The organism is Capnocytophaga sp. ARDL2, from assembly GCF_041530365.1.
Lineage (GTDB): Bacteria > Bacteroidota > Bacteroidia > Flavobacteriales > Flavobacteriaceae > Flavobacterium.
Window position 1 is genome coordinate 1,550,913 of the sequence record NZ_CP168034.1, and the last position, 57,671, is coordinate 1,608,583.

Here is a 57,671-nt window from a genome sequence, read left to right on the forward strand (position 1 = left end):
GAAAAAATCATCATATTCAAATTGGTTGGTTTTTGGATTATAAGCAAAATATTCGCTTCGATGTGTACCATAAGCGCCATTTACCAAACTAAAAAATGAAATATTATTGTATCTATCAAAATTGTAATCAGTAAATGAAAACGAATTTGAAATACCTTTTTTATCATTGAAATAAAAACTTTCTGACTCAATAGTTTGAAGTAATTCTTGAGTGTTTTTATCATAAACACACACCATCATTTCTCCATATTCATTTTTTATATTTCGATTGTGAGCTATAAATTCCAATCTAAAATTTCCTACAATGGTATCTGTGTAAAAATTGGGCAAAGTATGAGGGTATTTTGTGAAAAATAAAATAGAATCATATTGTTGTTTGGTTATTTGTTTCAATGAATATTTGTACCAATAGTAAGTGGTCGTATCTCCAGAATTATGAAATTGATATAAGGAAATATCATCAGAAAAACGACCTGAAAATTTGAAATCTCACCATTCTCTTTTGTAGGAAATGAACCTTAAGTAATCATTTTTATATGTACCATAAATTGAGTGGTTTTCTTCATCTTTAAAATCAAAAATTTCTACTAAAACCAAAGTATCTACTGTATGAAAATGAAAAACACCAAAATCTCTATCCCATTTATCTTTAGCATAAAAATAGTAATGGTTATGGATAAAAATATTACGAGGAAAAATATACAACAAAGTACCAATGACTATAATCAGCAAAGTGCAAATTTAAAAGATGATATTTTTTCTTATTAAATGGTTTTATGAAAAATCGATAAGTATGTAAAAATATGAATATGAAAGAAATATGTTATTCCAAAAATACAAATTATTAGTAAATGTAAAATGATTTTTATAGTGAAAAATGATTAGTAAAAAAAAATATTTTCGACAATATGAATAAATTTCTTCAAGTTGAATGTTTTTACCCCAAAAGATATTTTCAAACTCCAAAATATAGTCGTATTTTTGCAAGATATTTTAAATAAAACACACATTCCATAAATAATATGAAACAAGCAAAGTACATATTCGTTACAGGAGGCGTATCTTCTTCTTTAGGAAAAGGTATTATTGCGGCATCGTTGGCAAAATTGCTTCAAGCCAGAGGGTATAGAACTACCATTCAAAAGTTTGACCCATACATCAATGTCGATCCTGGAACGCTTAATCCTTATGAGCACGGTGAGTGTTATGTAACCAACGACGGTGCTGAAACTGACTTAGACTTAGGACATTACGAAAGATTTTTGAATGTTCCGACTTCACAAGCAAACAATGTTACTACAGGTAGAGTATATCTTTCGGTGATTGAAAAAGAGAGAAGGGGTGAATTTTTAGGAAAAACAGTTCAAGTGGTTCCTCATATCACCAACGAAATCAAAGAAAGAATGCAATTGCTCGGAAAATCTGGTGATTATGACATCGTGATTACAGAAATTGGTGGAACGGTAGGAGATATTGAATCGTTACCTTACATTGAGTCTGTGCGTCAGTTGTTGTGGGATTTGGGAGACGACAATGCTATTGTAATTCATTTGACATTGGTACCATATTTGGCCGCAGCAGGTGAGTTGAAAACCAAACCAACACAGCACTCTGTAAAAACTTTGATGGAAAGCGGTATCAAAGCCGATATTTTGGTATGTAGAACAGAACACGAATTGTCTTCAGACATCAAGAGAAAATTGGCGGTATTCTGCAATGTAAAACCAGAGGCGGTAATTCAGTCAAAAGATGCGTCGTCAATTTACGAAGTGCCAAACAACATGTTGGCAGAAGGATTGGACAAAGTGGCTTTGCAAAAGTTAAATTTACCAGAAAAAGGTTTACCAGACCTAACTAAATGGAATGACTTCTTACACCGATTGAAAAATCCTACAGCAACGGTAAACATAGGATTGGTAGGAAAATATGTAGAATTGCAAGATTCATACAAGTCTATTTTAGAGGCATTTGTACACGCAGGAGCAGCAAATCAGGTAAAAGTAAATGTAGTGAGTATTCACTCAGAATATTTGACCAAAGAAAACGCTGCCGACAAATTGAAAAACCTCGATGGAGTATTGGTAGCACCAGGATTTGGTTCGCGTGGAATCGAAGGAAAAATAGAGGCTGTGCGTTACATCCGTGAAAACAACATTCCGTTTATGGGAATTTGTTTGGGAATGCAAATGGCTGTAATTGAGTACGCTCGTAATGTGTTGAAATTGGAAAATGCCAATTCTACCGAAATGAATGACAACACGCCACACCCTGTAATTACTTTTATGGAAGAGCAAAAAACAATTACAGAAAAAGGCGGAACAATGCGTCTTGGAGGTTGGGATTGTCAATTGATTGAAGGAACCAAAGCTTATGATATTTACGGAACTTCATTGATAAACGAACGTCACAGACACAGATACGAATTCAATAGTTATTATAAAGAAAAATTCCAAGAAGGAGGAATGATTTTCTCAGGAGTAAATCCAGATACACAATTGGTAGAAATCGTAGAATTGAAAGATCATCCATTCTTTGTAGCGGTACAATATCACCCAGAATACAAATCTACAGTTGCCAATCCGCATCCGTTGTTTGTAAATTTTGTAAAAGCTACGGTACAAAAGAAATTGAATAATTAAGTTGAAATTTGGATGTGTTTTTTCATAATGAAATATTTTTATACAATTGATTTTTCACGCAGATTAGAATAGATTTTTTTTTATATTCTATGCGTTGATTTGATTTTCGCTGATGTTTTTTTTATTTATCAAAAAAAACAAAAACTGTGGTAATCTGCTTTTTAAACTGTAATAATCATTTTTAAGTGTTGTTTTCTTAATTCATTTTAGAAAAAATCTGTGATTATTTGCGTTAGACACACCCCTGCCTTTTTGGCACCCTTCTTTTTAGAGGAGGAATGCGTGAGAAAAAAAGTTAAGATGAATTCAAAATTAAATTTGCGTGAAACCTAAAACACAAATAAAACTAACACATAAATAATGGAAAAAGGAAAATTAGATACCAGTAGTTTGATTGGTATGGGGCTTTTAGGAGCTTTACTTTTTTGGTTTATGCAAACCCCAAAAAATGAGGAAACCAAAAAACAAGAAACTACAGAACAAGTAGCTACTGCTACAACAACACTAAACAATGCAACTCAAACCAACGATAGTTTGAACTCGCATTTGACAGAAAAATACGGAGTGTTTGCCTACGGTGTTGCTAAAGCAACTGACCAAGAAGTGGTTGTGAAAAACGATGTGTTTACGATTGCCTTCGATACCAAAGGTGGATACATAAAAACACTGGAAATCAACGACCAAAAAAGAAAGACTAAAGAGTCTTATGAATTGGTAAAATTGATTGCAGACAACAATTCGGCTTTGAATTTAACCTTTACTACGCAAGACAACCGCATTATACAAACGAAAGATATTCCTTTTGTACCAACGGTTACAAAACAAGGAGACACACAAATCGTTTCTATGAAAATGCAAGCGTCTGAAACGGCATACTTAGAGTACCGTTACGAAATCAAAAAAGATGAGTACATGATAGGATTTTCGTTGCAGTCGGTAGGATTAAACCAAGTATTAAACGCTGGTACTGAGCCAAAATTGAACTGGACGTTGAAAGCGTTTAGCAATGAAAAATCTCTTTCTTACGAAAATCGTTACACAGAGGTTGTTTACGAATACGAAAACGGAAAAGACGATTACCTAAACCCAGGGAAAACGGCTTCGGAAACGGTAAAAGATGTAACCTATATTGCATTCAAACAACACTTGTTTACATCGATTTTATTGACAGATCAAGCCTTTGCAACAGCAACGGTAGCACAAGAAAATTACGATGAAGAAAACGAAGAGTTTTTGAAAAACTTTACAGCCGAAATACCATTGGCATACAAAGGAGGGGAGTTGAACTATTCGATGAATTGGTATTTTGGACCAGCAGATTACAACATTTTGAATAAATACGACAAAAACCTTGATGAAGTATTGAACTTAGGATGGGGGATTTTCGGATGGTTAAACAAAATTTTGTTCATTCCTATCTTTAATGTATTGACAAGCATTTTGCCTTATGGATTGTCGATTATCTTTTTGACAATTGTAATCCGTTTGTTGATGTCGCCAATACAATACAAATCATTTGTTTCTCAAGCAAAAATGAAAGTAATTCGTCCGGAAGTAATGGAGTTGAATGAAAAATTCAAAAATGATCCGATGAAAAAGCAACAAGAAACTATGAAGTTGTATTCAAAAGCAGGAGTAAACCCAATGGCGGGATGTTTGCCAATGTTCTTACAATTGCCAGTGTTTTACGCATTGTTTATGTTTTTCCCAGCAGCTTTTGATTTGAGACAAAAATCATTCTTATGGGCAGACGATTTGTCGTCGTACGATAGTATTATACAATTGCCATTTACAATACCATTTTATGGAAATCATGTGAGTTTGTTTCCAATTTTGGCAGCTTTGGCAACCTTTGTATATATGAAGATGACTACGGGAGACCAAACGGCGATGCAACCTGCACAAGAGGGAATGCCAGACATGAGTAAGATTATGAAAATCATGATTTACATTTCTCCTGTGATGATGTTGTTTTTCTTCAACAATTACGCATCGGGATTGTCGTTGTACTACTTTGTATCGAATGTATTGACAATTGGGATTATGTTTGTAATCAAAAAATACATAGTTACAGAAGAAAAAGTAAAAGCAATCATCGAGGAAAATAAAACCAAAGAGCGTCCAAAATCAAAATTCCAACAGCGTATGGAACAGATGATGGAACAAGCACAACAGCAACAGAAAAATAGAAAATAAAAAAAGAGGCGAAAGCCTCTTTTTTTTATTAACTCAAATATGCATATTCATCATCCTTATCAAACACTACTTGAATGTGTTCCATACTCGAAGTTGAAAGCGAAATACCTTTAAAATCTGCTTTTACTGGATATTTTTTGTGATTTCTATCGATAAGAACCGCTGTTTTAAATTTCTTTATTGGTACATTTAAAAAATGTCTTACACCATAGATCAAAGTAGCACCAGAGTTCATCACATCATCTACCAAAACAATTCCTTTGTCAGTATATTCAGCTTCCGATAGACTTATGCGAATGTCTTCCCAAGGTTTTTGTTTGTTTACTTCCACTTCGCACATTTTTACTTCGATTGGAGAGATTTCCTGTAAAACTTTAGCGATTTTATTAGCAAAAATAAATCCGCTGTTTTTGATTCCAGCGATTACGATTTCATTTTCATCTACAAAGGTTTCGTAGATTTGATAGGCAATTCTTCGAACGATAAATTCGATGTTTTCTTTTTTTAATATGATGTTTTTTTCCATGTTTATTTTATATAAAAATCAACTCGTTTATTATAGTTTTTCCTGCATGTTCGTTTAGCATTTTTATGATTTTGTCTTTTCCAAATGAAAGTTCTTGTCGTAAAACAGCAGATGAAAGTTTTACATACAAAACATTTTTTTTCAAGTGGATAGAATCGGTATAATTGCTAATACTCACTCCCAAAACTTCTTTCCAAGTATCTTCTATTGATAGTTCTTGTAATTTCGATTCCAAGTGATACCCTTTGATGAGCATTTGCAAAATATCATTAGCCGATTGTTCGCGATGTGCTCTTTTGTCAGGATTAAAAGTTTTTTTGGAAGGTATCATGTTTTATTTGTTTTTTGGATGAAATTTTTTGTAGAAATAGGTATTTCCCATTTCATTTTTGACTGTAAAATTTAAAGAATCAATTTTAATTATTTCCTCTTTCCATTGGTTGAAAGGCGTTTGGTATTTGATGTAAAAAGTTCCCAACGAATCCACAACAGTAAAATCTTCTTTCATTGAGTTGGATTGAAAACTTCCATCTAAATTTGGTGAAACTTTCTGACGAAATCCTTGGTCGTTTTCCAATTGAAAATAATCGACAAATTCATTGACCTCGTAATTAATCGTTTCGTTTGATTCGGTCGAAACAGAGCTAATTTCCCAAAATCCAGCCAAGTGTTTGATATCATCTTTTTTTACTTCTTTGGTATTCGTGCATGAGGCAAAAGCAATGATACTTGAAGCGAATAGTATTTTTTTCATTTTTTGTTTTTTTGTGTCACGCAGATATAAATTCAAATCACTTTGGGTAAATTTGATTTTAGCAAATAGTACAGATGTTTTATTTTTTTGATTTTTCAAAAAAATATCTGCGTAAATCTATTTATAGGCGATTTCATTAGCGTGAAAATCATTATTTGAAAAATGAATCCACAAATTCGTATTTATTAAACACTTGCAAATCTTCGATTCCTTCGCCTACACCGATGTATTTCACAGGAATTTGAAACTGGTCAGAGATACCTATCACCACACCACCTTTGGCTGTACCGTCGAGTTTGGTAACGGCTAAGGCATTTACTTCGGTAGCGGCTGTAAATTGTTTGGCTTGTTCAAACGCATTTTGACCAGTCGAACCGTCCAAAACCAATAAAACATCGTGAGGAGCGTCTGGCACCACTTTTTGCATTACGCGTTTTACTTTAGACAATTCGTTCATCAATCCCACTTTGTTGTGCAAACGACCAGCAGTATCGATGATGACCACATCCGTATCTTGAGCCACCGCAGATTCCAAAGTATCATAAGCCACCGAAGCAGGGTCAGAGCCCATTTGTTGCTTTACGATAGGCACTTGTACTCGGTCTGCCCATATTTGCAATTGGTCTATTGCAGCCGCTCGGAAGGTATCCGCAGCACCCAATACCACTTTTTTACCCGCTTTTTTAAATTGGTAGGCAAGTTTTCCAATGGTAGTTGTTTTTCCAACGCCATTTACACCTACAACCATGATGACGTACGGTTTTTTATTAGCAGGAACTTCAAATTCGGTAGCTTCGCCCGATTGGGTTTCAGACAGCAGACTTGATATTTCCTCTCGCAATATTTTATTGAGTTCTTCCGTACCTACATATTTATCGCGAGCTACACGAGATTCAATGCGTTCGATGATTTTCAAAGTAGTATCAACCCCAACATCGGAGGTAATCAACACATCTTCCAGATTGTCTAATACATCGTCATCTACTTTAGATTTTCCAGCAACCGCTTTGGTTAGTTTGTCGAAAAACGAAGTTTTAGATTTTTCCAATCCTTTATCTAACGTTTCTTTTTTCTCAGAAGAAAATAATCGTTTGAAAAAATTCATAATTTCTAATTTTAAGTAACAAATGTACTAAGAAATAATGAAAAATAATATAAAAAAAATGTCATTTTAGGAAGAGAAATTTCCCAAAACGACATTTTATCATTATTTACAACTTTTAAAATGAAAAAATAACTTTCTATTTGATTAATTCAGCTAAATATTTGTCAAACAATTTTTCAGCTTTTTTACGTGTAACTTCTTTTTTGTACTTTTTGTGAGAGTCTATATATACCACTGGGGCACTTTTGCACATGCCTTGACATTTCATTTTTTCAATAGAAACATTTTTTTCCAATCCCGAAGTACAAATCAAATTTTTTAGATAAGATTTTGCCTCATCATTGTATCTGCAGCATTTTTTTCCATTACAAAAATATACGGTTTCCGAAGGTGTTTTTAATTTTGTCATTTCATATTTATTTAATGCAAATATAAATAAATTGTTCTGTTTATTTATATCTTTTAAAAATATTTTTTTATTTGTTTTAAACTAAAATATGTTTTTCGTATAAAATGTTATAGATGATTGATGTATAGTTTTTATAATGTTGACAGGTTGGGTTGCGATTATGTATAAGTTTAAAATTCAAGTCGTATAAAAAACTCTCAAATATTAGGCTTGAGTTTAATAACGATACAAATTGAATAAACAAAATAGAAAAGTTAACTTATCATCTTAAAAATTAAATAGCTGATTAAAAGCTAAACATTTCATCATTGATACTTTACTTGAAAATAAATCTTTTTCAATATTTAGATAAAAATTTTTACAATAATCAAAAAATTTGTACATTTATAGAAGAAATATAAAAACACACGATCAATGAAAACAATATTATTCCCAACAGATTTTTCTGTTACTGCCGAAAATGCGTTTATTTATGCATTACAAATTGCCCATCAATTAAAAGCACAATTAATTGTCTTTCATCATTTTGAAATGCCTATAGTATCATCCTCACATGCAGGACAACCCGAATTGATCAACGAAGTATATGAAACGATTGAAATGAATCGTTTTGAAGATTTTAAAAAAGAGGTTTCAAACTTAAGAAAAATCGCAGACAAACGCAATTTAAGTGATGTGGAAATGACCTTTTTGATGGAAGAGGGCTTGTTTGTTACGAATGTTGAAAATATCGTTGAAAAGGAATCTATCGATTTAATTGTTATGGGTACAAGTGGAGCCAATAATTTGGAGAAAAAGATTTTTGGTACCAATGCAGTTCGTATTTTAGAAAACGTTACGGTACCAGTACTTTCTATTCCTGCAGAGGCACATTATGAAGGTGTGAAAACTATTGGTTTTGCTACTTCTCTTTCAGAATCAAATAAAAAAGCTTTAAATATTATGGTTGATTTTGCTCAATCAATCAATGCGGAATTGTTGTGCTTGCATGTGATGAAAAAAGAGGATGAACAGTTTGATAAAGTGCTAAAACCTTGGATAGAAGAATTTGGTCCCAAAGGAGTAACATTTCATACAGCTGTAAACGAAGATGTAGAGCAAGGTTTGTTTTTCTTAATTGATAAATACAATGTAGATGCTTTAGTAACGGTAAAAAGAAAAATGAATTTTTTGGAAAAAATGTTCAAAACTAGTTTGTCTAACTCAATGAATACTCATTCATACGTCCCTATTTTGACGTTTAAAGAATAAAAACACAAAAATCCAGAAAACGAATAGGTTTTCTGGATTTTTTTTATCCTAATGCGACATCCAACATCATCATAGCAACAAATCCGATGATAAATCCTAAGGTGGCAATATCGCTATTGTTGCCTTGTTGGGTTTCTGGTACTACCTCTTCGATAACCACAAAAATCATTGCACCTGCCGCAAATGATAAAGCGTAGGGGAGTAGTGGACTGAAAAATCCTACAGCTATTGCTCCAATGACTGCTGCAATCGGTTCAACCAATGCCGAACTTTGACCATAAAAAAAACTTTTTCTTCGGCTCATTCCTGCTCTTTGCAAGGGAAAGGAAACGGCCATGCCTTCTGGCAAATTTTGTAAACCAATCCCAATTGCCAAAGTAATAGCTCCTGCTATTGTGGCTTCGGGGATTCCTGCTGTAATACCGCCAAAGAGTACTCCCACTGCTAGACCTTCGGGGATATTGTGCAAGGTGATTGCTAATACCAATAAAGTCGTTTTTCTCCATGGTGTTTTGATACCTTCAATATGTTTTTCGTCGTGATTGAGGTGCAAATGCGGTAGAGTTTTGTCCAAAATAAATAAAAACAAAGCTCCTAATATAAAACCTATTGCTGAAGGGGTAACTTTTCCAAAACCATCACCTTCGCTCATTTCGATAGCAGGAGCAAGTAAACTCCAAAAACTCGCTGCAACCATTATACCACCAGTAAATCCCAACATACCATCCAATAATTTTTTTGATGGTTTGTGAAAAACAAATACCATAGCAGAACCAATAGCTGTCATACTCCATGTAAAAAATCCAGCCAATAATGCGGCAATGGCAGGAGAGAGTGATTCAAAAAAGTTGAAAATTACATCCATTTAGCATTCTTTTACAAATAAATTTTGCGTTACTATTTTTGATAATACTACTTCATTTTCATTAAAGAGTACTGTAATTGATTGGTCAAAAATTTCTTTTTTTACTACCTTCATTTTTGTTCCTAATGCGATGTTTTGTCTATCGAGGTATTGCAAAAAATCACTTGACGAATCTTTTACACCTACACAAATATATTGTCTGTTTTCGATTGATTCTGAAAGCAATTGTTTTTCTCTCGAATGTATTTTACCTTTGGCATTAGGGATAGGATCACCGTGTGGATCTTCTTTAGGAAAACCTAAAAACGTATCCAAGGCATTGATCAATTTTTCAGATTTTATGTGTTCAAGTTCCTCGGCAATTTCGTGTACTTCGTCCCAGTTGAAATTTAATTTTTCTACTAAAAAAACCTCCCATAATCTGTGTTTTCGGATGATCATTTTAGCTGTATGAATACCCAAATTGGTCAATAAAACACCTTTATATTTTTGATAATTGATCAATTGTTTTTGATTCAATTTTTTTAGCATATCCGTTACCGAAGAGGCCTTTGTGTCTACTTTAGACGCAATCGAATTTGTCGAAATTCCTTCTTCCTCTGTCAAAGATAAATGGTAAATAGCTTTTAGGTAATTTTCTTCTGAATGTGATAACATGAACTAAATTTTTAAACAAAAATATGAAAAAAAAAATCAAGATTCAAATATTTATTTTTAGCTTTGCCTAAAAATATAATCGCATTAATAAAAAAATGGTTTTATTATAAAAAAAATATTGATTTCAATTTTATCATTAATTTCTATTTCAGCCTTTTCTCAATATCAATTACAGGGAAAAGTAATTAATAAAAAAGGAGAAGCTGTTTCTTCAACTGTACATGTAGTTGAACTTGACCAACAAATATCAACGGATGAAAATGGAAATTTTACAATTGATTTTACTGAAAAAGGAGGTTATTCGTTCATAATTTATGATGAAAATATGTTGAAAAGTGATTTTTATGTTACAATTGAAAATGATTTACAGAAGCTTTCATTTGAATTGGCAACTGACGAAATTTTAAATGAAATTGTAATCAATATACATAAAAACTGTCAAGTTGATACTGGAGTCATTGCAAAAGAATCGTATTCAGAGGATTTTTTCAAAAAAACTACGGTTGCCAACGTGTTAGAATCTATGGAGTTGATCAATGGAGTGCAACCAAAAATCAATTGTGGTGTTTGTAATACAGGGGATATTCACATCAATGGATTGGAAGGGGCAAATACCCTCGTTTTGATTGATGGAATGCCGATGGTAAGTGGCCTTTCTACGGTGTATGGATTGTCGGGAATTCCGCTTTCGATGATAGAAAAAATTGAAGTAATAAAAGGTCCAGCTCCATCTATTTATGGTTCGGAAGCCATTGGTGGAATGATCAATATTATTACCAAAAATCCGTTGTTTGCTCCAAAATATACTGTAAATTCATATATTTCGTCTTGGGGTGAATGGCAAACAGATTTGGGATTTTCCAACAAAATAGGAAAAAAAGTCAATTATTTAGCTGGAATACATTTGTTTAATTATGGAGGATTGCATGATAAAAACAAGGATAATTTTACCGATTTGACCAATTAAAAGCGAATTTCTTTTTTTCAGAAATTTCAATGGGATAGAAAATCAAAAAAAGATTTGTCGTTGATGACTCGTTATTATTATGAAGATCGTTGGGGTGGAGAGTTGCAATGGAATCGCAATTATAGAGGTACGGATGAAATATATGGGGAATCTATTTACACCAATCGTTGGGAGGTCTTAGGAAATTATCAGTTGCCTACAACCGAAAATATTCGATTGCAAACTTCATTGATTGGACATTATCAAGATGCGTATTATGGAGATACCTATTACAAAGCCAATCAGACAGTGTTGCATTTGCAAGGGTTGTGGGAAAAAAGTTGGAACAAAAACGAAAGTATTTTTGGGGTAGCTTTGAGAAATTTGTATTATAACGATAATACGCCTGCAACCAATAAAGCGGAAAATAACCAGTTATTGAGTGTTTTTGCTCAAAATTCGTATGTTTTTGATTCAAATTGGCAACTTTTTACTGGAATTCGTGCTGAAAAGCACAATGTACATGGACAAATTTTTACACCGAGAGTAGCATTGCGAAAAGAGTTTGCTAAAGGCGATGTATTACGACTCAATGCAATGTAGGTTCGGGATATCGTGTCGTAAGTGTGTTTACAGAAGATCACGCCGCTCTTACGGGTGCAAGAGAATTGGTTATAGCCAATGAATTGAAACCTGAACGTTCATGGAATGCCAATTTGAGTTATGTAAAAAATTGGGTTTTCAACAATCAAACTTATTTACAATTGGATGCTTCGGCTTGGTTTACTCATTTTACCAACAAAATTGCACCTGATTATGATACAGATGTGCAAAAGATTATTTATGACAATATTGACGGATATGCTCAATCAAAAGGAGTGAGTGCTAATGTAGATATTTCGTTTCCCAACGGAATGAAATTTTTAATAGGTGGAACATGGCAAAATGTACAAAAAGCAGAGGAAGGAGTAATGGAGCATTTGGAATTTGCAGAACGATTTTCAGGAAACTGGATGCTGTCTTTACCTATAAAAAAATGGAATATGACTCTAGATTATACAGGAACTTTGACAGGACCTATGAATTTGCCAACTTTGGGTGAAAATGACCCAAGAAGGGATGTTTCGTCAACTTTTGCTTTACATCATATACAGGCAACCTATCGTGGATTGAAAAATTTTGAAATCTATGCCGGAGTAAAAAATCTCACCAATTGGACTGTAAGCAAAACCGTACCGTTTCTCATAGCCAACAGCAACGACCCATTTGATAAAAATGTTTCGTACAATCCCGATGGAAGTATCGTAAAAACAAAAGAAAATCCTTATGGTTTAAGCTTTGATCCTACCTATATTTACGGGACCAATCAAGGGATAAGAGGAATAATAGGAGTGAGGTATCAATTGTTTTAGTAGGCAATATTATTTAATTGAAAATGCAAATGGGGAAAATCAAAGATTCAAAAGCCAAATGACTTTCTTTCATTTGCATTTTTTTTGCTAAAAAAAGTGTATTTGTCTGAAAAAATGAAAAACAATAATTAAAATCATCGGTTGATGATATGTTGAAACTCCAATGTTTTTTTAATGTACATTCGCTGTAATTTGAAATAAAAAAATGTAAATTTGCATTTTATAATACGATTAAGTAAATAGATATCAATGAAAACAAATTTTTTTGCTCTACGCCACATTGGACCAAGAGCTACTGACCTCCAACACATGTACGACACCATTGGTGTGAAAGATATGGATCAATTACTTTACGAGACTTTTCCAGACAAAATTCGTTTAGAAAAAGACATTGAATTGGATCCAGCGATGACAGAATATCAATACCTTGCTCATATCAACGAATTGGGAGCTAAAAACAAAGTATTCCGTTCGATGATTGGTTTGGGATATAACGAGGCAATCGTTCCAGCCGTTATTCAAAGAAATATTTTTGAAAATCCAGGATGGTATACTGCTTATACTCCTTATCAGGCAGAAATTGCTCAAGGTCGTTTAGAGGCTTTGTTGAATTTTCAAACAACTGTAATTGAATTGACAGGTATGGAAATTGCAAACGCATCTTTGTTGGACGAAAGTACTGCTGTAGCAGAGGCAATGGCTTTGCTTTTTGATGTTCGTACCAAAGACCAAAAGAAAAACAACGCAGTAAAATTCTTTGTGTCAGAAGAAGTTTTACCTCAAACACTTTCAGTTTTAGAAACTCGTGCTACACCAATCGGAATTGAATTGGTAGTAGGAAACCACACAGAGTTTAGTTTCTCTGAAGAATTTTTCGGAGCTATCCTTCAATATCCTGGAAAAACAGGACAAGTATACAACATCGAAGATTTTATCAACCAAGCACATACAAAAGATATCAAAGTTGCAGTAGCAGCGGATATTTTATCATTGGCTCGTTTGAAATCTCCAGGAGAAATGGGAGCTGATGTGGTAGTAGGTACTACACAAAGATTTGGTATTCCTCTAGGTTTCGGTGGACCTCACGCAGGTTATTTCGCAACAAAAGAAGAGTACAAACGCTCTATGCCAGGTCGTATCATCGGAGTCTCTCAAGATGCAAACGGAAACCGTGCATTGCGTATGGCACTACAAACACGTGAACAACACATCAAACGCGAAAAAGCAACTTCAAACATTTGTACAGCTCAAGTATTGTTGGCTGTAATGGCTGGAATGTATGCGGTATATCACGGACCACAAGGTTTGAGAAAAATAGCGAACGATTTACATGCAAAAGCAGTTACTATCGAAACTGAATTGTTAAAATTGGGTTACGAGCAACTAAACGATGCATACTTCGATACAATTTTAGTAAAAGCTGATAGTGCAAAAATCAAAGTCCTTGCAGAAGCAAAAAAATACAATTTTTATTATGTAGATGCAAATTTGGTAAGCATTTCTGTAAACGAAACCATTTCATTGGAAGATATAAACAATGTAGTAGCAATTTTTGCAGAAGCAGCTGGAAAATCTTTTGAAACAATTACAGAATTGTCTCAAGAAGCATTGATTCCTGTGCAATTAGAGAGAACTTCAAAATTTTTAGAATACGATGTATTCAATACATATCAATCAGAATCTCAATTGATGCGTTACATCAAAAAATTAGAGAGGAAAGATTTGGCATTGAACCACTCAATGATTTCTTTGGGATCTTGTACTATGAAATTGAACGCAGCAGCAGAAATGTTGCCTTTAAACAATGCCAACTGGAATAATATTCACCCATTTGCACCTGTAGATCAAGTAGAAGGATATTTGACTATGTTGAAAAAATTGGAAAACCAATTGAATGTAATCACAGGTTTTGCAGGTACCACATTACAACCAAACTCTGGAGCTCAAGGAGAGTATGCAGGCTTGATGGTAATCCGTGCTTACCACGAGTCTAGAGGAGAAGGACACAGAAATATCGCATTGATTCCAGCATCTGCACACGGAACAAATCCAGCATCTGCAGCTATGGCTGGAATGAAAGTAGTAGTTACAAAAACAACTGTAGAAGGAAATATCGATGTGGAAGATTTGAGAGCAAAAGCAGAGCAATACAAAGATCAATTGTCTTGTGCTATGATTACATACCCATCAACTCACGGAGTATATGAGTCATCGATTATCGAGATTACAAACATTATCCATGAAAATGGAGGACAAGTATATATGGACGGTGCCAATATGAACGCTCAAGTAGGATTGACAAATCCAGCAAGAATTGGAGCTGATGTATGCCACCTAAACTTACACAAAACATTTGCAATTCCTCACGGAGGTGGAGGACCTGGAGTAGGTCCAATCTGTGTGGCAGAGCACTTGGTAGAATTTTTGCCAAGCAATCCAATCGTAAAAGTGGGAGGAGAGAAAGCAATTACAGCCATTTCGGCAGCACCTTACGGTTCAGCGTTGGTATGTTTGATTTCTTACGGATACATCTCAATGTTGGGAGCAGACGGATTGAAACAAGCAACATCTATGGCGATTTTGAATGCCAACTATATGAAAGCTCGTTTAGAGACAGGATACGAAATTCTTTACACAGGAGAATGCGGAAGAGCCGCTCACGAGATGATTGTAGATTGCCGTATGTTCAAAGCCAAAGGAATTGAAGTAACAGATATTGCAAAACGTTTGATGGATTATGGATTCCACGCACCTACTGTTTCGTTTCCAGTAGCAGGAACGCTAATGATTGAGCCTACAGAATCAGAAGATTTAGCAGAATTAGACCGTTTCTGTGATGCAATGCTTTCAATTAGAAAAGAAATTGAAGCCACAACAGCCGAGGATACAAATAATGTATTGAAAAATGCACCTCATACATTATCTATGCTAACAGCTGAAAAATGGGAACAACCATATTCTCGCAAACAAGCAGCGTATCCGTTGGAGTACATAGCAGAAAATAAGTTTTGGCCATCAGTACGTCGTATAGACGATGCGTATGGAGATAGAAACTTGGTTTGTTCATGTGCTCCAATCGAAGCATATATAGAGGCTTAATATTTATAGATTATTAGAAAAAAGCTATTCGTTTTTCGGATAGCTTTTTTTTTGTTTCTAAATATAAAAATTAGTCTTGTCTAATTTTTATGTATGATGTTTTGGAAATTAAATAAAGATTATTATTTTTGCATATCTAATTTTAATTTTAAAAAGTATATTTATTTTTATTTAGTTAAACAAAATAGAAAAAACATTTAGTTTATGATGAAAAAATTATTAAGTACGGTATTTGTAGTATCTTCTATTTGTGTAAATGCACAAACAGGAAATATCAAAGGAGTTATCAACTCGTCTGAAGGAGTATTACAAGGGGTAACCATTAGCCTAAAAGGAAGTATGGTTAAAGTAAAAACCAACAACAAAGGAGTTTTTGAACTAAAAGACATTCCAGTAGGCGAACAAACGATTATGGTAAGTTTGGAAGGTTATAAATCAGATAATCAGATAATTAATGTTTCTGAAAACGAAACGGCTAATGTAGTTTTAGAACTTATACAAGATTATTTAGAACTCGACAATATTGTGATTACCGCTACAAGAAGCGAAGTTCCTGTATATAAATCGCCAGTAATTGTAAGTCGTATCAACAGCAAAACATTTGAGACTACCCAATCGCTAGCGTTGTCAGAAGGGCTAAACTTTACTCCAGGATTGCGTTTGGAGACCAATTGTCAAAATTGTGGATTTACTCAAGTTCGTATGAATGGATTAGAAGGTCCTTATTCACAAGTACTTATCAACAGTCGTCCGATTTTTTCTGCCTTGATGGGAGTTTATGGTTTAGATATGTTGCCAACGGGTATGATAGATCGTGTAGAAGTAGTAAGAGGCGGTGGATCGGCTCTTTATGGGGGTAATGCAATAGCTGGTACTATAAATATTATTACAAAGGACCCTATGAGCAATAGTTTTTCTATAGGAACCAATTACTCGTTTGCTAATTATAAAACACCAGATCGTACGCTTAATGTAAACGGAAGCATTGTAAGCGAAGATTATAATAAAGGAATGAGCTTTTATGCCTATAACAGAGATAGAAAGCCTTGGGATGCTAATGGCGATGATTTCTCTGAAATGACGCAATTGCAAAATAGTACTTTTGGATTCGATGCTTTTTGGAATACTTCGAAATTGAGTAAATTAAAAATAAATGCTTTCAATATAAATGAATTTAGAAGAGGTGGAAATAAATTTGATTTACCTCCTCATCAAACCGATATTACAGAACAGCTAGATCATAAAATATTGGGAGGTGCCGTTTCTTTTGAAAAATATTCACAAGATTTAAAACACAAATATTCTATTTACACCTCAGCACAGACCGCAAAAAGAAAAAGCTATTACGGAGGTAGCGGTCGTATATTAGCGGAAGGTGACGCCGTTTCAGAAGAGGATTTGTTGGCTATCAATGCTTATGGAAAATCGAAAGATTTGTCTCTTGTAGGAGGTGCTCAATATTCTTATGATTTCAACGAAAAATTCTTCTTGTTGTCAGGAACAGAATATCAGTACAACGATGTGAAAGATCAAATGCCAGGGTACAATAGGCTTATAGATCAACAAGTGGGTACACTAGGCGTGTATTCACAATTAGAAATAAAACCTACTGAAAAACTAAATTTCCTATTGGGTGCTCGTTACGATCATGTAAATATAAACGGAATTTACAATTTGGATGTAGAGTCTTTTAAGGATAAAAAGAAACTCAATGTGTTTGTACCAAGACTAACTGCTATGTATGCAATAACAGACAATCTGAAAGCAAGAGCTTCTTATTCGCAAGGATATAGAGCTCCACAAGCATTTGATGAAGATTTGCATATAGAAACAGTGGGAGGATCTGCTTCTTTTACAAAACTTTCTCAAGATTTGAAGACAGAAAAATCTAATTCTATAAACGCCTCATTGAACTATACCCAGCCATTTGGAAATACTCAAGCAAACATAGTTTTGGAAGGATTTTATACTAAATTAAACGATGTCTTTATTACAGCAGATGCTTACGAAACACCTAGTGGAATTTCTGTACTTACCAAAAGAAATGGTGCAGGAGCTAAAGTAATGGGAGCAAATATAGAAGCAAATCTAGCTTTTTCAGGAAAATTAAATCTTCAATTAGGAGGTACATTACAAAAAGCTGTCTATACACAAGATGAGGAAATATGGGCTTCGGAAGATGGTACAGAAGTAATTACTACTAAAAATATGTTGCGTACTCCTAAACTATACGGATACTACACTGTAAATTACAATCCTGTAGCAACTCTTACACTTTCTCTTTCAGGAGTGTATACAGGAAAAATGGATGTGCCGCATGTAATTGATGCTGATTCGGAAAAAACGGTTGTAAAAAATACCCCTTCTTTCTTTGAGCAGAATTTGAAATTAGCTTACGATTTTGATATTAAAGACAATTGTATTCAAGTCTATACAGGGGTGCAAAATATATTCAATTCGTACCAAAAAGATTTTGATAGAGGAGCTTTGAGAGACGCAGGGTATATATATGGACCTAGCCGACCACAGACTTTCTTTATCGGAGCAAAATATACATTGAAATAAATCATTTCAAAAAAACAAGCTAATTACTTTTATAAGTTGAATTTAAGTTGAAAAAAACGAGGTTGCTATTATAACAACCTCGTTTTTTTTAATCATTAATTGTTGAAAATCTTTGCCTAATAGCTTCATACAAAAACGCACCACAAGCAACAGAAACATTTAATGAAGAAATCACCCCGTACATTGGCAATTTTGCTTTTTTATCAGCAATTTTCAGAACAGAAGGATTTACCCCTTTGTCTTCAGACCCCATGATGATTGCAATCGGTACTTTTAAATCCAAATCATATAAATGATTATCAGTCTTTTCGGTAGCGGCAATGGTTGTTATCCCCGAACCTTGTAAATAAAATACGGCATCTTTGATATGATCTACTTTGCAAATAGGAATGTTGTAAATAGCACCTGCTGAGGTTTTTACAGTATCTCCATTTACAGGGGCTGCTCCTTGTTTTTGCACGATGATGCCATCAACTCCAGTACATTCTGCTGTACGTATGATTGCACCAAAATTTCGAGCATCTGACAATTGGTCTAATATCAAAAACAGTGGATTGTCTTTCTTTTCCAAAGTACTTTCAACCAAGGTTTCTATGTCAACAAATTCAACAGGAGAAATACTTGCAACAGCCCCTTGATGATTTTGTTTGGTTAGTTTGTTTAGTTTTTCAATAGGTACATAGCTAAAGTTGATATTGTGCGATTTCATTGTTTTAAACAATTCTTGCATCAAATCACTTTTTATTTCCTTTTGAATAAAAACTTTGTCAATATTTTTTCCTGCCAAAATGGCTTCGATGATGGCTCTGATTCCAAATATTTGATGTTCCATAGAATTTTTATAGGTATTTAGTAGCTTCTCTGATACTCAGATTGCTTAGTTCATTTTTGTATTTTTCCACAAAATTTCTTACCCAATCAGGGTTTGTTTTGCTATAATCTCTCAATGACCAACCGATGGCTTTGTTTATAAAAAACTCTTTTTGTCCCAAATTGTTTAGTATAATCGTCTTTAGAAGAGACGTATTGGTGTCGCTTTTTCTCAATAATTGATGGTCGATGGCAATGCGTCGCAGCCAAAAATTTTCGTCCAAACTCCATTCAATCATTAGATTTTCTATTTCTGGATTTCTCAAAACGATATCACCAATCACACGGTCAAAAACATCGATGCTATCCCACCACGATTTTTGCAAAGCCAGATTTTTCAAAGCAGGAATATCCTGAGGGGTCAATCGTTTTTTTATACTCTTTAGGTATTCAAGAGCAACATATTGTAATTCTCTATGTGGGTTTTCCCAACATTTATGTACAAAATCCCATTGAATTTCCTTTTCTTTTTTCAATTGTGAAAGAATTTCTTTAGACGCCTCTTTTCTGATAGGAGATTTGATACCGTAAAAAGAAAAAAGGTTTTTCATATATGCACTCATTCCTTGAGCTTCCACGGGGTTTGCCAACGATTGAAATATCTGATTGAGTTGTTCGTAGTACATTGAGGGAATTATTAGTTAATGCTAAAAACGGTTTCAAAAAATATGAAACCGTTTTTTATGAAAGTTTATTGTTAAAATTACAATTTTACTGTTTCTACTGTCTTATCAATTTTGTTGATTAATCCAATCAAAACTTTACCAGGGCCTACTTCAGAAAAAGAAGTTGCACCATCAGCAATCATTTGACGAACCGATTGCGTCCATTTTACAGGAGCAGTCAATTGAGTGATCAAGTTTTTCTTGATTTCCGTAGGGTCAGTAATAGCGGTAGCTGTAACATTTTGATAAACTGGACAGATTGGAGCGTTGAAAGTAGTGTTTTCGATAGCTTTTGCCAATTCTTCTCTTGCAGGTTCCATCATAGGCGAGTGGAAACCACCGCTTACAGGCAATATCAAGGCACGTTTTGCACCAGCTTCTTTTAGTAATTCGCAGGCTTTTTCTACAGCTTTCGTTTCACCAGAAATTACCAATTGACCAGGGCAGTTGTAGTTGGCAGCAACTACCGTTCCTTCTACTTTTTCGCAGATATCTTCAACAATAGCGTCTTCTAAATTCAAAACAGCTGCCATAGTCGATGGAGTGATTTCACAAGCTTTTTGCATAGCCATTGCTCTTTGAGAAACCAATTTCAATCCGTCTTCAAATGACAATACACCACTTGCTACCAAGGCAGAAAACTCACCTAAAGAGTGTCCAGCTACCATATCAGGAGTAAAGTTTTCTATAGTTTTAGCTTGTATTACAGAGTGTAAAAATACAGCTGGTTGAGTAACTTTTGTTTGTTTTAGTTCTTCGTCAGTACCCTCAAACATGATTTTTTTGATGTCAAACCCTAAGATTTCGTTGGCACTGTCAAACAATTGTTTAGCAATTTCATAATTTTCATATAAATCTTTTCCCATTCCGGAAAATTGTGCTCCTTGTCCAGGAAATACTAATGCTTTCATTTGTATTATTTTTTGTGCAAATGTAAGGATTTTATATTGATTTTTTTTCAGTAATTTTATCGAAATTTGCTGAATAAAACTTACTTTGTAATTTTGTAAAAAAAAAAAAATTGAAAACAACCAAACAACGCTGGAAACACACATTCTTGAAAATACTTCGCAATGTAGAGGGGATTTTGTATTTGCTGAAAAATGTTTTATCAGAGCGACAGTTTATTTATGTGTGTTGTGTGTTGGTGGGAATTTCTTCTTCATTGGCTGTGATTTTCTTGAAGAGTTTCGCTCATTTTGTATATGAATTGACTACCAAAATCGATGCAATTTATCATTTGCCGTTTAGTAACAGTATTTTTCCCGTGATTGGTATTTTGCTTACCGTGTGGGTAGTACAAAAAATACTGAATGGGAAAATCGAAAAAGGAGCAGGGCAGATACTCATTGCGGTTGCCAAAAAATCGGGCATTATGCCCAAAAAACAAATGTATGCCCAAATCATCACTTCCTCTCTGACTGTAGGTATGGGAGGTTCTGCGGGATTGGAGTCACCGATTACGATTACTGGAGCTGCCTTTGGTTCCAACTTTGCACAAGAATATCGATTGTCGTATAAAAATCGTACGCTCTTATTGGCTTGTGGAGTGGCTGCTGGTATCGCCGCCGCCTTCAACGCACCCATTGCAGGAGTACTGTTTGCTATCGAGGTAGTGTTGGCAGATATGAGTGTTTCGGCATTTATTCCTCTGATGATTTCATCGGCTACAGGTGCTATTGTTTCGGCTATTACCTTGAAAGATAATATTTTACTATCTTTCAAGCAACAGTTATCATTTGATTATACCAACACACATTATTATATATTACTGGGTATTTTAGCAGGTTTTTTTGCCGTTTATCACGCCCGAACTTTTAGAAAAGTAGAAGATATTTTAGCCAAAAAAGCATGGTCGCCGTACAAAAAAGCCTTGTTAGGTGCTTCGATATTGGCGGTTATGATTTTTATTTTTCCACCCTTGTTTGGTGAGGGATACGAGAGCATCAAATTGTTGGCAGAAGACAAAGGAAGTTATGTTTTGGAAAATACCATTGTTTCAAGATTTAGTGATAATGCGTGGGGTGTTTGGAGCTTTGTATTGCTTACATTCTTTGTAAAATGTATCGCCACAGGTCTGACTTTGGGTTCGGGAGGAAATGGAGGAAACTTTGCCCCGTCCTTGTTCGTAGGTTCGTATTTGGGCTATGGAGTTGCAAAATTTATCGAATTGTTGGGGTTGAAAAACCTTCCGATTGAAAATTTTACCATTGTAGGTATGGCGGGCGTTCTCAGTGGATTGTTTCACGCTCCCTTGACGGCGATTTTCTTGATTGCAGAGATTACAGGTGGATACGGTTTGATGGTGCCACTTTTGATTGTTTCATCCTTGAGTTTTTCTATTTCAAAGAGATACGATAAATATTCGATGGATATTTATCACATTGCAGACAAGGGGATTGTTTTCACCTCAGACAAAGACCAAAATATTTTGAGTAAAATCGAAATGCAGCATTTGGTAGTTTCGGTCAATACATTGCATTACAACCAATCGTTTATGGATGTACAAGAGATTTTTAAAAATAACACTCAAACGGTTATTCCGATTGTAAACGATGAAAATCAATATGTAGGAGTCATCGATTATCAAAAGGTAAAAAACATACTTTTTGACAATTTTGAAATAAAATACCAAAAAATCACGAATTATTTAGAGCAAATTCCTTCGATTACGACCAAATCTTCGGCAAGTTATGCTTTGAGAGTGATGGAACAACATGAGAAAGATTTTGTCATCATCACCCAACAACAAAAAGTAGAAGGTATTGTTTACAAGAAAAAAATCATGAAAAAATACCGTGAAAATCTAATCAATTTGAGAATTGAATAACATGAGTCAAAAAATCATACTTACGGGATATATGGGGGTAGGTAAATCTACCATTGGCAGACATTTGGCAGCGAAATTACAGTTGACTTTTATCGATTTGGATAGCTACATAGAAGAAAAATATCAATTGCCTATATCCGAAATCTTTCAAACCAAAGGAGAGATTTTCTTTAGAAAACAAGAGCATTTAGCCTTATTAGAATTAGTAGATTCTCCTCAATCGATGATTATTTCATTAGGCGGAGGCACCCCTTGTTATGCAAACAATCATTTGTTGTTACAAAGAGAGGATGTAGCGTCTTTTTATTTAAAATCAAATGTAAAAGAGTTGGTAAAAAGATTGCAAAAATCAAAAAAAAAACGTCCTTTGTTGCAATCTGTTGATGATTTGTACAGCTTTGTTGGACCTCATTTGTTGGAGAGAAATTACTTTTATAGTTTTGCCAAACACACGGTAAATGCTGATAGACCCATACCAGTAATTGTGGACGAATTGTTTCATTTTTTACAATAATTATACATGGACATTTTTTATATTGTAGATCTTATTGGAGTTTTTGTTTTTGCTATTTCTGGGGCATTGGCTGCTCGTGATAAAAAACTGGATTTGTTTGGTATTTTTATCATAGCCTTTGTTACAGGATTGGGTGGTGGCACTTTGCGAGATGTGATGTTGGGTCGCACACCGGTATTTTGGATGCAAGCACCTGTCTATGTTTCCATTGTATTTTTAGGATTTTTATTTGCCGTAATTTTCCGCAAAAAAAAGCATCATTTCAAAAAGCCCTTATTGGTTTTCGATACCATCGGAATTGCTTTTTTTACCATCATCGGTACCGAAATCGCCTTGTCGTTTCACTATCCTTTGCACTATACCATTGTTGTAGCCATTGGGGTTATGAGTGCGTGTTTTGGTGGGGTGATTCGAGATATTTTATGCAACGAAATTCCTATTATTTTTCATAAAGAAATTTACGCCATTCCTTGCGTATTGGGTAGTTTGATGTTTGTAGGAATTAAAGAAATTTCTTTTTTGCACGAATATACTTCCTTGATTAGCATCTTGTTTATTATCGTTTTTAGATACATTGTTATCAAAAAATCGCTCGAACTGCCAAAGATAGATTAATTCTTAATTTTCGTTAATATTATACATTTCTATCATTTTTTTTTATTTTTTTGCTAAATTAGGCTTCAAAACAGCAAAAATATGAGCAATCAAATAAAAATACTTTGGGTAGATGACGAAATCGAATTACTCAAACCCCACATTCTCTTTTTAGAAAAGAAAAAATATTCTGTACAGACGGCGTCCAACGGTATGGATGCTATCGAACTTTTTAAAAACGAAAACTTTGATATAGTCTTTTTAGACGAAAATATGCCAGGTTTGAGTGGTTTGGAAACACTTTCTGAAATGAAAGAAATCAAATCGCAAGTGCCGATGATTATGATTACCAAAAGTGAGGAAGAATACATTATGGACGAAGCAATTGGTTCAAAAATTGCCGATTACCTCATTAAACCGGTCAATCCAAACCAAATTTTGTTGAGTTTAAAGAAAAATCTCGATACTTCTCGTTTGGTTTCTGAAAAAACTTCGCTCGATTATCAAAAAGAATTTCGCAATATTTCGATGGAGCTCAACAATGCTCGTACGCATCAAGAGTGGGCGGAAATATACAAAAAAATGGTGTTTTGGGAAATGCAATTAGAAGATACCAAAGATGCCAATTTGTTGGAAATTCTCGCTTCGCAAAAAGTGGAAGCCAATAATCTCTTTGGACGATTTGTGGAAAAAAATTACGAAAATTGGATCAATGACGACGACGATGCACCGCTTTTTTCTCACCAATTGTTCAAGGAATGTGTGATTCCCGAGTTGAAAAAAAATCAAAAAGTATTGTTTTTGGTGATTGACAATTTGCGTTACGACCAATGGAAAGCTCTGGAACAGACCATTACCGAATATTACAAAATAGACCAAGAAAAAATGTATTATTCCATTTTGCCAACCGCTACTCAGTATGCAAGAAATGCGATTTTCTCTGGTCTTACGCCTTTGGAAATGGAAAAGCAATATCCACAATATTGGAAAAATGATGTGGACGAAGGTGGAAAAAATCTTTTTGAAGAAGAATTTCTCTTGGGACAAATCAGCAGAAATCGATTGGATATTACCCCTAAATATATAAAAATCACCTCGTTGAAAGATGGTAAAAAGTTTGCCGTACATTTCAAATCGCACCGAGAAAAAAAATTGGTTGCTTTGGTGTACAATTTTGTAGATATGATTTCGCATGCCAAAACCGAAATGGATGTCATCAAAGAATTGGCAAATGATGACAAGGCATATCGCTCATTGACAAAGAGTTGGTTTATCAATTCGCCATTGTTTGACATTATCAAACAGGCACATTATTACGATTTTAAATTGATTTTGACTACCGACCACGGAACGATTAATTGTAAAAATCCATCGCAGGTAATCGGCGACAAACAGACAAGTCATAATTTGAGATACAAAACCGGTCGTTCACTCACTTACGAAGAAAAAGATGTTTATGTGGTAAAAGACCCTAAAAAAATACAATTACCTGCAATAAATATCAGTAGTTCGTTTATTTTTGCAAAAAATGATTTCTTTTTAGCCTATGCAAACAATTTCAATCACTATGTGGGATTGTTTAGAAATACCTATCAACACGGAGGGATTTCGCTCGAAGAAATGATTGTACCAATTGTTACATTAAGCCCAAGGAAGCAAGTGAAGCTCTCGCAGATTCCTCAGATTTACACGGAATAAATTTATGAAATAATAAAAACAAATAGAGTTTATTACTCAATTACATACTTATTATTTTAGAATAGTTAGTACACTATAGGATACATAGTACACATAGATTTTTTCAAAGGTAAAATAGACTATGTGCCCTCTGTGCCCTATATGTTTAAAATTATCTTTAAAAAATGGTAAGTGATTGTTTTTTAAAATTTATAGATACATGAAGCTAAGTAATAAACTCATATAACAAATATTACATTTGCGAAAATTAGCGTAATCTGCGAGAGGAAAAATTAGTGAAGCGAATAAAAACATGTTCAAACAACAATATAAATTAGAAGAATTACCAAAAATAGCCCAACTACTTATTGGAAATCTCAAGTATTCAGTTGTGGCATTTCACGCAGAAATGGGGTCTGGAAAAACCACCCTTATTAAAGAAATCATCAAACAATTGGGAGTGAAAGACGAAGTAAGTAGTCCTACTTTTTCCATTGTAAATTCGTATCAAAACGAAGAAGGAAAAGATATTTTTCACTTTGATATGTACCGTATCGAAGACGAAGAAGAAGCCTATGATTTTGGAATAGAAGAATATTTAGATTCGGAAAATTTGTGTTTGATCGAATGGCCAGAACGTATCGAAAGTATATTGGATTTTCCACATCATAAAGTAAGTATTGCAATCAATGAAGATTTTTCTCGCACCATAAAATTTGAATAATTATGTCAATATTATCGCCATTGGCAGAAGCCGCAGCTATCCCTTTAGAAGAGAAATTGTATGTTTCTAAAAAGAAAAAAGCACTGCACATCGGAATTCTTAAAGAGGATTTTTCGGTAGAAAAACGCGTGTGTTTATCGCCCGATGCGGTCGGCATGCTCGTAAACGCTGGACACAGAGTAAAAGTAGAATCTCAAGCAGGAGATGGAGCCAATTTTACTGATGTGGAATACAGCGAGGCAGGAGCTGAAATCGTTTTTTCTAAGGAAGAAGTGATGAAATGTCCGTTGATTTTGAAAGTAGCACCGCCTACGATTCAAGAAATTGACTTAATGACACCGAAAAGTACTTTGATTTCGGCTTTGCAAATTAAATTGCAATCGAAAGAATGGTTGCAAAAATTGGCAAAAAAGAAAATCACAGCTTTGGCTTTTGAGTTGATTCAAGACAAAACCGATGCCTATCCGTTTCTCAATTCACTCAGTGAAATTGCTGGAATTGCCTCGATTCATATTGCCAACGAATGGATGAGCAATTATCATCAAGGGAAAGGATTGCTTTTGGGAAATATCACCGGAGTTCCCTCGACAGAAATTGTGGTTTTAGGAGCAGGAACCGTGGGAGAATATGCTTGTAAAACAGCATTGGCTATGGGGATTTATCCCAAAGTTTTTGACAATTCGATTCACCGATTAAAGCGTTTGCAGAAAAATCTAGGGGTAACACTGACCACATCTACCATTCAAGAAAAACCATTGACCAAAGCCTTGCGTCGTTGCGATGTATTGATTGCAGCTGTAAATGGTGAAAATCGAGCTCAAATGATTGTAAGTGAAGAAATGGTGCAAAAAATGAAAAAAGGAGCGGTGATTATCGATGTAGCTATCGACAACGGAGGTTGTGTAGAAACTTCTGAGGTAACTTCGCATCAAAAACCAGTAATCGAAAAATACGGCGTGTTGCACTACGGCGTTCCGAATATCTCCTCGAGATATGCACGTACAGCAAGTATGGCAATAAGTAATTTGCTGTCGCCTTTTGTGTTGAACATAGCCGAAAATGGTGGTTTGGAAGATTATTTACAACACGATTATTACTTCCGTACAGGGGTTTATCTGTACCATGGGATATTGGTAAACGCCATAGTAGGGAAGTGGTTTGATACCGATTCAAAAGATTTGAATTTGTTTTTTATACAGTAAATTTTTTATCATATAGATTTTCACCACGCAGAAACAGAGACACTACGCTTATAGAGTTCATCCTGTTGAATATGAAATTATTCTAAAGGGAAAACATAGACTCTTGTGGGTAGTATAACCTATGTGAACTATGTACCTATGTGTTTTTAAAAAAAACAGGTTGCTCATTTTGAGCAACCTATTATTTTTATAATTATTTATTGATACGTACTTCAAAAATCTTATCCCAATTTTTCCCTGTAACGAAAAATGTATCCGTTGCACGATTGTACGCAATACCATTGAAAACGTCTTGGTCGATGTGGTCGTTTAGGTCTGTTTTCAACCCTTTGAAATCAATTACAGCTTCTACACGACCTGTAGTTGGGTCGATTACTCCAATCAAATCCGTACCGTAAAAGTTGGCATAAATCTTTCCATTTACCCATTCCAATTCGTTGATGGTAGGTACAGTACCTCTCTCGGTTGCGATGTACAATTCTTCTACCAATGAAAAATCTTTCGGATTGATTTTGTACAATTTGTCCGTACCGTCTGTCATATATAGATAGGTACCGTCGTTGGTCAATCCCCAACCTTCCATGTTTTTGAAATAAGGCAATGTCGCTTCTTTTTCCAAAGTTTCAGCGTTATATACATACGCCTCGTTGTTTTTGTAGGTCAACTGATAGATTTTGTTGTTCAAAACGGTAGCTCCTTCACCAAAGATTGAATCGTCCAATTCTACTTTTTTCAATACCGCACCCGTTCTTGGATCTACTTTTCTTATGCTCGATTTCCCACGTTTACCCGATGCACCTGCACCGTTTCCAGTACTTTCGATGAGATTGCCACCGTAAAATTCCAAACCTTGTGTATAGGCAGTTTGGTCGTGGTCAAAGGTGTTGATGATACCGTACGACCATATCTCAGGAGCATCTTTAGGAAGAATTTTTATTTCCAAAGACGATTCGTATGATTTTCCATCAATATATGCCAAAGATTTTAAAATTCTCGCTCCAAACTTTACATTTTCCAAAGTATAAGAATCAGGATTTGCTCCTTTTGATGAAGTAATTTTTACATCATTTAGAAAATATTGCACCGAATCGATGGTTTTATTTTCGGGTGCAATCACTTTTAAATCGATTTTTTCACCCGATTGATAACTATTTTTCAATAGAGTAGTATCAAAATTTACAATCAAGTCAGGTGTGTTTTTTTTGTCGTTACATGCTGTGAATAGGGTAGTTACACAGGCTAATGTTAGTATTTTATAGTTGTTCATTTCAGTGAAAATTATATTTATGCAATATTACTACTAAATTTTTTATTAGAAAAATATTGCTATTATAAAATTTATTCCTACATTTGCACTGGCAAGTCCTACACGACCAGCTCCTGCAGAATCCTCCAGGGTGGGAACGCAGCAAAGGTATGTGGTTGTAGCGGTGCGATGTAGGTCGCTTGCCTTTTTTTCTTTTATTCTGTTTGGTAGCCGTCTTTTTAGATGGTTATTTTTTTGCTTTTATTGTATCTTTGCAGGTGATTATTTCACGCAGATATTTTTGTTTTATCCTCGTTACGCTTACTCTGATTTTAGCATATATAACAGATATTTTCATTATTTTGAATTTTTTTATTTTTAAAATAAAAAATCTGTGGTAGTTTACGTGAGATAATATCTACAAATTGTTTTACAAAGATTATTTAATAGTCAGAAAAATCGTTTTTATAAAAAAATAGAATTACAATAAAGCTCATGTTCCAAAAAACAGTTCTCCATAAATACCTAAAAACCCAAAACGCGGACACTCTTTCTCAGCGTTGGGAAGTCTATAAACATCATTTTCATAACCCTAAAATTCAGGACAATATCCGCAATGCCAAGGAAGAACAATACCAAGAGGGCTTTCTCCGTGATTTGTTTGTAAATATCCTCGGTTATACGCTAAACCCTGCCGAAGGGTTTAACCTCACCACCGAACTCAAAAACATCAAAGACAGCAAAAAAGCTGACGGTGCCATCCTCATCGACGAAAAGGTAAAAGCCGTCATCGAACTCAAAGGTACCAATATCACTGACCTTAGCAAAATAGAAGCTCAGGCGTTTGGCTATAAGGTCAATCAGCCGGGATGTGTGTATGTGATTACTTCCAATTTTCACAAACTGAGGTTTTATGTACATGATGCCGTAGAATTTATAGAATTTGACCTGTTTACATTGACCGAAAATCAGTTCAAAACCCTGTATCTCTGTTTGGCGGTGGAAAATATCACCCAAGATATTCCATTGAAAATCAAACAAGAGTCGGTGTCAAAAGAGGAAAACATTACCCAAAAACTCTATAAAGACTATTCGCAGTTCAAACAATCGCTATTTGTCAACCTCTGTGTGCTCAATCCCGAGGTGGATGCGATGGTATTGTTTAAAAAATCGCAGAAACTATTGGATAGATTTCTGTTTTTGTTCTTTGCCGAAGACCGAGGATTACTCCCCGCCAATGCCGTACGAAAAATTCTTTCCCAATGGAAACAACTCAAAGAATTAGACGCTTACACCCCTTTGTACAATCGATTTTTGCAGTATTTTGGGTATCTCAATACGGGAAATCAAGACCGTGGCATTTTTGCCTACAACGGCGGACTCTTCAAGCCCGACGAAATCCTCGATACCGTAAAAATAGACGATGAGGTGCTCTATACCCACACCAAAAAGTTGTCCGAATACGATTTTGACAGCGAAGTAGATGTCAATATTTTGGGGCATATATTTGAAAATTCGTTAAACGAATTGGATGAAATGCAAACGATCTTGTCCACATTGTCGGTAGGGGTGAATAGCAATTCGCCTCATTATATGGGCAATTCGCCCGAAACAGAGGGCAAATTACAATTTGCCCCAACGGTTTCAAAACGCAAACGCGACGGTGTCTTTTACACCCCAAAATACATCACCAAATACATTGTCGATAATACGGTCGGCAAACTGTGTACGCAAAAGAAAACCGAACTGGGCGTCATAGACGAAGAATACATCGCTACTGCCACGAAGAAAACCAAAGAACAGCTCCTGCAAAAACTCAAAGACTACAGAGCGTGGCTGTTGGAGATTACCATCATAGACCCAGCCTGTGGTAGTGGTGCTTTTCTGAACGAGGCGTTGAACTTCCTCATTGCCGAGCATCATTATATAGATGAGTTGGAACGCAATCTCTTTGGAGGAGGTTTTGAATTTCACGAAGTTGAGAACCACATTTTGGAAAACAACCTCTTTGGGGTGGACTTAAACGAAGAATCTGTAGAGATCGCCAAGCTTTCTCTATGGTTGCGTACTGCACAACCGAACCGAAAGCTCAACGATTTAAGTAAAAATATCCAATGCGGCAACTCACTGATTGCTGACCCAGCAATTGCAGGAGACAAGGCTTTTGACTGGCAAAAAGCCTTTCCACAAGTATTTGAAAAAGGTGGCTTTGATGTGGTGATAGGAAATCCGCCGTATGTGAATATGACTCAAAATAATACAGATAGAAAATGGCTTGAATATTATATTGTTGAATATCAAAGTGTTAAAAGTGCTAATTCTAAAAATTTATATACTTTATTTAATGAAAAATCTGTTCATTTAGTTAAAGAAAATGGTTTGATTTCTTTTATTATTCCTGAAGGTTTTTTAAGAACACGAAGTTATGATGATTGTGTGAAATTTATGAATGAAAATGGTTTCATTTATAAAGCTATTTATTTTGAAGATTGGGTGTTTGCTGATGCAACAACAGGGAGTATGATTTTTGAATTTAAGAAAGATAAAAATTATGTTATTAATTTTGAAGAATTTTTATTTACAAAAGAAAGAGAAATTAAGCCTTTAATAAAAGAGGAAAACCCTATAATTGAAAAATACAATAGATGTGATTTTCCTTTGTTGTCAGATGTTGCAGATAGTTTTAAAGGAATGGCAGTTAAAGATAGAAAGAATTTTATTTTTAGTGAAAAAACATTAGAATCCCCAGATTTGTTTCTACTTGGAAACTGTATTGACAGATATTCAATTAAAAATAATTTTTTTACTAATTATGATAATCTTGTAATAACAGGAGGAACAAAGAAAAAAGAAAAATATGAAGTATTCCCAAGGATAATGGTGAGAAGAACGGGAGATTATTTATGTTGTACTTTGTTAAATGAAATTGCTTTTACTGAAAGTACATTATATTCAGTATCAATAGTTGATAAAAGTATTAATGTTTCTTATCTTTTAGCATTGATGAATTCAGAATTATTATCATATGTTGTTAAACAAAGTATGATTACTAATCAACAAGCATTTCCACAAATATTAATGACTGATTTACAGTTATTAAAAATCCCAAAAATATCAGAAGAAGACCAACAACCTTTCATCGCTCTTGCTGACCAAATGTTGTCTTTAAACAAAGATTTACATGAACTAAAAGGCAGGTTTATAAGGATGTTGCTAAGGAAATTTGAGATAGAAAAACTCTCTACCAAACTGCTAAACTGGCACGAGCTGTCTTTTGCTGCCTTTGTCAAAGAACTCGCTAAAGCCAAAATAAAACTTTCCCTCTCCGAAGAAGCCGAATGGGAGGAATACTTCCTCACGGAGCAACAAAAAGCCCAAGCCATCACCACCCAAATCACAGCCACGGATAAGGAAATTAATGAGAGGGTGTATGCGTTGTACAATGTACAATTGACAATTGATAATTGATCCCGAATGACTCGGGACAAGCAATTTAACTTCGCCAAAGTAAATGCCAGTTTGGCTCACACCTTTGGCGAAGTTTTTTATAGGGGTGCTTCTAGTTTGACAAACTATAAGCGGTGCGTAAAGTAGTTTGTCAAACTGCCTAACGATAAACTATACCTTTGATTTCTATGTGGTTCAAAAATAATATAGCCCATAGGTGTAAAATCAGCGTCAATCTCCGAAATCTACCGGAGAACTCTATAAGCAGAGTGCCTCTGTTTCTCCGTAGTAAAAAATGAAAAAAAAAACGTATTTTTGGAAAAAATAAAACGATAAAAAGTGAAACTATCTCAAATCATACCAACATTCGAGCAAATGGCTCCCACAGCCTATGCCGAAGACTTTGACAATGTGGGACTTTTGGTAGGCGATACCACACAAGAAATTACAGGAATCCTCGTGTGTCACGATGCCTTGGAAATAGTCATCGACGAGGCAATCGACAAAAAATGCAATTTGGTGGTGTGTTTTCATCCGATTATTTTTTCGGGTATGAAAAAGCTCACAGGCAAAAATTATGTAGAACGAGCGGTGCTCAAAGCCATTAAAAACGACATTGCGATTTATGCCCTCCACACAGGATTGGACAATCATCCATTGGGGGTAAACAAAATCTTGTGCAACGCTTTGGGACTCATCAACACCAAAATCTTGTGTCCTAAAAAAGAGTTTATCTACAAATTAACCACTTATTGCCCCAATGAAGCTACAAAATCCGTACAATCTGCCTTGTTTGAGGCGGGAGCAGGAGCGATAGGCAATTATTACAACTGTAGTTTTCTTTCGCAAGGCACAGGTACTTTTACAGGAAACGAAGAAACCAATCCTACCATAGGCGAACCGTTACAACCAACGGAAGTACAAGAAACGAAAATCGAAGTGGTATTTGAAAAACATTTGAAAAACAAAGTGTTGCACTCCTTGTTTCAGGCACATCCGTACGAAGAAGTGGCTTATGAGATTACTCAACTCGAAAACGAACACCAGCAAATCGGTTTGGGCATGATAGGGGAGTTGGCAACACCGATGGATGAGGTAGGCTTTTTAAAATTCGTAAAAGAAAAAACGCAAACGGGCTGTGTGCGACATTCGGGATTGCTAAACAAAAACGTGCAGAAAGTAGCCGTTTTGGGAGGCTCGGGGAGTTTTTCGATAGGAGCAGCCAAAGCACAAAAAGCCGATGTATTGATAACGGCAGATTTGAAATACCACGACTTTTTTCAAGCCGAACAGCAAATCGTTTTGGCAGATGTAGGACATTTTGAAAGCGAAAGATTTGTAAAAAATTATATTTTTGATTATCTAAAGAAAAAATTTCCTAATTTTGCAATTATTTTATCAGATAAAAACACCAATCCGGTCAATTACATATAAAGAATTATGGCAAAAAAAGCAGAAACAGTAGAAGAAACATTAAGAGCTTTGTACGATTTACAATTGATTGATTCTCGTATTGATGAAATCAGAAATATGAGAGGAGAGCTACCATTGGAAGTAGAAGATTTGAAAGACGAAGTAGCAGGATTGACTACACGTTTGGAAAAATTGAGCAATGATGTAGAGCAAATCGATTTCCAAATCAAAGCAAAGAAAAACGAAATTGATGGATTTAAAGAAGCTATCAAAAAATATACAGAACAACAAAAAGAAGTAAGCAACAACCGTGAGTTCAACGCTTTGACAAAAGAAATCGAGTTCCAAGAATTGGAAATTGAGTTGGCTGAAAAGAAAATCAAAGAAATGAAAGTGTCTATCGAGCACAAAAAAGATTTGATTACGCAAAATACTCAAAAACTAAACGATAAATCACAGCACTTGGCACACAAAGAAGCAGAATTGAACACATTGCTTTCTGAAACAGAAAAAGAAGAATCTGCTTTGATCAAAAAATCTGAGGAATTTGCTGTATTGATTCCAGAGCGTTATTTGACTGCCTATCAACGTATCAGAAGTGGTGTGAAAAACAAATTGGCTGTAGTATCTATCGATAGAAATGCTTCTGCTGGTTCGTTCTTTACCATCCCACCGCAGGTACAGTTAGAAATCGCTACTCGTAAGAAAATTATGACAGACGAGCACAGCGGACGTATCTTAGTAGATAGAGCATTGGCTTTGGAAGAAAAAGAAAAAATTGACGAAATTATCAAGAATTTGAAATAATTTTCAATAGTTAATGTCTGAAAAATCAAACAATTGTCATTTTTTTATAGGATGATTTACAGGTTAAAAATAAGTAACCGAAAAATAAATCGTCTAAAAAATGTAAGCATAAATGACCTATTTTTATCCAATTTTGACTTTTCGGGCATTTTCATTTTGAATGTATCTTATATCCTAAAATATAGACAATGGTATATAAATTTAGAGTAATACTCGATACAGAAGAAGATGTATTGAGAGATATTGCAATCAAAGACTCTGATAGTTTAGAAGATTTGCACAATACAATCATCAACGCTTTTGGATTTGATGGGAGCGAAGGAGGTTCGTTTTTCTTGTGCGAAGACAATTGGGAACAATTGGACGAAGAAATTGCTTTGTTTGATATGGGAGATGTGCCGGGAGAACAAAAAACGATGGCAGATTTTGCAATCAAAGATTTGTTGCACGAAGACCAAACAAAGATTTTGTACATCTATGATCCGTTTGTAAATTGGACATTTTTTGTAGAATTGGCGTCTATCGAAAGCGAAGAAGATAGCTCTGAAAAAGAATTGCCTACTTTGTTGTTTGCACATGGAGTATTACCAGACGAAGCACCCGAAAAATCATTTGCATTGGATGTAAACAACGACGATATCTTTGGTGAATTTGACGATGATTACGACGATGACGACTACGGATATTTTGGTGAAGAAGAAGGTGGGTACGATGATTATGGGTACGATGCTATGTACTAAAAAATAATTACGAGATGATTTTTTTATAGAAATTGTCTCGTTTGTTTTTTCTTATAAAAAACCTTTTATTATGAAAAAAATAGTTGGGATTACGTGTCTATTCCTCAGTTTTGCTGGAATAGCACAGAAAAAAGACAAACCGATAGAGCCTACAGTTAAAGTGGTCGATTCGCTCTATAGAGAGGATCATTTTTACGCAGGTGTTTCGCATATTTATACTATGGATACGCCCACTGGCTATAAGCAAAATGGAATTTCTGTGGGTATGCAAGCGGGATTTTTGAGAGATATTCCTGTGAGCAAAGACCGTAGATGGTCGATTGCACCAGGTGTGGGCATTGCTTTTCAATCCGTAAATAATAATTTGTTTGTAATCAATCCTGAAAAAAGCGATTATGAAGTAGGAGATTTTTACAAGTCAAATGGTCAACGCTATTGGGCGATCGAATTTCCTATTGAGTTTCGCTGGCGTACTTCTACCGTACAATCACATAAGTTTTGGCGTATCTATACTGGATTGAAATACAGTTATATATATTCTTATCGTACAAAGTATTCGGGTTCGTACGGAGATTATACACACACACAAGATAAAAACATCAATAAAGGTTTGATAACTGCCTATATCGTAACAGGTTTTAATACGTGGAATATGCAGATAGGATACACTTTTACGCCTATGTACAAAGCCAATACGGTGATGAACGAACCGTCTTTTAAAGGTTTGCATTTAGGATTGATGTTTTACATATTATAAAAAACGGTATTAGTAGAATTTTTGTGAATAGAATTTTACGCAGATGAGAACAAATTTTAAAATTCTCTGTGAATTGATTTGATTTTCACAGATGTTTTTTTGAATTATCAAAAAAACAGAATCTGAGGTTATCTGCTTTAAACCGTAGGTTTAATCTTTTTAAGTACAGTTTTCTTAAAAATCATTTTAGAAAATAAATCTGAGAAAATTTGTGTTAAATACAACACCCTTTCTCATAGACTCTCCCGAAAGTTTTCGGAGACTTCCCTCTTACTAGTGAGGAAATGCGTGAGAAAAATCTACGAATTGTTTCACATTGATTTTATTATAGCCTAAAAAACAATAGAAATGAAATATACACGATTGACTAAAGAGCAATTGGAAGAGTTGCATGTAGAATTTGCCAATTTTTTGGCTTCACAACAAATAGATAAGGAAGAGTGGGAAGATTTGAAAAAAAATAAACCTGAGGTAGCAGAGGAGGAGTTGAATGTGTTTTCTGATTTGGTATGGGAAGGAGCACTGACGGCAGCTCGCTATATGGAACATTTTTCAAAAAATCACATCTTCTTGTTTAGATTTGACGAAACATCGATTGATACAGTGGTATTGAAAACAGAAAATACCTCGGTGGACTTCCTTAAAAAAGAAGGATTGGAATGGTTGAGTGAAAATATGTTTAGCCCAGAGGTAGAAATACGCAAAGGAGCAAAGACATTTGGCGAAGACCGAAACGGCGAATTGTTTGAAATCATCCGTCAAGGTGCATTTTTTAGCAATGGCGAATTGTATCATCAGATAGCAGATTTGATGAAATAAGATAAAGCAGAGGCTGTCCGAAAAGGACAGCCTTTTTGTTTTTAAGCTAAAATTTGCTCAGCGTGTGCTTTGGTTTTTACTTTTTCGATGATGTTGGTGCAAATGCTGTTTTCGTCAAAGAGAAACGTAGTACGGACAATACCAAAATATTCTTTTCCCATAAATTTTTTCAATTGCCATACGCCAAATTTTTCTATAATCTCTTTTTCAGTATCAGCAATTAAATCGTATGTTAATTTGTTTTTTGTGTGAAAATTCTTTTGTCTTTTTACATCATCAGCACTGATGCCAAGTACATTATACCCTTGTTTTTGCAATATTTCGTAGTTTTCACTGAGGTTGCATGCCTGAGCTGTACAACCAGGAGTACTTGCTTTTGGATAAAAAAACAACACTAATTTCTTTCCTAAAAATTGTTCAGATGAAACTGTTTCTCCCTCTTGATTGATTGCTTTGAAAGCAGGGATTTTATCTCCTATTTTTATCATAACTTTACCTGTCCCGTCCAAAACGGGTTCTACTTACTATTTACTTTTTACTATTTACTTACTTCTTTCCTTGATGTTTCCATCGTTTGTGTGTCCAAAAGTAAAATTTGGGTTCTTCTTTAATTTGATTCTCAACTAATTGGATAAATTTACGAGTGATAAAATGGTCTGAAGTATCACAAGCTTGGTCTGTAATTTCTATAAATTCGGCCGAATAATATCCTCTTTTTACCTTTTTTACTTTGAGAAACAACACCGTCATATCGAGGTTGATGGCAATATGTTCAGCCCCGTCAAATACAGGTACGTTGATACCAAAAAAATCCTGCCAATATTGATTTTTTCGCAGCATAGGCGTTTGGTCGTTGATAAAAAGATACACCCCTTTGGTGCCTTTTCTATCGTGATTTCTCATTTCTCTTGCTAATGAATAAGCAGAAATCAATTCTGTATCAAAACGTGAACGAATGTTTCGAACAATCTTGTCAAAATGACCGTTTTGTAGCGGTCTGTAAATTCCGTACCCTTGAAAACTAAGGTAGTGATTTAGAGCCATAGACCATTCCCAATTGGCATAGTGAGACATCATCAAAACGATACTTTTTCCTTTAGCTTCGTATTCTTTTAGCAATTTGATGTTTGAAAATGTATATCTTTTGAGCAAATCTTCTTTAGAAATAGACAAGGTTTTTATCATTTCTAAAAACATATCACAGAAGTGCTTGTAAAATTCTTTTTCGATGGCTATGATTTGGGAAGTAGTATATTCTGGAAATGCAATTTTTATGTTGGCTCTTACTACTTTTTTTCGATAGCCTATCACTCGATACAATAAGAAATACACTACATCCGAAAGTACATATAACAATCGAAAGGGTAGTAAAGAAATCAGTATGAGGAAGCTATAGACTATTTTTGCTAATACAAATTGCATTGAATATTAATTTTGCACAAAGATACTATCAAAATAGGATAGTAGAGTAAAAAAACAATAAAAATATTGCCAATTTCATCGGACTACTCATTGTATTACAACTTATACCAAGGTAAAACTTGGTGTTAAATTCCTATCTTTGCAAAAAGTTTATTTTGATGAATACAAATCCACCCATTTATATTTTAGCTATAGAAAGTTCGTGCGACGATACAGGCGTTGCTGTGATGCACAACGACCGAGTATTGAGCAATGTGGTTGCTAAACAAGACATTCACGAGCAGTACGGCGGTGTGATACCCGAGTTGGCATCAAGAGCTCATCAAAGCAATATTGTACCTACGGTAGAAGTGGCGTTGCAAAAGGCAGGTATCAGCAAACATCAACTATCAGCAATAGCCTTTACACAAGGCCCCGGATTGATGGGGTCGCTGTTGGTGGGGAGTTCGTTTGCCAAATCGATGGCGATGGCATTAGACCTTCCGTTGATTGCGGTACATCACATGCACGCACATATTTTGGCACATTTTATAGAAGAAGGTCAGGAAAAACCTACATTTCCCTTTTTGGGTATAACTATCAGTGGTGGACATACGCAGATAATCAAAGTACATTCGCATGACAAGATGGAATTGTTGGGCGAAACCACCGATGATGCCATAGGAGAGGCGTATGACAAAACAGCAAAATTATTAGGATTTCCATATCCTGGAGGTCCATTTATAGACCAATATGCCAAAGAAGGCAATCCGAAAGCCTATACATTTACCAAGCCCAAAGTAGAGGCAATGGATTTTAGTTTCAGCGGATTGAAAACACAAATCATGTATTTTTTGCAGAAAAACAGCAAGGGAAATCCTAACTTTATCAAGGAAAATTTAGCGGATATTTGTGCGTCAATTCAGCATACAATTGTATCTATTTTGATGGATAAAATTTCGGCAGCTGTTGCTCACACAGGCATACAATCTATTGTAATTGGTGGTGGAGTTTCTGCCAATAGTGGTATTCGTAAAGCCTTGTATGATAGAGAAAAAACACATCAATGGAAGGTGTTTATTCCCAAATTTGAATACACGACAGATAATGCGGCTATGATTGGTATCGTGGGTTATTTTAAATATTTAAACCATCAATTTGCTGATTTAACTACGGTGGCATTTCCGAGGATTTCTGTGTGATTTTTTGTAAGTTATAAGACAAAAAAAAGAAAATCTTTTTATATAAATTTTGTTTGGTTTGTTCAGAAAATATGAACTTACAGAGAGCAAAATTTTTTTAAAAAAAATATTGTGTTGTTTTGTAACAATGTATCTAAATAATTTGTAACTTTACGGAAAAACATACAAATATGAAAAAACTATTTTTTATTTCGTTTGTTGTAATGGCAATAGCATGTGGAAATTCTCTCCCTTCAAAAAGTGATACAATTTCAAGAGATGAAATCGTAACAACCAATCATTCGATTTCAACAAATGGTTCAATTATTATTGAGGAACGCCCATGGCAAGCTTTCTCAAAAATAGAAAACAAGACGAGTTTTGATGTTCATTTGATTGATTCTCCAGAAAGAAAAATCAATATTGAAGCTCCGGACAATTTGGTTCCTTATATTAAGACAACGTTTGAAGGAGGAAAACTGACCATTTCGGTTAAGTCAAATTACAAGTTTCGTTCAAACAACAAAATTGTGATTTATGTACCCGTTACCAATCAGTTGAAAGAAATCGTTCAAAAGGGTTCAGGAGATATAGAAATGAAAACTACTTTGGACGTTTCGTCTATGAATTGTGTAGTAAACGGTTCAGGGGATATATCTGTAAATGTCAATGCAAAAACAGTAGATTTGACTGTTCAAGGCTCGGGAGATATCGAGGCTTATGGTTCGGCAGAAAAACTTACTGTAAGTGTCAACGGTTCGGGCGATATTGATGCCAAAAAAATGATAGCAAAACAAGCCGATATAAATGTCAATGGTTCGGGTGATGCCGAAGCCTATGTTACTCAAAATGTAAAGGCAGCTATCAAAGGATCTGGCGATGTGGAAGTTTACGGAAATCCTCAAAAAAGACAAGTAACTCACAAAGGTTCAGGAAGAGTATATTTTAAGTAATGGAAATCTCTATTTGAGGAAACAATCTATAGGAAAAGTTGATTTTTAGTGATTTCTACTTTCATTCATTAAACGAATAAATACAGCAAAAAGTTTCTGTAAAAAGAAACTTTTTGTTATTTTTGAAATTATCAAAACATACACATTTATCCCTTTATTTATCCCATGCAACTATTTTTTGCACCAGAACTAAACGATCAGTCAAAAAACTTTGCTTTCGACAAAGAAGAGAGCAAACATATCGTAAAAGTATTACGTAAAAAAGAAGGCGATATACTCCACATTACCAACGGAAAAGGTTTGTTTTTTTCTGCAGAAATCTCTATGGCATTGGAGAAAAAATGTGAAGTAACGATTCTTTCGATTGACCAACAAAAAGCTAAAGATTTTTACATTCATTTGGCAGTTGCTCCTACCAAAATGAACGAACGCTACGAATGGTTTTTGGAAAAAGCTACCGAAATCGGTATCGACGAAATTACGCCGATTTTTTGCGAACATTCCGAAAGAAAAGTAATAAAAAACGAACGATTTGAAAAAATCATTTTGTCGGCTGTAAAGCAGTCCAATCAGTCGTTTGTGCCTGTGCTAAACGAGGGAATTTTGTTGAAAGATTTTCTAAATCAAACTCATACAGGCGAATTGTTTATCGCACATTGCGACGACTTGCACAAAACACCTTTGAAAAATAGCTTTTCGCCAAAGCAAAAATACACTTTATTAATTGAACCAGAGGGAGATTTTAGTCCCAAAGAAATAGCATTAGCTCTCGAAAAAGGCTTTAAGCCAGTAACTTTAGGAGCTACGCGTTTGCGTACAGAAACCGCTGCAATTGTGGCTTGTCATTCGTTTGTATATGGAAATGAAGAACTATAAAGCAGATATTCCTACTGAGATTGTCGATTTCATTCAGCAATCGACGGATAGCAATGTGCAACAATTGGCATTGAAAAAAAATCCTTTTCCATATTTTGATTGGAAATGGATTATCAATCAGATTGCAGCCCGACAAAAAGCAAAAACAAAATTGCCCACTTGGTACAATCATACTCAAACGATTTTTCCTTCCTTAGTATCGGTTGAGCAGACTTCCTCGGAAGCTATTGCTCAATACAAATCGCAATTGTTTTCAGGAAAAAAACTCATCGATTTGACAGGCGGATTGGGTGTAGATACCTATTATTTTGCCCAACAATTTGAAGAAGTCATTCACTGCGAATGGAACGAAGATTTATCGCAAATTGCAGCATACAATTTTCAACTTTTAGGTGCAAAAAACATTCAGTGTGTGGTAGGTGATAGCTTGGAATATTTAGCCCAAACCACACAAACTTTCGACTGTATTTATGTAGATCCTGCTAGAAGAGATGAACACAAAAATAAAGTGTTTCTCTTTGAAGATTGTACGCCAAACATCACTACTTCAAAGAATTTATTTTTGCAAAAAGCCAATAAAGTGATTGTGAAAACTTCGCCAATGGTCGATATTTTTGACGGAATTTCTCAATTGAAAAGCGTCAATAAAATCTATGTTTTGGCGTACAAAAACGAAGTAAAAGAATTGCTTTGGGTTTTGGAAAAAGAGTCTAAAATCATTGAAATTTCGGCTGTAAATATTACTCCAGAAAAAGTAGTAGAATTTACACATATTTTAGATGAAAGAGAGTGTGTAAATCTTTCTCTTCCAATGAAATATCTTTACGAGCCTTTTAGTGCAGTATTGAAAACAGGTTTATTCAATCGATTGGCAGCTGTTTTTCCGGTTGATAAATTGCACCGACATTCGCATCTTTATACTTCGGAAGAAAAAACAGATTTTCCAGGTAGAGTATTCAAAATCAATGAAATTTTTCCTTTTTCCAAAAAAGAAATCAAAAAACAATTGGAAGGAAAAAAGATGAATGTAACCACGAGAAACTTTCATTTATCAGTAGAAGAACTCAGAAAAAAATACAAAATAAAAGACGGAGGAGACATTTATGCTTTTTTTACCACCAATAAAAACGATGAAAAAATTGTGATTTTGACGGAGAAAATTTAATCTTTTCGTACTTTTGCCAACAAATTAATCAAATAGAAAAAATTTATCATGAAAAATATCGCAGTAATTGGAGCAGGTACTATGGGTAATGGAATTGCTCATACTTTTGCTCAAAATGGTTTTAAAGTTTGTTTGATCGACATAAACGAAAAATCTTTGGAAAAAGGTATTATGACCATTGCGACCAACCTTGATCGTATGATTGCCAAAGGAAGCATCACTGAGGCTGATAAAAAGGCTACGATTGAAAACATCATCACTTACACAGACATCAAAGACGGTGTGGTAAATGCCGATTTGGTGGTGGAAGCTGCTACTGAAAATGTAGAGTTGAAATTGAACATTTTCAGACAATTGAGCGAAATTTGCGACGAAAATATCATTTTGGCTACCAATACTTCTTCGATTTCGATTACACAAATTGCATCGGTTGTAAACAACCCTTCTCGTGTGATTGGAATGCACTTTATGAATCCTGTGCCGATTATGAAATTGGTGGAAATCATCCGCGGATACAACACTACAGACCAAGTTACCGAAACGATTATGGAGCTTTCTAAAAAATTAGGAAAAGTGCCAGTAGAGGTAAACGATTACCCAGGGTTTGTAGCAAACCGTATTTTGATGCTAATGATCAACGAATCTATCGAAACTTTATACAACGGAGTAGCAGGAGTTCAAGAAATTGACACTGTGATGAAATTGGGAATGGCACATCCAATGGGACCGCTACAATTGGCAGATTTCATCGGTCTGGATGTATGTTTGTCGATTTTGAATGTGATGTACGACGGATTTAAAAATCCAAAATACGCACCGTGTCCGCTATTGGTAAATATGGTAATGGCTGGAAAATTGGGTGTGAAATCAGGTGAAGGTTTCTACGACTACTCAGAAAGCAAAAAAGCAGAGAAAGTTGCGAAAATGTTTGAGAAATGATAAAAATAACCCCTTTTCGAGCTGTGAGACCAACTTCAGACAAAGTGTCGTTGGTTACTACGCGTTCGTACGATGAATATTCGGCGGCGGAGTTGGCTTCATGGCTTGATTTCAACCCTTTTTCGTTTTTGCATATCATCAATCCTGCGTTTGTCAATCAAGAGAAAATTTCTCCAGACAAACGATTTAAGATTGTAGGAACAAAATATGCCGATTTCAAAGACAAAGGGATTTTTATCAAAGACAAAGAAGAGGCTTTTTTTCTGTACGAAATTCAAACAGCCAAACATTCGTTTACAGGAATAGTAGTGGGTGCTTCGCTGAAGAATTATCAAGACAATTTGATTAAAAAACACGAAAATACTTTGGATTATCGTGTGCAAAATTTGAAAAATTACTTTCAAATTACACAATTCAATACCGAACCTGTATTGGTTATGTACAAGGAAAATCCTTCGCTTCAAGAATGGATAGACCACACAAAAAAATGCCTTTTGCCATTGTATGATTTTTCTACCACCAACAAAGAGCGACATATAGTGTGGAAAATTGATACAAAAGAAGGGATTGATTTCTTGCAAAAGACATTCAAAGAAACCGATACGCTCTACATTGCCGACGGACACCACCGATTGGCAACTTCGCAAATGCTGTTGGAAGAGGAGGGAAGCAAGGCAAGTGAAGCTATGCACTATTGTATGAGTTATTTGATAAGTGAAAACAATTTGAAAATCAACGAATACAATCGATTGATACACGATTTGAACGGTTTTTCTTCTGTGGAATTTGTAGAAATGTTGCAACAGCATTTTACAGTAGAACGCGTACACGATTTTTGGAAACCTACAGAAATGCATTCCTTTGGAATGTATCTCAACGGTGTGTTTTATCATTTGAAGCTGAAAGACATACCCGATGAAAATGCCCCAATACTCAGTCAATTAGACGCACAGCTATTGTATGATTTGGTATTGCATCCCATTCTGGGAATAGAAGATTTGCGTACCGATAGCCGAATTTCGTACATACCTGGAAATCAAGGGTTGGTTGAGTTAAAAAAATCTATAGACGACGAAGATTACAAAGTAGGTTTTATTTTGTATCCGCCTACAATAGAGCAAATCAAACAATTGGCTGATGCACAAGAAACCATGCCACCGAAAAGTACCTACATCGAACCAAAATTTAGAAACGGTTTGCTGATTTATGAGTTTTAATAAAATAGTAAACTCCGCCTAGAGTCTTTTAAAGATTTGGCGGAGTTTTTTTTGTTTTTTACCATAGATTTTTTTTACCACTGAGAAACAGTTTACACCCCAGTATGTTATGCTGTCAAGCATCTCACCAAAGTTTTTTTATTTTTTATATCGGAGAAACAGAGACGCTCCGCTTATAGAGTTCTCTCGTATATTTCGGTAATTAACGCTGATTTTACACTTGTGAGGAAGGTCATTTTTTTACCACAAAGAATACAGTAGAAACATAGAAAAAACTTTATGAATAAAATTTAGACACTCGCTTTTTGAGTTTCCCCTGTTGAATAATTTCACATTCAACAGGGGAATCATAGACTGTATTGTAGAGAATAAACTATGTAAACTATGATTCTATGTGGTTAAAAACTCTCGTAGATGACACAGATAATCATAGATTTTTTTCTTTTTTCTAACACATTACAAACAATACACAAAGTAAAAACTGTTGAGTTAAAAATCTATATTTTTGTTTTTTTACATAGTACAAAAAATACTATAAAAAGTTTTGTTATATAATAAAAGTTTGTCTATATTTGCAAACTAAAATTTAGTACAAAAAATACTATGAGTAAAAAAGTAAAAATATCTGAGGTGGTAAACATTCGTTCGGGAATGATTGTTCCAAGGACTACAAATTCTGATTTGAACGAACTGACCGAGGTATTTGTATATCTTTTGAATACGACGGATTTTGATACGCAGGGAAATTTAGCCAAGGATTTACAACCCAACGCTCTATACAAACCTGTATTTGAAAAAAACTATTTGCAAAAAGGCGATCTCCTTTTCAATGCAAAAGGAAGGCGTTTTTTTGCTGTGCAGTTCAAAGGAGAATATCCACATTGCATCGCCAGTTCGGTGTTTTTGGTTTTGACAGTACTATCAGATGATGTCTTGCCTGAATATGTCTTGTGGTATCTCAATCATCCAAAAGTGTTAAAGATGTTCGAATCCAAAATGTTTACCCAAACGATGCCCGCTATTTCATTGAAAGATTTTTCTACATTGGAAATTTCCATTCCTCCTTTAGAGGTTCAACAAAAAATCGTTGCGTTGGATACTCTTAAAAACAAGAAAATACAACTGATGCAACAATTGTTGGAATTGGAAACACTATATTACGATGCAAAAATGTTTGAAATGTTGTGATTATGAATACTAGTGATTTTATTGTTTATGTAGATGAATCTGGAGACCATGGATTGACAAGCATTGATAAAGATTATCCTTTGTTTGTTTTAGTTTTCTGTTGTTTTAAAATTGATACTTATATTCAAGAGGCTGTTCCATTGTTACAAAAATTTAAATTTGATTTTTTTGGTCATGATCAAATCATTTTACATGAACATCACATAAGAAAACAAAAAGGAGATTTTTCTTTTCTACGAATTGATAAAGATTTTCGAAATAATTTTTTAAGAAGTATAAGTAATGTTGTAGAAAATACCCCTGTCGAATTATTTGCGGTGATTATTGATAAAGAAAAATTGAGTAGCAAATACATTAGACCCATAATCCATATAATATTGCTTTGCGATATGGTCTTGAAAGGTTATTATATTTTTTGAGAAATCAAAATCAAGAAGGAAAGGAGGTGCGAGTAATTTTTGAAAAAAGAGGACAAAATGAAGATAAGGATTTAGAGTTGGAGTTTTTGAGAATTTGTAATCCAAAGGTTGAACATACAATAAGTACTCCTTGTGATTTTTCAAAAATCAAATTCATTCCCATTTTTGCCGATAAAAAATCAAATTCTTGTGGGTTGCAATTAGCAGATCTTACAGCTCGACCTATCGGAATACATTATTTACGACCTGAACAAAATAATGTTGCTTATGACATTGTAAAAAATAAAATCAGAAGAATAAAAATATTTCCTATATAAAAAGCAAAAAACCTTGGTAAAGACCAAAGTTTTAATGCCGACCGGGAAATGCCCAATCCTTTAATAGTACAAAGGTAATAAAAAGTATTTAAAAGTAATAAAAAGTATTATAAAAAGTATCTAAAAGTAATAAAAAGTATTATAAAAAGTATCTAAAAGTAATAAAAAGTATTATAAAAAGTATCTAAAAGTAATAAAAAGTATTATAAAAAGTATCTAAAAGTAATAAAAAGTATTTAAAAGTAATAAAAAGTATTATAAAAAGTATCTAAAAGTAATAAAAAGTAATAAAAAGTATTATAAAAAAACAAAAAATAATAAAATGACACAAAAAATCACTCAAAAAGATGTAAACAACATTGTATGGAAAGCCTGTGATACTTTCCGTGGAATTATCGACCCATCGCAATACAAAGATTATGTACTTACTATGCTGTTTCTAAAGTATGTAACCGATGTGTATAACGAAAAACGAGAGGAATACAGCCGCCAATACAACGGCAACGAAGAGAGAATACACCGTGCCTTGGTGCGTGAGCGATTTATCGTGCCAGAAGTGTCGAGTTTTGATTACTTGTACGAGCATCGCAACGACCCAAAAATAGGGGAGAAAATCAACCATGCTTTGGCAGAATTGGAAGAGGCCAACCGCGAAAAATTGGGCGGATACGACGGCTCTAATATTTTCAACAACATTGATTTCAATTCCTCAACTTTGGGCGATTCTAAAGACAAATGTACGCGATTGAAAAACCTTTTGGCAGATTTCAAAGCCCTCAACCTTTCGCAAGCCAATTTGGAAAACAACGATGTGATCGGTGGAGCATATGAGTTTTTGATTGCCAACTTTGCCGCAGATTCTGGGAAAAAAGCAGGAGAGTTTTTTACACCAGCAGAGCTTTCTACACTCTTGGCAAAACTCACCAAGTCCCAACCAGGTTCGCGTATCTACGACCCTACTTGTGGTTCGGGTTCGTTGCTCATCAAAGCAGGAAAAGAGGTAGGAAACAAAAACTTTTCGCTCTATGGGCAAGAAGTAAACGGTAGCACTTGGGCATTGGCAATGATGAACATGTACCTACACGGATACGACAGTGCCATTATTCGTTGGGGCGATGTTTTGCGAAATCCCAAGCACAAAGAAGGCGACCAACTCATGAAATTTGATACCGTAGTAGCCAATCCGCCGTTTTCGTTGGACAAATGGGGAGCCGAAGAGCTTCAAAACGACCCTTACAACCGCTTTTGGAGAGGATTGCCACCAAAGTCGAAAGGAGATTGGGCGTTTATTACCCACATGATAGAGTCGCTCAACGCACACGGAAAAGCAGGAGTAGTCATCCCTCATGGTGTATTGTTTAGAGGAGCAGCCGAGGGCACGATACGCCGAAAAGTGTTGGAAGAAGACTTGTTGGAAGCCGTAATTGGTTTGCCGTCCAACTTGTTTTTTGGCACAGGTATCCCAGCTGCCATTGTACTTTTCAACAAAGACAAGAAAAACAAAAATAAGGTATTGTTTATAGACGCAAGCAAGGATTTTGTACCAGGTAAAAACCAAAACATCTTGGGAGAGCAGCACATAGACCGCATCGTGCAGACCTATACGCAGTTTCACGACCACGACCACGCGACAGGAGTAGTAGAAGAAAAATATGCCTACATCGCCGATATAGAAGAAATACGCGAAAACGAGTACAACCTCAACATACCTCGCTATGTAGATACCTACGAAGAAGAGGAGACCATAGACTTGGAAGCCGTACAACAGCAAATCTCCGACCTCAAAAAGCAAATCGCTACCGTACAATCGCAAATGGAAGAGTATTTACAGCAGTTTTAATAATTGATAATGCCCCATAGGGGTTAAATGTTAATAATGAACAAAACATACAAACATACAAGCATCGGACGAATCCCAAATGACTGGGAAGTGAAAAAACTGGGGGAGATTTCTATCATTCAAGGAGATTATGGTATTAATGCAAGTGCAGTTGAATATTCTGATGGTTTACCTACATATTTAAGAATAACCGATATTGATGAGGAAGGAAATTATTGTGATAAAAATAAAGTTTCTGTTGATGATGTAAATTATAAAAATTTTATCTTAAAAAACAATGATTTTGTTTTTGCTAGAACAGGTGCTTCTGTTGGAAAAACATATTTGCATAATTCAAAATTAAATGGAGATTTAGTTTTCGCTGGTTTCTTAATTAGATTTAGAGTTGATGAAAAAAAAATATTTCCATATTATTTGAAAATATTTACTCAAACAAATAAATATTGGAATTGGGTAAATGTATTTTCTATGAGGAGTGGACAACCTGGTATAAATAGTAGAGAGTATTGCAACCTCCAACTCCCCCTCCCTCCCTTACCCGAGCAGGAGGCAATTGCTGCCTGTCTCAGCACTTGGGATATCGCCATCGAGAAGCAAAGCCAACTCATCAACGCTCTGCAACAGCGAAAAAAAGCCCTCATGCAGCAGCTGCTCACCGGCAAAAAAAGACTCCTAAACCCCAAAAACAACCAACCTTTTTCACACCCCTGGAAAGAAGTGAAATTGGGGGAGGTGTGTGAAATAACCACAGGAAGATTGGATGCTAATGCTATGCGTGAAAATGGTAAATATCGATTTTACACTTGTGCAAAAGAATTTTATCGCATTAATGAATATGCGTTTGATACAGAAGCGTTATTGATCTCTGGAAATGGTGCCCATGTTGGATATATTCATTATTATAAAGGTAAATTTAATGCGTATCAGAGAACTTATGTTTTAGATACATTTAATCAAAATATATTATTTGTTAAATACTTTCTTGAAAAGTTTTTGCATAGAAGAATTTTTTCGGAAAAAAAAGAAGGGAATACACCATATATAGTTTTATCAACTTTATCTGAAATGAATATTTTTCTTCCATCAATAGAAGAACAAATCGCTATCGCAGAGGTATTGTCCACGGCAGATGAGGAATTGGCATTGCAAAAACAATTGCTCGTGCAATACCAACAGCAGAAAAAAGCCCTTATGCAACAATTGCTTACGGGAAAGAAACGGTTGAGAATTGAGAATTGATCCCCAATATCTCGAGACAGGCAATTGAGAGGCGAGGACTTGTCCGACTGAGCGAAGCTAATCGAAAACTATGTGAACTATGATGTCTATGTGTTTAAAAAAGTATAGCGTCTTTGGTTTCTTCTAAAGCGAAGCGTCTCTGATTCCTAAAAAATCTCTGATTCTCAGTGGTGAAAAAAATAAAAATAAATAAAAAAATGTTTTTTACAGAAGATAATACCGCACAATTACCCGCACTGAAGTTACTCATCGACCTCGGGTACCAATACCTCACCCCAAGCGAAGCTCTCTCGGCTCGTGAAGGTAGAGAAAGCAATGTGCTGCTCACCGATATATTGCGTACACAATTGCAAAAAATAAATACCATAAAAATTGGTAGCAAACAGGCAGATTTTACCGATGCCAATATCCTCCGTGCCATAGACAAACTCAAAGAAATACCTTTGTCTGATGGTTTTGTACACGCCTGCAATAGCATTTACAACCTATTGCGTTTTGGTTGTGCATTGGAGCAAAGTATAGACGGCGACCGCAAGAGCCACACCCTGCAATACATCGACTGGAATTGTATAGAAAACAATGTGTTTCATGTAACAGAAGAGTTTACCGTAACGCGTATGGGGCGTAAAGACAGCTATAGACCCGATTTGGTACTGTTTGTAAACGGTATTCCGCTGGCGGTCATCGAGTCTAAAAGTCCTACAATCAAAGAACCCACGCGTGAAGCCATCTCGCAACACCTGAGAAATCAGATGGAAAACGGCATACAACCGCTCTATGTCTATTGTCAGCTATTGGGAAGTATCTCACTCACCGAAGCCAAATATGCTACCACCAACACCAAAGAAGAATTTTGGTCGGTGTGGAAAGAAAAACAACCACAGTATTTGCAAAACTTGCCTACATTGGTCAATCAAGAGCTATCAAAAACAGACGAAAGCAAGGTGTTTTTTCAGAGCAAACTTCGCAGAAATTCCGATTTTTTGCAATACAAAGAAAAATACCAACATACAGTAGGCATCACCGCTCAAGATACCATGATTTACGGACTTTTTAGCAAAGAACGACTATTGAGTCTTGTAAAAGATTTTGTGGTTTTTGAAGGAGGTGTATTGAAAAAAGTAGCGAGATTTCAACAGTTTTTTGCCATAAACAAAATCATAGACCGCATACAACACATAGAAAACGGCAAACGAAAAGGGGGAGTGGTATGGCATACGCAAGGTAGTGGAAAATCACTGACTATGGCAATGTTGGCACGCAAAATAAAAGAAACTATAATCAATCCGTTGATAGTGGTGGTAACAGATAGAGAAGAACTCGACAATCAGATTACCGCTACACTAAAAAAAGTAGAAATCGATGTTATCAACGCCAGTTCGGGCAAACATTTGGTCAATTTGTTGAAAAGCGATGGCGATTTTGTAACCACTACGATTGTCAATAAGTTTCAGGCAGCGGTAAAGAAAATGGGCAAAAAGCCACTCGACCATCCCAATGTATTTGTGTTGATAGACGAGGCACACCGCACCCAATACGGTGTTTTCAATACCAATATGGAACGCATATTGGAAAACGCTTGTTTTATAGTGTTTACAGGTACGCCTTTGATGAAAAAACAAAAATCTACTGCACAAAAATTTGGTGGTATCATCGATACCTACACCATCGTAGAAGCGGTAGAAGACAAGGCGATTGTACCTATTTTGTACGAAGGACGATTGGCGTTGCAAGAAATCAATCAAAAAATGATCGACAGAGGATTTGACCGCGTATCCGAAGGTCTGTCTGACTATCACAAAATGGAACTCAAACGCAAGTCCAACAACGCCCAATTGATTTCCAAAACCGAGCAAAACATCACAGAAATTGCATGGGATATTAGCAAACATTTTTCTCAAACCTGGGGAGTCAATCTGCAAGGGGTTCACTCAGGTTTTAGAGGTATGGTCGTTTGTCCAGACAAGCTCACTGCTGTGAAGTACAAAAAAGCCTTTGATGCTATAGGTTTGGTAAAAACCGAAGTGGTAATGTCGCCACCCGATACCAGAGAAAACAATGAAGATGTACACAGCAGTACTTCGAGCGAAGTGGTACAATACTACGAAATGCTGAAAACAAAGTATGGCAAAGACATAGAAAACGCCATCATACAGCAATATGAAAAAGGCGAAAGCATCGAATTGCTCATTGTGATAGACAAATTGCTTACTGGCTTTGATGTGCCTAGTACTACTGTGATGTATTTGTGTAGAAAATTACGAGAGCATACACTGTTACAAGCCATTGCCAGAGTAAATCGAGTGTATCCGGGCAAGGATTACGGATTTGTAATCGATTATGCAGGGATTATGCAAGAGTTGGAAGAAGCCTTGGCTACCTATTCCAACGAAGAAGATGCCATAGAAAAAATGGATATACAAAATACACTGACGCATATTGCAGCCAAAGTCGATAAATTGCCACAATTGTACGCCGATTTGTTGGCACATTTCAATTCTGTAAAAAACAAAAACGACTTAGAAGAATTTGTAGCCTATTTGTCGGATATTGAATTGAGAGAATCGTTTTACGAAAAATTTAGTCAATTTGCCAAAGTATTGAAAATGGCATTGGCTACAGTAGATTTTTATAAAAAGGTTTCCGAAGAAAAAATCAATCGATACAAAGACGATTTGAAGAAATTTGCTCAAATTCGTGCTACGGTAAACAATGTGTATACAGACGAAATCAGTTTTGCACCATACGAAAAGCAATTGCAAAATCTCTTGGATCAGCATGTGATTACAGAAGAAATCATTCGCCTTACAGAACAAGTAGATATCCTCGATACCAAAAAGTTTGATGAAGAGTTGAGCAAAATTGTAGGCAATCGAGCAAAAGCAGAAAAAATAGCATCGGCTACATCGAAATACATCAGCGAACGAAAAGATATCGACCCTGTGTGGTATCAGAAACTTTCCGAACTCATTCAAAAGACCATACTCGAAATGAGAGAAAACCGAATTTCTGATATAGAAGCCCTCAAGAGATTGCAAGAAATACGCAACGAAGTTACTGGAGTGAAAACGAAAGATGATATGCCAGAATCGGTTTCGAAAAAAATGAGAACCAAAGCCGTTTATCGCTTATTGACCAACGAAAACATAGAAGAAAGCGAACAAGTAACACTCTTTTTTGAAGAAATTTTGACTCAAGAAGAAGTTGTTGATTGGTACAAAAACAACGATGTAATCAATAGAATCGATTTACAATTGAGTGATTATTTGATGGATGTCATCGGATTGTCATTGAATAAGGCAGAAGAATTGTCGAAAAAATGTATAGAAATCGTCATTTCCAATGTAAAAGTTCAGAAATGATGGAAAAAAGCATTTATTACGGAACAAAAAAAATATATTTCGATCTGCAACATTCCGAACGAAAAACTATGGGAATAAAAGTAACCCCCGACGGTCATGTGTGGGTGAAAGTGCCGATAGCCACCAAAGAGCGAGAAGTAGAAGAATGGGTGATGAAAAAAGCACAATGGATACTAAAACAACAAGCCTTTTTTGCCCAAAGCGATTTTATAGATATCCATAGCGAAATAAAATCGGGTTACAGTGTTTTGTATATGGGTAGGCAATACAAACTATTGGTGAAAATTGCTTCAAAAGATGAGGTGTTTTATCAAGGAAATCTCTTTTTGGTACACGTGAAAAAAAAGCAAGACGCATCAAAAGTATTCTATCAATGGATGAAACACAGAGCTATGCAAAAGATTGTAGAAATAGCTCACCCATTGATGAAAAAATTTCTGAGAAAACACAGCGTTTCTTCCGAAATATCATTTCAAGAAATGCCTACCCGTTGGGGAAGTTGTACAGGGAAAAATAAATTGATTTTCAATCCAAAACTAATACACACCCCCAAGCGATGTATCGAATATGTGGTCGTACACGAACTCTGTCACTTGATTCACAAACACCACAACGAAGCATTTTTTAACTTGCTCACCACAGAGATGCCTGATTGGGAAAAACGAAAAGCCGTTTTGGATAGGTATAGAGTGAATGAAATTAACTACCTTTGCAGTTTTGAAAAACAAAAATAGCAATGTCAATAGCAACTCAAATACAAAACATACAATCTCAACTTCCAGAGCATGTAACCCTGGTTGCGGTATCGAAAACCAAACCGGTGGAAGACATTATGGAGGCATACAATGCAGGTCAGCGTGTGTTTGGAGAAAACAAAATCCAAGAAATGACCGAAAAATACGAGCAATTGCCTCGTGATATTCAATGGCATATGATTGGGCATGTTCAGACCAATAAGGTGAAATACATGGCAGGATATGTTGCAATGATTCATGGTGTGGACAGCTTGAAATTGTTGCTCGAAATCAATAAACAAGCAAAAAAATGGCGTCGTGTGATACCGTGTTTGTTGCAAGTGTTTATAGCTTCGGAAGAAACAAAATTTGGACTTTCGCAGGAAGAATTGTTGCAAATTATCCACAGCGAAGAGTTTAAAGCGTTGGAAAACATCAAAGTAGTAGGATTAATGGGTATGGCGTCGTTTACCGATGATGTCAAGAAAATCTTATCTGAGTTTACTACACTCAAGCATATTTTCGACTATGTGCAACCGTATCAATTGCCCAACTGTCATTTTACCCAATTGTCTATGGGAATGAGTGGTGATTACAAAATTGCTATAGAATGCGGAAGTACTATGGTACGCATCGGAAGTACTATTTTTGGAACAAGATAATCCCTATTCATCGTGTACGCAATCATAGATTTAGAAACCACAGGAGGAAAATTCAACGAAGAAGGAATTACCGAAATTGCCATTTACCGTTTTGATGGACAAGAAATTACCGACCAATTTATCAGCTTGGTAAATCCGGAAATTCCCATTCATCCCTATGTAACCAAACTTACGGGAATCAAAAATTCTATGCTTCGTTCGGCTCCAAAATTTTATGAAATAGCCAAGCGAATTGTAGAAATTACCCAAGATTGTACTTTGGTGGCACACAATGCAGGTTTTGATTATCGCGTGTTGCAATTAGAATTTCGCAGGTTGGGATATGATTTTCAGATGCCTTCGATTTGCACGGTAGAACTATCCAAACAACTTTTGCCTGATGCCGAGACATACAGTTTAGGAAAATTGGCTCGTTCGTTGGGAATTCCCGTAGCAGACAGACATCGTGCGTTTGGAGATGCACTTGCCACTTTGAAACTGTTCAAATTGTTGTTGGAAAAAGATCAATCTAAAGAAATTGTAAAGCAATCGGTAAAGACTATTTTACAGAAAGAATACGCCCCCAAATTGTTCAATATTTTGGAGCGATTGCCCTCTACAACAGGCGTTTTTTATGTCTATGATTACAATCAGAGCATCATTTATATTGGTAAAGCAACGAATATTCGCAAAAAAGTTTCTCAATTGTTTACCTCAGATTCCAAGTTGGGAAAACGTATTCAGCAAGATGTAGGAGCAATAACATTTGAAGAAACAGGCAATGAATTATTGGCTATTTTAAAAGAAAAAGAGGAAATTTCGATTATAAAACCTACATTGAATACCCTTCAAAAAAAGCCCATTTTTATCTGGAGTTTGTACTGGGATGACAATGAAAATCCAACCAAAGTAATCGTAGATAGAACAGACAACAGAAGAAAAGTATTAGAATCTTTCAAACATCAAAAAGATGCGTTGGAATATGCAAATAAAATCAATAAGTTGAAAAATATTGAATTGATAAAAGAACATTTCAAAGAGCAAAAAGTATTTTTTAATCAATTGATTATCATAATGAAAGGGAGGACAATCAATGAAAAAACAGCATTGGTTATAAAGAATAATAAATTTGAGGGGTATTGTTTCTTTGATTTGAATTATCAAATTCGCACGGAGCATATCCTCAATCAAATTTTAATACCTTTGACCAATAAAGACACGATGAATATCATCAAAAATTATTTGGCTACAAAAAATGATTATAAGTTGTTGTAAGATATAGCCACGAATAACATGAATTACGCAATGAAGTTATCTCTACTTTTAAATTTTAGATTTATTTCATGCATTCCCCTCTAAAAAGAAGGGGTGGTCGCAGACCGGAGTACATAAAAAGATAAATTTTTATAATTTTTTCTGTTGATTTGATTTTCGTTGATGTTTTTTTTGAATTATCAAAAAACAAAATTTGCGGTAATCTGTTTTAAACCGTAGGTTTAATCATTTCAGAAAAAATCTGTGATTATCTGCAAAATCTGCGTGAGAAAAAAAGTCAAGATGAATTCAATTTTTTTATCCAAAAATTAAATAATTCATGGAAATTTGTATAATTTGTGGCATAAAAAAGTTTGCACCGTAGGTGCTTGTGAAATAAAGATTTCCAAAAATGAAACGATTAAAATCAAAAAACGAATTACTCAAACAAAAGATATACATTATCATTTATGGAACGGGAACCGTTGCAGGTCGATTGTTTGATATTATTTTGTTGGGAGTAATCCTATTTAGTATGGTATTGGTGATGCTCGAATCAATAGAGCAAATTGATTCTAAGTATCACAATTTACTGATTTATGGAGAATACGTCATCACCATATTTTTTACGATAGAATACTTTCTAAGGATATATTCCAACAAGAAACCACTGAGTTATATCTTTAGTTTTTATGGTTTGATAGACCTCTTGGCGTTGCTACCAATGTACCTTTCGGTATTCATTCCCAATACGAGTTTTCTCATCACATTTAGAGCCTTGCGATTGTTGAGAATTTTTGTCATATTTGATATGATACCTATTTTAAACCAACAATGGCAACTTAAAGAAGCACTTAAACAGAGTAAGAATAAAATATTGGTATTCATTTATTTTATGATGGTTATTTCTGTGGTTTTGGGTACGCTAATGTTTATGATAGAAGGCAAAGAAAACGGCTTTGTTGATATTCCTACAAGTATTTATTGGTGTATCGTAACGATGACTACTGTGGGGTATGGCGATCTTGCTCCAACCACAGGAATCGGACAGTTTTTGGCTTCGATCATTATGATTATGGGTTACGGTATCATCGCTGTACCAACCGGAATCGTAACCTCGGAATATGGTAAACTTAACAAAAAAGAAAAGAAAAACAAAGTACAATGTACGCAGTGTTTCAAGAAAATAAAACAGCATAATTACTGCCCATATTGTGGTACAAAAATCATTGAAAAAGACACATGCAACGATACCTCATCATCATCATAGGACCTACTGCAATAGGAAAAACAGCCTTGGCAATTGAGTTGGCAAAGCGATTTTCTACGGAAATTATTTCCTGTGATAGCCGTCAGTTTTTCAAAGAAATGACCATTGGAACCGCTGTACCAAGTGAGGAAGAATTGGCTGCTGCACCACATCATTTCATTCAAAACAAAAGTATATTTTCGCATTATAATGTAGGAGAATTTATGGAAGAAGCACACGAGAAATTAAAAGAATTGTTTGCTAAAAATCCAGTGCAAATTATGGTGGGTGGTTCGGGTTTATATGTCAATGCAATGTTGTATGGAATCGACGAATTTCCAGAAGTTTCGCAAGAAATAAAAGACAAAATTGAAAGAAAATACAGCGAAGAAGGATTGGTATTTTTGCAAAGAGAATTAAAAGAAAAAGACCCTGATTATTTCGAACATTTGACCAAAGAAAATCCACAAACCTTACAAAATCCACAACGAATGCAACGTTTTTTGGCGGTTTGTTGTGCAGCCGATGCACCGTATTCATCATTTTTAAATCGACAAAAAAACGAATTGCCATATACACCTATTTTGGTCGGATTGACAGCCGATAGAGAAAAAATGTATGAGCGTATCAACAAGCGAGTGGATATTATGATGCAAAACGGATTGCTAAAAGAAGCAGAGCAGTTGTATCCACACAGAGATTTAAACGCATTGCAAACCGTAGGTTATCGAGAATTGTTTGATTATTTTGACGGAAAAGTATCGTTGGACGAAGCCGTAGAAAACATCAAAACCAACACCCGTAGATTTGCCAAACGCCAAAAGACCTGGTTCAAGCGATATGAAAATGTTTTGTGGTTTGATTATCAAATGCCAGTTGATGAAATTTTTGATGAAATAAATAATCACATTCCAACTTCGTAGGGGCGAATCATAATTCGACCGAAAACGATCGAATATCAAAATTT

Annotated in this window: 52 protein-coding genes and 1 other RNA gene (1 of these 53 only partly in view); 38 read left to right on the top strand and 15 right to left on the bottom strand. The window is 35.1% G+C overall.

Translation table 11 applies throughout. The annotated features are described in order from the left end of the window. Positions 1-393, bottom strand: the 5' portion of a protein-coding gene (locus AB4865_RS07900) for a hypothetical protein (protein ID WP_372472736.1). It extends 21 nt beyond the left edge of the window; 393 of the gene's 414 nt are visible here — the first part of the coding sequence; it begins with the start codon at positions 391-393; its stop codon lies off the left edge, out of view. Between the two features lie 96 nt (positions 394-489). Continuing rightward, positions 490-732 carry a hypothetical protein gene (locus AB4865_RS07905; protein WP_372472737.1) on the bottom strand — a complete coding sequence of 81 codons (243 nt, stop codon included), beginning with the start codon at positions 730-732 and terminating at the stop codon, positions 490-492. A 290-nt stretch (positions 733-1,022) separates the two neighbouring features. Between AB4865_RS07905 and AB4865_RS07910 the strand changes: the two genes are divergently transcribed. Together AB4865_RS07910 and yidC are read left to right on the top strand one after the other, a co-directional pair. Beyond that, positions 1,023-2,639, top strand: coding sequence for a CTP synthase (locus AB4865_RS07910; protein ID WP_372472738.1), 1,617 nt, complete (start codon positions 1,023-1,025; stop codon positions 2,637-2,639). Between the two features lie 360 nt (positions 2,640-2,999). Continuing rightward, complete coding sequence (gene yidC / locus AB4865_RS07915) at positions 3,000-4,835, top strand: membrane protein insertase YidC (RefSeq protein WP_372472739.1); 1,836 nt, start codon at positions 3,000-3,002, stop codon at positions 4,833-4,835. Positions 4,836-4,863: 28 nt separating this feature from the next. Here yidC and AB4865_RS07920 read toward each other — a convergent pair whose 3' ends face one another. The 5 genes from AB4865_RS07920 to AB4865_RS07940 all read right to left on the bottom strand — a co-directional run bounded on the left by AB4865_RS07920 (position 4,864) and on the right by AB4865_RS07940 (position 7,629). Continuing rightward, positions 4,864-5,361 carry a phosphoribosyltransferase domain-containing protein gene (locus AB4865_RS07920; protein ID WP_372472740.1) on the bottom strand — a complete coding sequence of 166 codons (498 nt, stop codon included), beginning with the start codon at positions 5,359-5,361 and terminating at the stop codon, positions 4,864-4,866. A 7-nt stretch (positions 5,362-5,368) separates the two neighbouring features. Further along, entirely contained in the window at positions 5,369-5,692 is a 324-nt protein-coding gene (locus AB4865_RS07925; RefSeq protein ID WP_372472741.1) for a DUF721 domain-containing protein, read from the bottom strand. Positions 5,693-5,695: 3 nt separating this feature from the next. Continuing rightward, on the bottom strand, positions 5,696-6,115 hold the full coding sequence (locus tag AB4865_RS07930; RefSeq protein ID WP_372472742.1) for a hypothetical protein: 420 nt from the start codon (positions 6,113-6,115) through the stop codon (positions 5,696-5,698). A 151-nt stretch (positions 6,116-6,266) separates the two neighbouring features. Further along, positions 6,267-7,220 carry a signal recognition particle-docking protein FtsY gene (ftsY, locus tag AB4865_RS07935; RefSeq protein WP_372472743.1) on the bottom strand — a complete coding sequence of 318 codons (954 nt, stop codon included), beginning with the start codon at positions 7,218-7,220 and terminating at the stop codon, positions 6,267-6,269. 136 nt (positions 7,221-7,356) lie between these two features. Further along, complete coding sequence (locus tag AB4865_RS07940; RefSeq protein ID WP_372472744.1) at positions 7,357-7,629, bottom strand: (2Fe-2S) ferredoxin domain-containing protein; 273 nt, start codon at positions 7,627-7,629, stop codon at positions 7,357-7,359. A gap of 414 nt (positions 7,630-8,043) precedes the next feature. Here AB4865_RS07940 and AB4865_RS07945 point away from each other — a divergent pair, with 414 nt between their 5' ends. After that, positions 8,044-8,880, top strand: coding sequence for a universal stress protein (locus AB4865_RS07945; RefSeq protein WP_372472745.1), 837 nt, complete (start codon positions 8,044-8,046; stop codon positions 8,878-8,880). A gap of 43 nt (positions 8,881-8,923) precedes the next feature. Here the strand turns inward: AB4865_RS07945 and AB4865_RS07950 are convergent, their stop codons facing one another. Together AB4865_RS07950 and AB4865_RS07955 are read right to left on the bottom strand one after the other, a co-directional pair. After that, entirely contained in the window at positions 8,924-9,745 is an 822-nt protein-coding gene (locus AB4865_RS07950; RefSeq protein ID WP_372472746.1) for a ZIP family metal transporter, read from the bottom strand. Beyond that, positions 9,746-10,402, bottom strand: coding sequence for a metal-dependent transcriptional regulator (locus AB4865_RS07955; protein WP_372472747.1), 657 nt, complete (start codon positions 10,400-10,402; stop codon positions 9,746-9,748). A gap of 118 nt (positions 10,403-10,520) precedes the next feature. Here AB4865_RS07955 and AB4865_RS07960 point away from each other — a divergent pair, with 118 nt between their 5' ends. From AB4865_RS07960 to AB4865_RS07980, 5 genes are all read left to right on the top strand, one after another. Next, entirely contained in the window at positions 10,521-11,369 is an 849-nt protein-coding gene (locus AB4865_RS07960; RefSeq protein WP_372472748.1) for a TonB-dependent receptor plug domain-containing protein, read from the top strand. Positions 11,370-11,432: 63 nt separating this feature from the next. Further along, positions 11,433-11,951, top strand: coding sequence for a hypothetical protein (locus tag AB4865_RS07965; RefSeq protein ID WP_372472749.1), 519 nt, complete (start codon positions 11,433-11,435; stop codon positions 11,949-11,951). Positions 11,952-11,974: 23 nt separating this feature from the next. Further along, entirely contained in the window at positions 11,975-12,760 is a 786-nt protein-coding gene (locus tag AB4865_RS07970) for a TonB-dependent receptor domain-containing protein (protein ID WP_372472750.1), read from the top strand. A gap of 249 nt (positions 12,761-13,009) precedes the next feature. Further along, entirely contained in the window at positions 13,010-15,859 is a 2,850-nt protein-coding gene (gene gcvP, locus AB4865_RS07975; protein ID WP_372472751.1) for an aminomethyl-transferring glycine dehydrogenase, read from the top strand. Positions 15,860-16,063: 204 nt separating this feature from the next. Beyond that, positions 16,064-18,424, top strand: coding sequence for a TonB-dependent receptor domain-containing protein (locus tag AB4865_RS07980; RefSeq protein WP_372472752.1), 2,361 nt, complete (start codon positions 16,064-16,066; stop codon positions 18,422-18,424). 88 nt (positions 18,425-18,512) lie between these two features. Here AB4865_RS07980 and rlmB read toward each other — a convergent pair whose 3' ends face one another. From rlmB to fabD, 3 genes are all read right to left on the bottom strand, one after another. Beyond that, a complete protein-coding gene (rlmB, locus tag AB4865_RS07985; RefSeq protein ID WP_372472753.1) occupies positions 18,513-19,256 on the bottom strand; it encodes a 23S rRNA (guanosine(2251)-2'-O)-methyltransferase RlmB in 744 nt (247 codons plus the stop codon). 7 nt (positions 19,257-19,263) lie between these two features. Continuing rightward, complete coding sequence (locus tag AB4865_RS07990) at positions 19,264-19,920, bottom strand: DNA alkylation repair protein (protein WP_372472754.1); 657 nt, start codon at positions 19,918-19,920, stop codon at positions 19,264-19,266. 77 nt (positions 19,921-19,997) lie between these two features. Then, positions 19,998-20,870: an ACP S-malonyltransferase gene (gene fabD, locus AB4865_RS07995; RefSeq protein WP_372472755.1), complete on the bottom strand. Its 873-nt coding sequence runs from the start codon at positions 20,868-20,870 to the stop codon at positions 19,998-20,000. Positions 20,871-20,980: 110 nt separating this feature from the next. Here fabD and AB4865_RS08000 point away from each other — a divergent pair, with 110 nt between their 5' ends. The 6 genes from AB4865_RS08000 (at position 20,981) to AB4865_RS08025 (ending at position 27,500) form a co-directional block, all read left to right on the top strand. Then, the gene (locus AB4865_RS08000; RefSeq protein WP_372472756.1) at positions 20,981-22,789 is read left to right on the top strand and encodes a chloride channel protein; all 1,809 of its coding nucleotides are present in this window, start codon (positions 20,981-20,983) and stop codon (positions 22,787-22,789) included. Between the two features lies 1 nt (position 22,790). Further along, entirely contained in the window at positions 22,791-23,303 is a 513-nt protein-coding gene (locus AB4865_RS08005; protein WP_372472757.1) for a shikimate kinase, read from the top strand. A 6-nt stretch (positions 23,304-23,309) separates the two neighbouring features. Further along, entirely contained in the window at positions 23,310-23,918 is a 609-nt protein-coding gene (locus AB4865_RS08010; RefSeq protein WP_372472758.1) for a trimeric intracellular cation channel family protein, read from the top strand. 81 nt (positions 23,919-23,999) lie between these two features. Continuing rightward, positions 24,000-25,595, top strand: a complete 1,596-nt coding sequence (locus AB4865_RS08015; protein WP_372472759.1) for a PglZ domain-containing protein — start codon at positions 24,000-24,002, stop codon at positions 25,593-25,595. A gap of 292 nt (positions 25,596-25,887) precedes the next feature. Next, entirely contained in the window at positions 25,888-26,298 is a 411-nt protein-coding gene (gene tsaE / locus AB4865_RS08020) for a tRNA (adenosine(37)-N6)-threonylcarbamoyltransferase complex ATPase subunit type 1 TsaE (RefSeq protein ID WP_372472760.1), read from the top strand. 2 nt (positions 26,299-26,300) lie between these two features. Next, positions 26,301-27,500, top strand: coding sequence for an alanine dehydrogenase (locus tag AB4865_RS08025; RefSeq protein ID WP_372472761.1), 1,200 nt, complete (start codon positions 26,301-26,303; stop codon positions 27,498-27,500). A 193-nt stretch (positions 27,501-27,693) separates the two neighbouring features. On the opposite strand, the gene AB4865_RS08030 is transcribed toward AB4865_RS08025, so the two are convergent. After that, positions 27,694-28,767, bottom strand: a complete 1,074-nt coding sequence (locus tag AB4865_RS08030; RefSeq protein WP_372472762.1) for a glutaminyl-peptide cyclotransferase — start codon at positions 28,765-28,767, stop codon at positions 27,694-27,696. A gap of 89 nt (positions 28,768-28,856) precedes the next feature. Between AB4865_RS08030 and ffs the strand changes: the two genes are divergently transcribed. The 7 genes from ffs to AB4865_RS08065 all read left to right on the top strand — a co-directional run bounded on the left by ffs (position 28,857) and on the right by AB4865_RS08065 (position 36,729). Beyond that, an RNA gene (gene ffs / locus AB4865_RS08035) (signal recognition particle sRNA small type) lies at positions 28,857-28,955 on the top strand. A gap of 286 nt (positions 28,956-29,241) precedes the next feature. Next, the gene (locus AB4865_RS08040; protein ID WP_372472763.1) at positions 29,242-32,214 is read left to right on the top strand and encodes an Eco57I restriction-modification methylase domain-containing protein; all 2,973 of its coding nucleotides are present in this window, start codon (positions 29,242-29,244) and stop codon (positions 32,212-32,214) included. Between the two features lie 318 nt (positions 32,215-32,532). Then, positions 32,533-33,627 (top strand): Nif3-like dinuclear metal center hexameric protein, encoded by a 1,095-nt coding sequence (locus AB4865_RS08045; protein WP_372472764.1) that lies wholly within the window; start codon positions 32,533-32,535, stop codon positions 33,625-33,627. Positions 33,628-33,633: 6 nt separating this feature from the next. After that, on the top strand, positions 33,634-34,413 hold the full coding sequence (locus AB4865_RS08050; protein ID WP_372472765.1) for a zinc ribbon domain-containing protein: 780 nt from the start codon (positions 33,634-33,636) through the stop codon (positions 34,411-34,413). Between the two features lie 188 nt (positions 34,414-34,601). Further along, positions 34,602-35,153, top strand: a complete 552-nt coding sequence (locus AB4865_RS08055) for a hypothetical protein (RefSeq protein WP_372472766.1) — start codon at positions 34,602-34,604, stop codon at positions 35,151-35,153. Positions 35,154-35,223: 70 nt separating this feature from the next. Further along, positions 35,224-35,910, top strand: coding sequence for an outer membrane beta-barrel protein (locus tag AB4865_RS08060; protein ID WP_372472767.1), 687 nt, complete (start codon positions 35,224-35,226; stop codon positions 35,908-35,910). Between the two features lie 348 nt (positions 35,911-36,258). Further along, positions 36,259-36,729: a DUF6495 family protein gene (locus AB4865_RS08065; protein ID WP_372472768.1), complete on the top strand. Its 471-nt coding sequence runs from the start codon at positions 36,259-36,261 to the stop codon at positions 36,727-36,729. 41 nt (positions 36,730-36,770) lie between these two features. Here the strand turns inward: AB4865_RS08065 and bcp are convergent, their stop codons facing one another. Both bcp and AB4865_RS08075 read right to left on the bottom strand, forming a co-directional pair. After that, entirely contained in the window at positions 36,771-37,217 is a 447-nt protein-coding gene (gene bcp, locus AB4865_RS08070; protein ID WP_372472769.1) for a thioredoxin-dependent thiol peroxidase, read from the bottom strand. Between the two features lie 58 nt (positions 37,218-37,275). Continuing rightward, positions 37,276-38,151, bottom strand: a complete 876-nt coding sequence (locus AB4865_RS08075; RefSeq protein WP_372472770.1) for a lysophospholipid acyltransferase family protein — start codon at positions 38,149-38,151, stop codon at positions 37,276-37,278. Positions 38,152-38,309: 158 nt separating this feature from the next. Between AB4865_RS08075 and tsaD the strand changes: the two genes are divergently transcribed. The 17 genes from tsaD to miaA all read left to right on the top strand — a co-directional run bounded on the left by tsaD (position 38,310) and on the right by miaA (position 57,627). Continuing rightward, positions 38,310-39,332 carry a tRNA (adenosine(37)-N6)-threonylcarbamoyltransferase complex transferase subunit TsaD gene (tsaD, locus tag AB4865_RS08080; RefSeq protein WP_372472771.1) on the top strand — a complete coding sequence of 341 codons (1,023 nt, stop codon included), beginning with the start codon at positions 38,310-38,312 and terminating at the stop codon, positions 39,330-39,332. A gap of 170 nt (positions 39,333-39,502) precedes the next feature. Continuing rightward, positions 39,503-40,264 (top strand): head GIN domain-containing protein, encoded by a 762-nt coding sequence (locus AB4865_RS08085; RefSeq protein WP_372472772.1) that lies wholly within the window; start codon positions 39,503-39,505, stop codon positions 40,262-40,264. A 165-nt stretch (positions 40,265-40,429) separates the two neighbouring features. After that, on the top strand, positions 40,430-41,140 hold the full coding sequence (locus AB4865_RS08090) for a 16S rRNA (uracil(1498)-N(3))-methyltransferase (RefSeq protein WP_372472773.1): 711 nt from the start codon (positions 40,430-40,432) through the stop codon (positions 41,138-41,140). Then, positions 41,127-42,305 (top strand): class I SAM-dependent methyltransferase, encoded by a 1,179-nt coding sequence (locus tag AB4865_RS08095; RefSeq protein ID WP_372472774.1) that lies wholly within the window; start codon positions 41,127-41,129, stop codon positions 42,303-42,305. Before AB4865_RS08090 ends, AB4865_RS08095 begins: the two co-directional genes overlap by 14 nt. Positions 42,306-42,353: 48 nt before the next feature. Beyond that, positions 42,354-43,244, top strand: coding sequence for a 3-hydroxyacyl-CoA dehydrogenase family protein (locus tag AB4865_RS08100; protein ID WP_372472775.1), 891 nt, complete (start codon positions 42,354-42,356; stop codon positions 43,242-43,244). Beyond that, positions 43,241-44,461 carry a DUF1015 domain-containing protein gene (locus AB4865_RS08105; RefSeq protein WP_372472776.1) on the top strand — a complete coding sequence of 407 codons (1,221 nt, stop codon included), beginning with the start codon at positions 43,241-43,243 and terminating at the stop codon, positions 44,459-44,461. Before AB4865_RS08100 ends, AB4865_RS08105 begins: the two co-directional genes overlap by 4 nt. A 603-nt stretch (positions 44,462-45,064) precedes the next feature. Continuing rightward, positions 45,065-45,649, top strand: coding sequence for a restriction endonuclease subunit S (locus tag AB4865_RS08110; RefSeq protein WP_372472777.1), 585 nt, complete (start codon positions 45,065-45,067; stop codon positions 45,647-45,649). A 2-nt stretch (positions 45,650-45,651) separates the two neighbouring features. Beyond that, positions 45,652-46,068 carry a DUF3800 domain-containing protein gene (locus AB4865_RS08115; RefSeq protein WP_372472778.1) on the top strand — a complete coding sequence of 139 codons (417 nt, stop codon included), beginning with the start codon at positions 45,652-45,654 and terminating at the stop codon, positions 46,066-46,068. Continuing rightward, on the top strand, positions 46,065-46,385 hold the full coding sequence (locus tag AB4865_RS08120) for a DUF3800 domain-containing protein (protein WP_372472779.1): 321 nt from the start codon (positions 46,065-46,067) through the stop codon (positions 46,383-46,385). Before AB4865_RS08115 ends, AB4865_RS08120 begins: the two co-directional genes overlap by 4 nt. A 322-nt stretch (positions 46,386-46,707) precedes the next feature. After that, positions 46,708-48,225, top strand: a complete 1,518-nt coding sequence (locus AB4865_RS08125) for a type I restriction-modification system subunit M (protein WP_372472780.1) — start codon at positions 46,708-46,710, stop codon at positions 48,223-48,225. Positions 48,226-48,261: 36 nt separating this feature from the next. Continuing rightward, positions 48,262-49,464 carry a restriction endonuclease subunit S gene (locus AB4865_RS08130; RefSeq protein WP_372472781.1) on the top strand — a complete coding sequence of 401 codons (1,203 nt, stop codon included), beginning with the start codon at positions 48,262-48,264 and terminating at the stop codon, positions 49,462-49,464. A 197-nt stretch (positions 49,465-49,661) separates the two neighbouring features. Then, positions 49,662-52,826 carry a type I restriction endonuclease subunit R gene (locus AB4865_RS08135; protein ID WP_372472782.1) on the top strand — a complete coding sequence of 1,055 codons (3,165 nt, stop codon included), beginning with the start codon at positions 49,662-49,664 and terminating at the stop codon, positions 52,824-52,826. Then, a complete protein-coding gene (locus AB4865_RS08140; RefSeq protein ID WP_372472783.1) occupies positions 52,826-53,560 on the top strand; it encodes a M48 family metallopeptidase in 735 nt (244 codons plus the stop codon). The genes AB4865_RS08135 and AB4865_RS08140 overlap by 1 nt, the downstream gene beginning before the upstream one ends. 2 nt (positions 53,561-53,562) lie before the next feature. Then, a complete protein-coding gene (locus AB4865_RS08145; protein ID WP_372472784.1) occupies positions 53,563-54,222 on the top strand; it encodes a YggS family pyridoxal phosphate-dependent enzyme in 660 nt (219 codons plus the stop codon). 12 nt (positions 54,223-54,234) lie between these two features. Next, positions 54,235-55,476: an exonuclease domain-containing protein gene (locus AB4865_RS08150; protein ID WP_372472785.1), complete on the top strand. Its 1,242-nt coding sequence runs from the start codon at positions 54,235-54,237 to the stop codon at positions 55,474-55,476. Positions 55,477-55,867: 391 nt separating this feature from the next. Further along, positions 55,868-56,725, top strand: coding sequence for an ion transporter (locus AB4865_RS08155; protein WP_372472786.1), 858 nt, complete (start codon positions 55,868-55,870; stop codon positions 56,723-56,725). Next, positions 56,698-57,627 carry a tRNA (adenosine(37)-N6)-dimethylallyltransferase MiaA gene (gene miaA / locus AB4865_RS08160; protein WP_372472787.1) on the top strand — a complete coding sequence of 310 codons (930 nt, stop codon included), beginning with the start codon at positions 56,698-56,700 and terminating at the stop codon, positions 57,625-57,627. Before AB4865_RS08155 ends, miaA begins: the two co-directional genes overlap by 28 nt. Positions 57,628-57,671 lie beyond the last annotated feature (44 nt).

What these genes read in the sequence shown, in the direction of transcription:
- AB4865_RS07910 (WP_372472738.1), top strand. Translation starts at nt 1,023, where the DNA reads ATGAAACAAGCAAAGTACATATTCGTTACAGGAGGCGTATCTTCTTCT.
- yidC (WP_372472739.1), top strand. Translation starts at nt 3,000, where the DNA reads ATGGAAAAAGGAAAATTAGATACCAGTAGTTTGATTGGTATGGGGCTT.
- AB4865_RS07920 (WP_372472740.1), bottom strand. Translation starts at nt 5,361, where the DNA reads ATGGAAAAAAACATCATATTAAAAAAAGAAAACATCGAATTTATCGTT.
- AB4865_RS07925 (WP_372472741.1), bottom strand. Translation starts at nt 5,692, where the DNA reads ATGATACCTTCCAAAAAAACTTTTAATCCTGACAAAAGAGCACATCGC.
- AB4865_RS07930 (WP_372472742.1), bottom strand. Translation starts at nt 6,115, where the DNA reads ATGAAAAAAATACTATTCGCTTCAAGTATCATTGCTTTTGCCTCATGC.
- ftsY (WP_372472743.1), bottom strand. Translation starts at nt 7,220, where the DNA reads ATGAATTTTTTCAAACGATTATTTTCTTCTGAGAAAAAAGAAACGTTA.
- AB4865_RS07940 (WP_372472744.1), bottom strand. Translation starts at nt 7,629, where the DNA reads ATGACAAAATTAAAAACACCTTCGGAAACCGTATATTTTTGTAATGGA.
- AB4865_RS07945 (WP_372472745.1), top strand. Translation starts at nt 8,044, where the DNA reads ATGAAAACAATATTATTCCCAACAGATTTTTCTGTTACTGCCGAAAAT.
- AB4865_RS07950 (WP_372472746.1), bottom strand. Translation starts at nt 9,745, where the DNA reads ATGGATGTAATTTTCAACTTTTTTGAATCACTCTCTCCTGCCATTGCC.
- AB4865_RS07955 (WP_372472747.1), bottom strand. Translation starts at nt 10,402, where the DNA reads ATGTTATCACATTCAGAAGAAAATTACCTAAAAGCTATTTACCATTTA.
- AB4865_RS07965 (WP_372472749.1), top strand. Translation starts at nt 11,433, where the DNA reads ATGACTCGTTATTATTATGAAGATCGTTGGGGTGGAGAGTTGCAATGG.
- gcvP (WP_372472751.1), top strand. Translation starts at nt 13,010, where the DNA reads ATGAAAACAAATTTTTTTGCTCTACGCCACATTGGACCAAGAGCTACT.
- AB4865_RS07980 (WP_372472752.1), top strand. Translation starts at nt 16,064, where the DNA reads ATGATGAAAAAATTATTAAGTACGGTATTTGTAGTATCTTCTATTTGT.
- rlmB (WP_372472753.1), bottom strand. Translation starts at nt 19,256, where the DNA reads ATGGAACATCAAATATTTGGAATCAGAGCCATCATCGAAGCCATTTTG.
- AB4865_RS07990 (WP_372472754.1), bottom strand. Translation starts at nt 19,920, where the DNA reads ATGTACTACGAACAACTCAATCAGATATTTCAATCGTTGGCAAACCCC.
- fabD (WP_372472755.1), bottom strand. Translation starts at nt 20,870, where the DNA reads ATGAAAGCATTAGTATTTCCTGGACAAGGAGCACAATTTTCCGGAATG.
- AB4865_RS08005 (WP_372472757.1), top strand. Translation starts at nt 22,791, where the DNA reads ATGAGTCAAAAAATCATACTTACGGGATATATGGGGGTAGGTAAATCT.
- AB4865_RS08010 (WP_372472758.1), top strand. Translation starts at nt 23,310, where the DNA reads ATGGACATTTTTTATATTGTAGATCTTATTGGAGTTTTTGTTTTTGCT.
- AB4865_RS08015 (WP_372472759.1), top strand. Translation starts at nt 24,000, where the DNA reads ATGAGCAATCAAATAAAAATACTTTGGGTAGATGACGAAATCGAATTA.
- tsaE (WP_372472760.1), top strand. Translation starts at nt 25,888, where the DNA reads ATGTTCAAACAACAATATAAATTAGAAGAATTACCAAAAATAGCCCAA.
- AB4865_RS08025 (WP_372472761.1), top strand. Translation starts at nt 26,301, where the DNA reads ATGTCAATATTATCGCCATTGGCAGAAGCCGCAGCTATCCCTTTAGAA.
- AB4865_RS08030 (WP_372472762.1), bottom strand. Translation starts at nt 28,767, where the DNA reads ATGAACAACTATAAAATACTAACATTAGCCTGTGTAACTACCCTATTC.
- AB4865_RS08040 (WP_372472763.1), top strand. Translation starts at nt 29,242, where the DNA reads ATGTTCCAAAAAACAGTTCTCCATAAATACCTAAAAACCCAAAACGCG.
- AB4865_RS08050 (WP_372472765.1), top strand. Translation starts at nt 33,634, where the DNA reads ATGGCAAAAAAAGCAGAAACAGTAGAAGAAACATTAAGAGCTTTGTAC.
- AB4865_RS08055 (WP_372472766.1), top strand. Translation starts at nt 34,602, where the DNA reads ATGGTATATAAATTTAGAGTAATACTCGATACAGAAGAAGATGTATTG.
- AB4865_RS08060 (WP_372472767.1), top strand. Translation starts at nt 35,224, where the DNA reads ATGAAAAAAATAGTTGGGATTACGTGTCTATTCCTCAGTTTTGCTGGA.
- AB4865_RS08065 (WP_372472768.1), top strand. Translation starts at nt 36,259, where the DNA reads ATGAAATATACACGATTGACTAAAGAGCAATTGGAAGAGTTGCATGTA.
- bcp (WP_372472769.1), bottom strand. Translation starts at nt 37,217, where the DNA reads ATGATAAAAATAGGAGATAAAATCCCTGCTTTCAAAGCAATCAATCAA.
- AB4865_RS08075 (WP_372472770.1), bottom strand. Translation starts at nt 38,151, where the DNA reads ATGCAATTTGTATTAGCAAAAATAGTCTATAGCTTCCTCATACTGATT.
- tsaD (WP_372472771.1), top strand. Translation starts at nt 38,310, where the DNA reads ATGAATACAAATCCACCCATTTATATTTTAGCTATAGAAAGTTCGTGC.
- AB4865_RS08085 (WP_372472772.1), top strand. Translation starts at nt 39,503, where the DNA reads ATGAAAAAACTATTTTTTATTTCGTTTGTTGTAATGGCAATAGCATGT.
- AB4865_RS08090 (WP_372472773.1), top strand. Translation starts at nt 40,430, where the DNA reads ATGCAACTATTTTTTGCACCAGAACTAAACGATCAGTCAAAAAACTTT.
- AB4865_RS08095 (WP_372472774.1), top strand. Translation starts at nt 41,127, where the DNA reads ATGAAGAACTATAAAGCAGATATTCCTACTGAGATTGTCGATTTCATT.
- AB4865_RS08100 (WP_372472775.1), top strand. Translation starts at nt 42,354, where the DNA reads ATGAAAAATATCGCAGTAATTGGAGCAGGTACTATGGGTAATGGAATT.
- AB4865_RS08105 (WP_372472776.1), top strand. Translation starts at nt 43,241, where the DNA reads ATGATAAAAATAACCCCTTTTCGAGCTGTGAGACCAACTTCAGACAAA.
- AB4865_RS08110 (WP_372472777.1), top strand. Translation starts at nt 45,065, where the DNA reads ATGAGTAAAAAAGTAAAAATATCTGAGGTGGTAAACATTCGTTCGGGA.
- AB4865_RS08115 (WP_372472778.1), top strand. Translation starts at nt 45,652, where the DNA reads ATGAATACTAGTGATTTTATTGTTTATGTAGATGAATCTGGAGACCAT.
- AB4865_RS08125 (WP_372472780.1), top strand. Translation starts at nt 46,708, where the DNA reads ATGACACAAAAAATCACTCAAAAAGATGTAAACAACATTGTATGGAAA.
- AB4865_RS08130 (WP_372472781.1), top strand. Translation starts at nt 48,262, where the DNA reads ATGAACAAAACATACAAACATACAAGCATCGGACGAATCCCAAATGAC.
- AB4865_RS08135 (WP_372472782.1), top strand. Translation starts at nt 49,662, where the DNA reads ATGTTTTTTACAGAAGATAATACCGCACAATTACCCGCACTGAAGTTA.
- AB4865_RS08140 (WP_372472783.1), top strand. Translation starts at nt 52,826, where the DNA reads ATGGAAAAAAGCATTTATTACGGAACAAAAAAAATATATTTCGATCTG.
- AB4865_RS08145 (WP_372472784.1), top strand. Translation starts at nt 53,563, where the DNA reads ATGTCAATAGCAACTCAAATACAAAACATACAATCTCAACTTCCAGAG.
- AB4865_RS08155 (WP_372472786.1), top strand. Translation starts at nt 55,868, where the DNA reads ATGAAACGATTAAAATCAAAAAACGAATTACTCAAACAAAAGATATAC.
- miaA (WP_372472787.1), top strand. Translation starts at nt 56,698, where the DNA reads ATGCAACGATACCTCATCATCATCATAGGACCTACTGCAATAGGAAAA.